We start from the raw sequence: 56,686 nt of genomic DNA, 5'->3' as shown, positions 1-56,686 counted from the left end.
AGCTCGGCGCGCAGCTTGCCGGCGAACCGCTCGCACTGGTTCGAGCCCGATGTGCGCAGCATCGCGAGATTGCTGCACACGCCGTCGAGCGAGGCGAGCAGCGAGCGCGGCATCTGCTGATTGAGGATCATCAGCTCGACGACGCGCGCGGGCGTCACGACGTCGCGATATACCCTGCGGTAGATCTCGAGCGCCGACACCGAACTCAGGATCGAGGTCCAGTAATAGAAGTCCTCGAGCTGGCGCGCCGCGTCGCGTGAATTCGGCTCGACGTTCGCGAAACGCACATCGAGAATCCGCGCGGTGTTGTCGGCGCGCTCCAGATACGTGCCTAGCTGCGTGAAGAAGAACGCGTCGTCCTGCAGCGCGGTGCCGATCGTCACGCCGCGCGACAGATGCGAGCGGAACTTGACCCACTCGAACAACGAGCCCGGATTGCTCGCGGCCTGTCCGCTCGCGAGCCGCTCGTTGAATTCGAGCCACGTGTCGTTGATGGTTTCCCACCACTCGGTCGTCAGCGTGCCGCGCACCGCGCGAGCGTTTTCACGCGCGGCCTGCAGGCACGAATGAATGCTCGACGGATTACTTGCGTCGGCGATCATGAAGTCGAGCATGTGCTCGCGCGTCGGTTCGTCGTAGCGCTGCTCGAAGGCGCTTTCGAGCTCGGAGATGCGCAGCACCGAGCGCTGCGCGCGAGCCTCCTGTTCGGCCGTCTGCGGCAGCAGTTGCGCCTTCAGGTTGATGTCGAGCATGCGGGCGGTGTTCTCCGCGCGCTCCATATAGCGGGCCATCCAGAAGAGGTGATCGGCGGTTCGGCTAAGCATGACGACGTTCCATGTCTGTGATCTGAACGCGCGAGGCCTCCGTCAGCGACGAAGGTCCGCGCTGGTTATCCGTTGAGCGCCAGCGCGCATCAGGTTGCGAGTGTCGCGTCCTGCTCTGCTCTGTTGCAAGCGAGGCGAGAAGCGAGGCGAAAAGCGCGGCGGCAACCGCGTCAGTCGACCATCCAGGTGTCCTTGGTCCCGCCTCCCTGCGATGAATTGACGACGAGCGAGCCCTCCTGCAAGGCGACCCGCGTGAGGCCGCCCGCCACCATCGTGGTGGTCTTGCCCGACAGCACGAACGGCCGCAGGTCGATATGGCGCGGCGCGATGCCCGATTCGACGAAAGTCGGACACGCGGACAGCGCCAGCGTGGGCTGTGCGATATAACCGGCCGGACGCTCGATCAGCCGCTCGCGGAAGGCCTCGATTTCGGCCTTCGTCGAGGCGGGGCCGACCAGCATCCCGTAGCCGCCCGCGCCGTGCACTTCCTTGACCACCAGCTCCGGCAGATGCGCGAGCGTATAGGCGAGATCCTCGGGCTTACGGCACTGATAGGTCGGTACGTTGTTCAGAATCGGCTTTTCGCCAAGATAAAACGCGATCATGTCGGGCACGTACGGGTAGATCGATTTGTCGTCGGCGATGCCGGTGCCCATCGCGTTCGCGAGCGCGACGCGGCCGGCGCGATAGGCGGTGAGCAGACCCGGTACGCCGAGCGCGGAGTCGGGGCGAAACGCAAGCGGATCGAGAAAATCGTCGTCGACGCGCCGGTAGATCACGTCGACGCGCTTCGGTCCTTGCGTGGTGCGCATGAACACGTAGTTGTCGTCGACGAACAGATCCTTGCCTTCGACGAGCTCGACGCCCATCTGCTGCGCGAGGAACGTATGCTCGAAATACGCGGAGTTGTACATGCCCGGCGTCAGCACGACGACGACCGGATCGTCGACGCCCGCGGGCGCGACCGAGCGCAGCGTATCGAGCAGCAGGTCGGGATAATGCGCGACCGGCGCGATGCGGTTCTGCACGAACAGTTCGGGGAAGAGCCGCATCATCATCTTGCGGTTTTCGAGCATGTACGACACGCCCGACGGCACACGCAGATTGTCTTCGAGTACGTAGAATTCGCCTTGATCGCCGGCGCGCACCACGTCGACGCCCGCGATATGCGCGTAAACACCGAGCGGCACGTCGACGCCCTGCATCTCGGGACGATACTGTGCGTTGGTATAGACCTGGTCGGCCGGCACGATGCCCGCGCGCACGATGTTGCGATCGTGATAGACGTCGTGGATAAACAGATTGAGAGCCTGCACGCGCTGTCGCAAACCCGCTTCGAGCGTCTGCCATTCGCCGCGCGGGATGATGCGCGGAATCAGATCGAAGGGAATCAGCCGCTCGGTGCCTGACAGGTCGCCGTTTACTGCGAACGTGATGCCGACGCGCCGGAACAGCAGGTCCGCTTCCGCGCGCTTGCGTGCGATCGCTTCATCGCCCTGACTGTCCAACCATCGCTCAAAGCGCGCGTAATGCGGCCGTACGCCATCGGCGTGATGGCGCATCTCGTCATAGCATCGCATGTCAGCCCCAGTCTTGTTGTCAAATAGAAGGCGAATGCGCTGCGCATTCGGTATTCGACCTTCGATCAAGCAAGCGTCATGCCATTGAATGTGTCGGGATAGAGCGCGTTGACGTGCCCCCTAACGGAGCATCCGCAGGGCGTCGGATTGCCTCGATCGTACTGTCGTGGATCATGATGCGCCAGTCAGGTGCGTGTACGCCATCAGGGAGCACACTATGAGAGGGCGCGCTTGCCGTTTCGCCAATGGACTCGACGCGCACTACGAAGCGAGCGCATAAAAAAGTCCCCGTGAATCTTCATCCACGGGGACTTCGATCACCTGCATGCAGGCGCTTTTTCACGCACTCAAACATCAGGCATGGTTAAACACAACAGCGCCATGCCGACGCCTGAGTCGTGCGAGCAACGCGTTCAGGCTGCCGCCGCGTCCTTCAGCTTCTTCAGCGCGCGTGTCTTGATGCGCACGCTGGCCGGCTTGGCCGGGAACCAGCGCTCTTCACCCGTGAACGGGTCCTTGCCGAAGCGCTTCTTCTTCGCCGGCACAGCCTGCACGACGATCTTCAGCAGACCCGACAGCGTGAATTCGCCAGCGCCCTTCTTGTGCACCGTGCCGAGGATCGTGTCTTCGAGCGCGGCCAACACGGCCTTGGCGGTCTTCGGTTCCACTGCAGCGCGTTCAGCGAGGTGAGCTGCCAACGAGGCCTTCGTGAAGGTGTCCTTGATCGGCGACGGTGCGCCAGACGCCTTCACGGCGACCTTCTTGGCTGCGACGGCTTTCTTCGCAGGAACTTTCTTTGCAGCAACCTTCTTGGTCGGTACCGGGGCAGCAGCCTTCTTGGCCACCTTTTTTGCGGAAGTCGGCATGTTTCTCCTACCTGTTGTGGTCAGTGAATTGCTCGAAGCGCACACCGTATGTGCACGCTTCAACGCCGGATTCTACAAGCGCTAAAGCGATTTGCGCGACTCTTTTATGTATTGCGATGAAGTTTTTTGCGCGGCGCCGACGGTGCAACACGTTTTAGTCCCTGTTTTAGCGCCTAAAACGTGCGTGGCGAGCTCTTTGACATGCAGGAGTAACGCTCGTTACAGTTCGTTTCGGCCGTGGATTCGAGGTGGTTGCGTCGGGGCGAGCCGGTGTTTTCGCCCCTTGAAACAGGGCATTTTCTTCGTTTGACGCGTCAAGCAACGCACCCCCCAACGTTTCGACGATGCCTGCGCCTCGCTTGCGGCGAGCTCCGTTTCAGCGTGCGATGCGCTGCAGGATGTCGGCGAGCGTCGTCAGCGCCGTGTCGATATGTTCGGCCGCGATGCTGCCATAGCCGAAGATCAACCCAGGCTGCGGTGTCACGCGATGGTGAAATGGCGCGAGTCCATAGAGGCCGATCGACGCTTCACGCGCGGCGGCAACGAGCACCTCTTCGCCGAGCGACGCCAACGGCCCCTTGAGCCGCGCCGCCAGATGGATGCCGGCGGTCGGCACGATCGGCTCGAACCAGCGCGCGAGAGCGCCTTGCAGATGCTCGAGCAGCATCGCGCGGCGGGCCGCGTAAGCCTTGTGCATGCGCCGCAGATGGCGCGCGAAGTCGCCATTGAGCATGAACGACGCGAGCGCCGTTTGCGTCAGCGTGCAGCCGTGACAATCGGCGATCTGCCGCGCCTTCAGCAGCGGGCCGTGCAACGACGCGGGCGGCACCAGGTAGCCGATGCGCAGCTCGGGGAAGATCGTCTTCGAAAACGTGCCGACGTAGGCGACGAGGCCGGCGCGATCGAGGCTCTTCAGCGGCTCCATCGGCCGGCCTTCGAAACGGTACTCGCAGTCGTAGTCGTCCTCGATGATGACCGCGCCGCGCTTTTGCGCCCATTCGAGCAGTTCGACGCGACGCTCGAGGCTCATCGGCATACCGAGCGGAAACTGATGCGAAGGCGTCACGTAGACGAGCCGTGCCTTGTCCGGCAGCTTGCCGACGATCAGGCCTTCGCGATCGACCGGTACCGGCACCACGCGCGCGCCGGTCACCTTGAAGCATGCATGCGCGGGCGGGTAGCCGGGGTCTTCGATGGCCGCGATTTCACCGGGCCGCAGCGTGATGCGCGCCATCAGATCGAGCGCGTGCTGCGCGCCCTGCGTGACGATCACGTCTTCCCAGTTGCTCGACACCGCACGGTTGAAAGCGAGGTAGCGCGAGATCGCGAGCCGCAGCTGCTGCTCCCCCGCGGCGTCGCGATAGGTGCCGGGGCTGCGCGCCTGGCCGCGTAGCGCGTGATTCACGCAGCGGCGCCAGACGTCGAAGGGAAACAGCGTCTTGTCGGTCGCGCCGCCGATGAAGTCGAGCGGCGACGGCACCGACGGCCGCGGCAACGGCAGACTGTCGGGCATCTGCTCCCACAGCGGCTGCGCGCGCGCGGCGGCCTTCGCTTGCGCGGCGGCCCGCGCGCGCGAACGAGCCGCCGCGCGCGCGTGGGCGGAACGCTCGGCCGGCAACCGTTCGAGTCCGTCGGCGACGAAGGTGCCCGAACCGGCGCGGGCGCTCAGATAACCTTCTGACAGCAGCCGCTCGAATACGTCGAGCGTGGTCTTGCGCGACACACCGAGCTGCGTCGCGAGATCGCGCGTGGACGGCAGACGCGTGCCGCCGGCAAGGCGCCCTTCGAGAATGCCCGCGCGCAACTGCCGATAAATCTGTCCGGACAGATCGTGAGGGCCTTCGACCGCGATGTGAATGTCCATTCGGGTGGTTACCTCAAATAACGGCGAAATGGTTATTTCGACCGACCAGTGACGAACGCAAGCTTACCGCCACGGACGCCCGACGCGCGAACGCGCGGCGCTCGAATCGACGGAGGCGCTGACGCTGGTCGCGCAAACGCGCGTGCCGGATACGGTATGGGACGCGGTGAAGCCGCATTTCAGCGAGCAGGAAATCAGCGACCTGACGCCGCTGATCATTGCGATCAACGGCTGGAACCGCATTGCGGTCCCGTTCAGGAAGATGCCGGAGTAGGCAGCGGCGCGTCTTCGCGGAGCTTCAGAAGATCACGGAGACCGCCACCGCGAGCCAGATCGCGGTCACGCCCGCGAGAAACAGATGCCGCGCGATACGCACGCGTGAGTCGCTGTTCTCCGGCTCGACGGGACTCGTCGCCATCCATGGCACGAGGCCCAGGCACGCGAAGCCGGTCAGCGCGAGCACAAAGACCACGACGTCGGCCTTGTGCCAGGCAGTCGGCTCATACATACCCCAGTAGCCGAGAAACACGATGCCGATCGAGAACACGGTCGCGGAAGCGGCGCTGAGCGCGGGCACCGATCCAGTTGGAGCCGGCATGCTTGACCTCCGATCGTCAGGTTGCGGCGGCGCTCGCGTGCGTCGCGCCATCCGCCCGATCCGCGTTCGCGTCGGCCGCGGCGAGCCGTCAGGAAGTGCGGGTCTGGCGAGCTTCGTACGTCTTCAGATGACTATAGGCGATGCGCAGCAGCGACACGCCGTGTTCGCCCTTTTGCGCGTCGCCGCCGCGCGAGATCAGGTCGCCGAGGATATGATCCGCCTCGGTGTGCGAGCGGTTTTCGACGTCGCGCAGCATCGACGCGGTCAGCGGCGACGGCGTCAGCAGCACCTGGGTGGCGCGCACCTCGAAGTCCGCGGCCATCGTGAAGCCGTTGTGCTCGGCCGCCGCGCGGCATTCGCCGAGCAGATTCTCAATCACGCGCTTGCCGTCCGGCGCAGCCAGGATATCGCCGACCGAACCGCGCATCAAGCACGTACTCGCGGCCAATGTGGCGAGGAACACCCATTTTTCCCACATGCGCAGCAGGATGTTGTCGCTGATTGCGACGTCGAAGTTCGCGCCGGACATTGCATCGGCAATCGCCTCGGTGCGCTCCGAGGTGCCGCCCACGAGTTCGCCGAACGTGATCGCGTGCATGTCGTTCAGATGCACGATGTGCTGCTCGGCATCGAGCGTCGCGGCGATCACGCACTGACCGCCGAGCACGCGCTCCTTGCCGAAGCTCGCGGTCAGCACGTCGATATGGCGCATGCCGTTGAGCATCGGTAGGATCAGCGTGTCTTCGCCGACGAACGGCGTGAACGAATCGATCGCGTCGTCGAGACTGTAGGCCTTGCAGCTCAGCAGCACGAGGTCGAACGGCTCGGCGGCGACACCGGCCAGTATCGTCTTCACGTCGGGCAACTGGAGATTGCCGCGCGGGCTGTCGATGACGAGGCCGTCGCTCCGTAGCTTTTCCGCGCGACCGGCGCGTACGAGGAAGGTCACGTCCTGCCCCGCCGCGGCCAGACGTCCGCCGAAATAACCGCCTACCGCGCCCGCTCCTACTACCAGAATTCGCATCTTGAGCCTCTTGAAAGATTTCGATTTGCCGATCATGCGCGTCGCTGGCGGACGCATCTTCATGGTGCCGCGTATTCGGTGCTTGTGCAGGAATGTAGCAAAGATTGGGGGATCGGTTCAGCGTCACGCGCCTCGCTGCCTTCACTGCGCCGCCACCGTTTCCCCCTGCTCCCACCCGCCCCCCAGCGACCGGTACAGCGCGATCGCCGAAAGCGCATGCTCGCGACGGGCCTGGTTGAGCGACTCCGAGTCGCGCAGATACGCTTCCTGCGCGTCGAGCACATCGAGGAAGCTCGACGCACCGCCCTTATACAGCTCGGTCGACAAACGCAGCGCGTGATTCGACGCATCGAGCGCACCGGCCAGGCGCTGCACCTGCACCGCGCCGCTGACGAGATCGCTGCGATTGTCCTCGACTTCCTTCAGCGCCTGCAACATCGTCTGCTGCAAGCCGAGCTGCGATTCGCGCATGCGGCTCTCGCTCGCGTCGATGTTCGCGGTGATGCGCCCGGCGTTGAAGATCGGGCTCGTCGCATTCAACGCGGCGCTGAACAGATTGTCGGTCAGCGTCGGCAAGCCAAGGTACGACGATGCGAGCAGCCCATTCGTCAGGTTGATCTTGAACTGCGGATAGCGCTGCGTCTTCGATACCCCCACTTCCGCCGCACGCTGTTCGACGAGCGCATAGGCGGTGCGCACGTCGGGTCGATGCAGCAACGCGTCGGACGGCAACACCTGCGGCGCGCTTTGCGCAGGCACCGGAATCTCGCGCGCGTTGGAAAGCAGCAGCGTATCGAGGCTTTCCGGCGTACGCCCCGAATACACGGCAATCAGACTCAGTTGATGCTGCACCGCCGATTGCATACGCGGAATCTGCGCCTGCAAGTCCTGCAACTGATTCTGCGCGCGGGCGACGTCGAGCTGCGTCGACAGGCCGTAGTGCAGACGCTCCTGCGTGAGCTTCAGCGCGCGGCTGCGAATCTGCTCGTTGTCGTCGAGGATCTGCAATTGCGCCTGCGCCCAGCGTAGATCGATATACGCAGCCGCCGTGTTCGCGGCGAGCGCGAGCCGCAACTGATTCAGCGCCGCAACGCTACCCGACACCTGCGCCTGCGAGGCGAGCACCGCGAGACGTTCGCCGCCGAACACGTCCGGCGTCCAGCTCGCGGCGAGGCCGAGGCCGGCCTGGCGCACATAGCCGAGCGGCGGCGGCGTGTTCTGCCGCTCGGTCGATGCGCCCGCGTTCGCATTCAGTTCCGGCAGCAGCGCCGCGCGATTCTGCGTCACCAGGTCCTGCGACTGCTTCACGCGTTCGGCCGCGGCCCGCACGTCGAGGTTGCCGGTCAACACCGATTCGATCAGCTGATGCATGACCGGGTCGCCGAATTGCGCCCACCAGGCATCGGTGTTCACGCTGTCTTGCGGCGCGTCGACACTCCACGCGGCCGGCGCGAGCGTCTGCACCGTATGCGGCAAATCCGCGTGCGTCGCGGGTTGCACGGCGCAGGCCGCGAGCGTCAGGAACGCCGCGCTCGCCAGTAACTTCATCACGATTCGTTTCATGTTGGTCTCCTAATGGGCATCGGGCGGGGGCGCGCTGTTGCCGAACGGGCGCGAAAACAGCACGCTCAGCAAGCCGACCACGAAGCACAGCGCAACCGCCAAAAAGGCGTCCGAGAATGCGAGCACCAGCGCTTCGCGCATCAATGCCGCGTGCAATTCGGCGAGCCCCGCACTCGCGGCGTTCAAGACATCACCACCAACGGCCGACAGATACTCGGCCTGCTTCTGCAAGATCGATTCGACGACCGGACGGCCCGCATTCAGATGTTCGTCGAGCCGTTCGTAGTGCAGGTTCAGACGGTCGTTCAACATCGTGCTGCTGACCGCGATGCCGATCGCACCGCCGAGATTGCGCATCAGATTGAACAGCCCGCTCGCGGAGCGCAGCCGCGACGGCGGCAACGCACCCAGCGCCATCGTCACGATCGGCGGAATACAGAACTGCTGGCCAATTCCGCGCAACGCTTGTGGAATCAGCAACTGCTGCCAGCCCCATTGGTTCGTCAACGGCACGTACAGATAGCAACCGATGCCAAACAGCGCGAGTCCGAACACCATCAGCATGCGCATATCGACGAAGCGCGCGAGCGTCGAGTAGGCGGCCAGCGCGAGCAACTGAAAACAGCCAACGGACAGCAACGAGAGACCAATCTGCAACGAATCGAAGCCGCGCACGCGCGCAAGAAACACCGGCGTCAGAAACACGGTGCAGAAGATTCCGATCCCGGTAATGAACGACAGCAGACTGCCGATACCGAAATTGCGCAACGCCAGTGCGCGCAGATCGACGATCGGTTCCTTCGCGGTGAACGCATGCACGAGGAACAGAAACCCGCAGATCGCCGCGACCCACGCGCACAGCACGATCACGTCGTCGCCGAACCAGTTTTTGCGCGGTCCCTCTTCGAGCACGTATTCGAGGCAACCGAGAAAACCCGACATCAGCAAGATGCCGAAGTAGTCGCCCTTTTTCAGCAAGGACAGATCGACCTTGTCGATATGCACGTACTTCGGCACCAACAGCGTGACGGCGACGCCCGGTACCAGGTTCAGATAGAACAGCCAGTGCCACGACCATTGCGACGTGATCCAGCCGCCGATCACCGGGCCGATCGTTGGCGCAAGCGAAGCAAGCGCGCCGATCGTCGTCGATGCTATCAAACGCTGCTTGCCGGGAAACAGCACGAACGCGGTCGTGAACACGGTCGGAATCATTGCGGCACCGAGCGCGCCTTGCAGACCGCGAAACAGGATCATCGAGTTGATGTCCCACGCGAGACCGCACAGCATGCTGGTGACCGTGAAGCCGAACGCGGAGAAGGTGAAGACCCAGCGCGTCGAGAACACGCGCGTGAGCCACCCCGACATCGGAATCACGATGATCTCCGCGATCAGATACGAGGTTTGCACCCAGGAGAGTTCATCCTGACTCGCGGACAGTCCGCCGCCAATATCTCGCAGCGACGATGCGACGATCTGGATATCGAGCGTCGCCATGAAAAAGCCGACGCACATCAGCGCGAATGCGAAGACCTTGGTGCGGGTCGGCTGGTCGGCGGGGTTGTCAAAAGCGTGAGTCATGATCGGTTCATCCCTGCGCGGCCAGATGGCCCGCATCGAGGTGCACTTTCACGGTCGCGGACAGGCCCGGACGCAGCACGCCCTGCATGTCCTTCGGCACGTCGAGGCGCACGCGCACCGGCACGCGCTGCACGATCTTCGTGAAGTTGCCGGTCGCGTTTTCCGCGGGCAAGACGCTGAAGGTCGCACCGGTCGCCGGTGCAAGACTGTCGACCACGCCGTGCAGCGTTGTGCTCGACGCATCGAGTTCGACGTCGACGCTGTCGCCCGAATGCATTTTGCGCAGCTGATCTTCCTTGAAGTTGGCGTCGATCCATAAACCGCTCGCCGGCACGACGGTCAGCAGCGACACGCCCGTGTTGGCGAGCAGCCCAACGCGAGCGGTGCGATTGCCGACATAGCCATCGATCGGCGAGCGGATCGTCGTGTACTCGACGTTCAACGCGGCGACGCGCTGCGCGGCCTGCGCGGTCGCGATGCGCGCTTTCGCGTCGCCGATCTGAGCGTCGAGCACCGCGATCTGGCGTTGCGCCGCGAGCAGCGCCGCGCTGCTGCGATCGACCGCGGCGCGCGCTTTGGCCAGATCGGCGTCGGCCTTCTCGACGACCTGGTTCGACACCGCGTCGTCTTTCACCAGCTCGCGATAGCGCGTCTGGTCGGCGGCGCTGCGTGTGAGCTCGGCGCCCGACGCGCGGACCTCGGCGGCCTGCTCGTTGATCGCCGCGAGTTGCAGTGATTTCTTCGCTTCGAGTTCGGTGACGGCGGCCTGCGCGCTCTCCACTTCAGCACTGGCCTGGGCGAGGCGCGCGTCGTAGTCGCGGGCATCGAGACGCACGAGCACCTGGTTGGCGTGCACGAACTCGTTGTCGCGCACGAGCACGTCGGTGACGAAGCCGTTGACCTTCGGCGCCATCACCGTGACGTCGCCGCCGACGTACGCATCGTCGGTGCTCTCGACGAAGCGGCCGACGAAGAACCAGTACGAAGTGGCAAGCGCCAACACGACGAGAACGGAGAGGATCGCGAGCAGCATCCACGGGATACGCCGCGCCTGTCTGACGGGTTGTACCGCGCTTGGCGGCGCGACGGTCGAAGGAGTTGTGGACATGGTGTCGATATGTGCGTATGCACTCTTCAGATTGAAAAAAACGGCGCAGTGCGCCGGCCTCCGCTATCTTCAGCGTTTATGTCAAAGCGTATCCCGGGTGATCGCAAACAGCTCGGTGCGCAGCGCAGCCGCGCGCTCCTCGCCGAAGCGGTGCTCGAACTCGGCCTGTGCGACATACCAATGAGCCCGGCCTGCGTCTTGCCTCTCTTCGCCCGCGGCGGTCAGCGAGATCAGCAGCGCGCGCGCATCCGCGCCCATCGCCTCGCTCGACACCAGCCCGTCGCGTCGCAGCGGTTGAATCGTACGGACCAGCGTGGTGCGCTGCATGCGCATGGCCTCGGCAATCTGCTTCATCGTCATCGGACCGGTGCGCTTCAGGCGCCCCAGCAGCGAAAACTGCGTGATGGTCAGCCCGACATTCGACAGGTGCCGGTCGTAGATCTGCGATACGTGACGCGCGGCCTGGCGGATCGCAAAGCAGTCGTCGTCGAAAAGCGCTTCCATTCGCTGCACTTCCTTTGCTCGTTAGTGCATATGCACATTAAGAGCCGTCATAAAACCCGCCGAAGCGGGTTCCTGCGCGCGATCTAACCGGTGATGCTGAACAGCTCTGTACGCAGCGTCTTTGCGCGGGCGCGGCCGAACTTCTTTTCGAATTCGTCCTGCGCGGCGCGCCATGCGACGGAGGCCTGATCGAACGTCGTCTCGCCTTTTTCCGTCAGGCTGAACAGCAACGTGCGGTTGTCGTGGTCCGCCGCCTCGGCCAGCACGAGGCCGTCGCGCTGCAGGGGCTTCATCGCGCGAACCAGCGTGGTGCGCTCCATCACCATCGCCTCCGCGAGCTCCGCCATAGGCAGGTTCGGTGTGCGCGCGAGCTTCGCGAGGATCGTGAACTGCGCAGCGGTCAGCCCGACGCTGCCGAGATGGCGCTCGTACATCTGCGTGACGTGCCGCGCCGCCTGGCGCAGCGCGAAGCAGTTGCATTCGTCGTAGGAGAGAGGACGGTTCATGGAGCGAAGTTTATGTGTGCATATGCACTGTGTCAAGTTTTTCGAATGGCAACGGGCAAATGCCTCACCCGTTGCGCTACGGCGGCCTTCATCTTGCGACTTGCCAGCTGTAATTGTTATGTTATAACATGACTAAAAATTGGCGCTCCAGTCCTGCCGTTTTTCACGCGGGCCACTGCGACGTCCAACAAAATTCGTCCGACCTATGAGCGGACAGTCCATGCTCAACGACCACTTATGACCCTCATCGCCATTACCGTTCCCATCGAAAAGTAGGCCTGATCGACGGGCCTGCTATCGCGCGTCGTCAACCTCCAGTTCGCCCGTCCTTCCCCTGCCGGCCAGGGGCGAGGTGGGCGAGCTTTTGCCGAACGCTTCTGTTCATCAACGCATCGTCCATAGCTCGAGCAACAACAATGAAAAAACGCACACTGACCGCACAGGCGGCGATCGTGTTCTGTACCGCCATCTCGAACGCATGGGGCGCGCCAGGCAACGCCATATTGACGGGCACGGTCTCCGATCCCGCGGGCCATCCCGTCGCTCACGCGAAAGTCGAGGTACAGGACGCGAGCGGCGCCTCCATCGGCGCGTCGAGCACGGACACGTCGGGCCACTTCTCGATCGACGGCGTGGCGCCCGGCACGTATGCGGTCGTCGTCACCGCGGCCGGTTTTGCAAGCGGCAGCAGCATCGCGACCGCCCAGTCCGCCGCCCCGGCGAGCGTCAGCGTACAACTGCAAAAGAGCGACACACTCGACGTGCAGGTCAACGCACAACGTCTGAACGCTGCCCGCAACGGCTTGCTGCCCGAAACGGGCAGCAGCGTCTATCGCTTCACGCAGGCGGACATCGACACGATGCCGGCGGGCGCGAACACGCCGCTCAATCAGGTGCTGCTGCAAGCGCCCGGCGTCGCCAACGACTCGTACGGCCAGTTGCACGTGCGCGGCGAGCACGCCAATCTGCAATACCGGATCAACGGCATCATCATTCCGGAGCCGATCAGCGGCTTCGGCCAGTCGCTCGACACGCGCATCATCGATCAATTGAACCTGCTCACGGGCGCCCTGCCCGCGCAGTACGGCTACCGCACGGCCGGTATCGTCGACATCCGCACCAAATCGGGCGACATGGGCAGCGGTGGCTCGATCGACGTATTCGGCGGCAGCCATCAGACCGTCAAAACGAGCGCCGACGTGTTCGGCAGCGAGGGACCGTTCAGCTACTACCTGAGCGGCTCGCTCGGCATGAACAATCTCGGCATCGAGAATCCGACGGCGAGCGCCAGTGCGATTCACGATCACACGCGCCAGGGCGATGCATTCGGCTATCTGTCGTATCTGATCAATCCGCTCACGCGTGTGAGTCTGTTGTTCGGCGCGACCAGCAACCAGTTCGAGATTCCAAACACGCCGGGGCTCACGCCGAACTTCGCGCTCAACGGCCACAGCACGTTCGATTCGTCGCAACTGAACGAAACGCAATCGGAGCTGAACAATTTCGCGGCGCTCGCGCTTCAAGGCACCAACGGCGGCGCGCTCGATTACCAGGTCGCCTTCTTTACGCGCTATACGCGCACGAAGTTCAACCCCGATCCGATCGGCGACCTCATGTTCAACGGCGTGGCATCGGAGGACTTCCATAGCAACACAGCCAACGGCGTGCAGGTCGATACGACCTGGCGCATCAACGACAGTCACACGGTTCGCACGGGCGTCTTCTTCCAGCAGGAACACGCGGTATTCGACAATAACGTGTCTGTGTTCCCCGCCGACGCGGACGGCAACCAGCTCTCCGACGTGCCCTTCAACATCCAGGACAGCAGCAGCAAGACCGGCTATCTGTACAGCCTGTACGCGCAGGACGAATGGAAGCTGACCGACCGGCTCACGCTGAACTATGGCTTGCGCTACGACCGCATGGACGAGTACACGAGCGCGAGCCAGTTGAGCCCGCGCGTCGGCCTCGTCTACACGCTCACGCCGTCGACGACGCTGCACGCCGGCTACGCGCGCTACTTCACGCCGCCGCCGTTCGAACTCGTGTCCGGCTCAACGATATCGAAGTTCGACGGCACGACGAATCAGAGTTCGGTAACGCAGAACGATCCCGTAAAGCCGGAACGCAGCCACTATTTCGATCTCGGCATCACGCAGAAACTCGGCCCTGCCGTCACGCTCGGACTCGACGCGTACTACAAGAAATCGACCGACCTGCTCGACGAAGGACAGTTCGGTTCCGCTTTGATCTACGCGCCGTTCAACTACCAGTACGGTAGAACGTATGGCGTCGAATTCACCGCCAACTACAAACAGGACAATCTCTCCGCGTATCTGAACCTCGCGTATAGCCGCGCGCAAGGCAAGAACATCAACTCCGCGCAGTTCAATTTCGGTGCGGACGAACTGGCGTACATCTCGAACAACTGGGTGTACCTCGATCACGACCAGCGCGTGACCGCATCGTTCGGCGCGGCATACGACTTCCACCAAACCACCTTCACGTTCGACGGAATCGTCGGCTCCGGCCTGCGCAGCGGCTTTGCGAACACCGACCGCCTGCCCGTCTATGCGCAGTTCAACCTCGGCGTAATCCAGCACTTCAACGAGCCGATGATCGGCAAGTTCGACGCGCGTCTGGTGGTGATCAACGCATTCAACCGCGTGTACCAGTTGCGTGACGGCTCGGGCATCGGCGTCGGCGCGCCGCAGTACGGTCCGCATTTCGCGGTTTATGCGGGCGTGACCAAGTACTTCTGATCGACGGCAGGGAGAACCATCATGCAGGAATGGACAGGCTTTATCGCGGCGATGCGCACCGGCGGATGGATCATGTATCCGCTCAGCGTGCTCGGCGTGCTCGCATTGACCATCATCATCGAGCGGGCGTATGTGTTTGCCCGCTTCGCAAGCGCACCGGCGCGTGTTTTGCAACCCACGTCGTCAGCCGATGACAACCGTCTCGACCGTCTCGCCCCGCACCACGCGTTTCGGCGCATGGCCGCACCGTGGCTGTCGGAATCAGACTCGCCGCTGTGGCTGCGCGAGGCGTCGGCGCAATCGATCGCATCGCAGATCGAGCGCGACATGGGCCGCGGTCTGTGGCTACTGGAGACGATCGTCACGGCGGCGCCGCTGCTCGGCTTGCTCGGCACGATCGTCGGGATGATGAAGTCATTCCAGCTGTTCGGCGGCAATGGGCTCGTCGATCCGGGCGGCGTCACGGGCGGGGTGGCGCAGTCGCTGGTGGCGACCGCGATCGGACTCATCGTCGCGGTCTTCGCACTGTTCGCGTTCAATTATTTTTCACGGCGGCTCGAGCGTCTGATGGATGAACTCGAACTGTTCGCCAACGCGCGACTCAGCGCGCTGCGCCTGCAACAAGAGGCGCGAGGCGAGCGCTGATGAAACTCAAACGCTCGCGCGCCTCGCGGCGCGGCCGCATCGAAATCATTCCGATGATCGACGTGATGTTCTTTCTGCTCGCGACCTTCATGCTCGCCTCGCTGGCGATGCAACGTCTCGACGCGGTGCGGATCAACCTGCCTTCGGGACGCGCGCAGCCGATCAGCACAAGCGAGCCGCTGACGATATCGGTGAACGGCAACGACGAGGTCTCGGTCAATCGCCACGTCGTTCGCGCGGATCAGATCGAGCCTGAAGTGAAGCGCCTGCTGCGCGCGGACGGCAACGTCGTCATCGCGGCCGACGATCACGCGGGTCACGGCGCGGTCGTGCAGGCCATGCTCGCGGCGCGACGCGCGGGCGCCGAACACTTTCTGATCGCCGTGCATCGTGATTAAAGCTTGCCGCGAGCTGTTCGGGGGACACGTTGTGGGACCGCTGCGTACCGCCGTCGCTTGTCTGATCTCGCTGGGTATCTGGCTTCTGGTGCTGGCAGCGCTGTCGTCCGGGTTGCTGAAGTCGAGTCAGCCAGCCCCACCGCCTGCTCCACTGGATATGCGCGTGGTCGTGCTCGACGAGCCTGCGCCGCCTGAATCCCGTCCGTCGCAAACTCCGGTTGCGGTTCCAGCGGAACAGGCGCCACGGCACGCGCAGACGCAATCGCGTACCTCAGCGCATCGCCCGGTGCCGCCTGTGCCAACCAGGCCGCAGACGCTGACGACGCCCGCTGCCGCAGCGCCGTCGGCACCGGTTGCTAGTCAGGCACAACGCCCGTCGCAAGATGATCCGCCGGAACAAACGGCCGCCGCGGGATCGCAGCAATCATCAGCACAGCGCGACGCCGCTCCAGCCACCTCGGCAAGCTCCAACACCGCCGCCCGCTCCATATCGCAACCGCTACCGACGCTGCCCGACGACTTGCGCGAGCAGGCCTATCAGACGATCGCGACAGCCCGCTTCACGATCCACGCCGACGGCTCGGTCGATGTCGAGCTCATTCACGCGACGCCGAACCCCCGTCTCAATCAGCTGCTGCTCGACACGTTGCGGCGCTGGCGCTTTTTTCCCGCGCTGCGCGATGGCCAGCCCGTCGAAAGCACGCAAAACATCCGCGTGCATTTCAACGTCAGTTGAACAGCGCCTACTGGCTTGCGCAGGTGAAATTCGCCGCGACGTTCACGTCGCCCGAGCCGTTATAGCGCGCAAAGGTCGGATATTGGCACAGCGGCCGTGTGCGTCCGGGCACGCCCGCCGTATCGGCGACGATCTGCGCGGGCGGCACCACGCCGTTTTCGACCCAGTTTTCGAGCGTCGTCAGCGAATCCCACGAGGCGTTGAACACGGTGCTGAGCGCATGGCCATAGCCGGGAATCTCGTAGAAGCGCACGAAGTTCGCCACGGTGGACACGCCCATCGTCGCTTGCAGACGCTGATAGTACTGCTCGGTCGAACGCGTGCTGACGAGCGCGTCGGCCATGCCGTGCGCCATCAGGATCTTGCCGCCCTTCGCATTGAAGGCCGACAGATCCGTCTTGTTGACGTCCTGCAGGCCCGTCAGCTGACTGATGCGCGCCTGCAGACTGCCCGGATTCTGCGGATCGACGGCGAGCGAGTTGTAGTTCGGGTCGCGCGTGACGAAGTAGCGGATCCACTGGTCCCAAAACACGCTCAGATACGGCGCGGTCGTGGGCATCGGCGATGCGGGCTGTGACCTGCCGAGCGCGAGCGTGGTCACTGTCGGCTGCAACGCCGAAGGATTCGCGATGCCGAGATCGGCGCCGTACACGTTGAAGCCCGGATACTGCGTCTCGCCGCTCGCGAGCGTGTAGCCGAACGTGATCGGCGTGTTGTACACGTTCAGCGCCGCGATCTGCGCGTCGGACAGACAGGTGTCGCCGGTATCGGCGCCGCCCGCGCAACGCAGCGGCGTGCCGTTCAGCGTCGCCGTCGCGGGATTGAAGGTCGCGTTGCACGCGGCGACGTTGCTGATCAGACCGTCGGCAACGCCGTCGAGCGCGTCGCAACTCGCGAGCACCGTGTCGAGCAGCACCTTGCGCTTCGCCTGGTCGAGATAGGCACCCGGCGCCGCCAGTGCGCGCGTGATGCGGCCGAACTGCAGATCGAGGCTCGCGGCCGCCCATGCCGGATACAGCACGATCGAGCCGTCCCAATCCTGCGGCCAGCGTTGCACCACCGCCAGCGCCTCGCGTCCGCCCGACGAGCCGCCCGCGAAATACGCCCGCTTCGGCGCCTTCACCGCGTAGCGCGCGTCGATCAGATAGACGGCCGCGTCGCGGGTTTTCTTCAGTGCGTCGCCGTTGAAGTTCTGCATCGCTTCGTCGTTCACGCCGAACGACGCGTCCTCGCTGCCGAGCGCATTGGCCTCGTGTCCCGAGTCACTCGCGAACACCGCGTAGCCGCGGCCAAGCGGAGTCAGTTGCGCGGTCGGGCCGGCCGGCACGTTGCCTGTCGGCGCGGGAATCGTGCCGTCGTAGCCGCCGCCGCCGAACATCATGATCTTGCTGTTCCAGTTGGTCGGCATCGCGATCTGGAATTTGATTTGCGGCGCCGCGGGATCGACGGGACTGATCGCGCCGCTGACGAGGCAATACTCGCCGGTCGCTTGCGCGCCCGAGCCGGACGCGGGCATCACGGTCGCCGCGGTCACGGTCGCGCCGGTGGTCGGCAAACCGATTGCTGACGCCGGCACGTTCTTGCCGGTCAACTGCGCGCAGCCAAGCGGCGCGGCGGCGGTCGACTGAATGTTGTCACTGCCCCCACAGCCGCTCAACGATAGAACCGCGAGCAATGACGCGACGGAAATGACCGGAACAAAAGAGCAGGATGACGGAACGGCGCGCTGCATGGGCATGACTGTCTCCATCTTGGTTTGGAGGCGCGGTCGCACGAGTCGGCTTGATCTCGCACGCCGTGTCTGCGCTGGGGGATGTGAGGCGCGAAGGTATACGGCAATGCGGTGCATAGCAAACGGCGTGCCGCGAGCCGCCGGCGGCCACGGCATGCATTGCAGCCAGGCGGCCAGCACATTCTATCGTCGGTTGCGATCCGGAAAGCGCGTAAGAGTCGACTTTGCAATCGGCTTCGCTGCCGCGCTCGCTATAGCCTTCAACGCAGATCCGCACGAAGATCGCGCACGCCTTTGCCGAGCCGTTGGCGCAATAGCGTGCGCAACGTGGCACCGTCGACATAGCCGACCTCGGCCGCAATCGCGTCGATGCCGAGGCCGCTGCCATGCAGCAGCGACTGTGCATACTCGACACGCAGGTCCTGAAAGTAAGCCAATGGCGATTTGCCGAGCACGTCCTGGCAACGACGCTGCAGCGTACGCGCGCTCGTCGCCAGTGCGGCCGCAGCATGCTGCAGCGAGAACCCTTCCTTCAGATGATCGCGCGCCCATCGCTCGAAACGCTGAATCAGCGGATCGGCCTGAGCCAGATGGTTCGGGATGATGTACGGCGCCTGCGATGAGCGCAGGTCGGCGAGCAGGTAGCGCGACACGAGCGTAGCCAGCTCGGGGCTCGCGCGGCGGATCAACCACAGCGCGAGATCGAGATGCCCCATCGCCGCGCCCGCAGTCACACCGACGTCCGATGGCACCAGCATGCGCGACTCGTCGAGCAACACGGCCGGATAGCGTTGCCGGAACAATGGACCCAGCCACCAGGTCGTGGTCGCTTCGCGATGATCGAGGAGTCCGGTTTCCGCGACGAGGAACGTGCCGATGCACGACGCGGCGATCAACGCGCCCTGTGCATGCCATGTCAGCATTTGCACCCTGGCGTCGCGCACGTCCGGCCGCTCGAGCGCGGGTACCAGTTGCTCCGGCGTACCGGTACTGAGCGCGGGAATGATCACCCAGTCCGGCTTCGGGTCCGCGGTGATCGCTTGCACGGGGATGGTCAGCCCCTGCCCTGAGCGAACCTTCTTGCGCACGCCGACGACCGACAGTTCGAAGTGCGGCCGCCCGCCCATCTTCGCGGCCGCGAACCGGTTGGCGAGCGAGAACGCGTCGAGCATGACGGTGAGACCGGTGTCGAACAGCCCCTGCAAGGCGAGCACGGCGATGCGCATGGCGTAAATGACCCTAAAGTTGTCATTTGCGACGATACAGCTTTTCCCGGCCGAGGGCTACAGTGAGCCCCGTTGTACATCGCAACCAACGTCGACTCAGGAGGTCACTGATGAAAGTTTTCGCCATCGCAACCGCACAACCGACCCTCACCCCGGACAAGCTCCAGCAGCACATGCCACACGAGGTGCCGGCCACGCTCCAGCTTTATCTCGACGGCAAGGTCGAGCAGTTCTGGTTCCGCGACAAGGCCGGACCGATTTTCCTGATGAACGTCGGGTCGGTCGACGAGGCCAAGGCAATACTCAACGCGTTGCCGCTCGTGGCTGACGGGCTGATGAAGTATGAATACCTGCCGGTGGGACCGCTTGCGCCGCTGGGGCGGCTGATTCAGAAGGGGTGAAGTCACGCTGGTGGGGAGCCGTGCCGCCAATGTGCCTGGCGGCACGTTTGAAGAAGCATTACTGCCCGACCTTCTCCGATTCGACGACCAGGTCCAGCACATAAGCGACCGACGGCCCATCGGCAGGCGGGTTCCTGACTGTGAAACGCTTCACGCGCACGACGTTACGGATGCCCGGCGTGTGCGTATAGCCTTCGATATCCTGATTCAACGGGTGCCACGGACCAGGCGTGCCGGTCGCCAGGCCCTGCTCGTCGAAGAAGCGATCGCGCACGAGCAGACATTGCGCGTTCGGCATCAACGGATGGTTGCACGGCACGGACTGCGCCGCCACTTCAAGGAACGCTATTTGACCGGGGCCGCCGTAGCGCATCTCGGCCGTGGGCACACCGGTAAAGCTCAGCGTGTCGCCGCTATCGGTGACCAGTTGCAGGCTCGGCGCGTTGTCCCGCGCGAGCAGGGTCACGTTGACGCTGCCGCGCACACGCTGCGAGATCGCATCGTCGAGTGCGGCAAGCTCGGCATCGTGGCAGGCCATCATCGTGCTGACCATCGGGCCGATCTGCAAATACCCCTTCCTGACGGTGTAACCCGCTCCCATGCTGTTGCAGCTATTGACGACGGTGATCCGGTACGGACTGAAGTCGAGCTGCACTGGCCTGTCTGGGCGCACGAACAGGGCATCGATGTGCGTGCCATTGCGATCGATCGCGGTGTTCAGTTGCCAGTGGTATCGGGTCAACAGATCGGTGCCGGTCGGCGACGCCGGGTTGGCGGCTGCCGTGGTTGCCGATGGCGCCGGCGCTGTCACTTCCGGTGCCTGTGCGCAGGCGGCGAGAACGAGCGGCAGCAATAGCATGCAGTATTTCACGTCGGCACCTCGCTGGGTTCAGTGGTCGTTCCGGGCGGTTGCTCGCGTCGTCGGGCCAAGGGACGCGAGAATCAGGTCGCATGCACGAAAACCGGAAGTGCCAGTGAAGGGTACCACCCGGCCGCATCAGGCCGGGTTTGCGCACCTGCTTCGTTCAGGCCGCGAGCATCGACTCGACGACCGACAGCATAACGCAGGTGGAAGGCGTAAAAACGTCGCTCGATGCTGATCGGATTCCTCGTTACGCGGCCGAACTGCGGCCAGTGCAGCAGGCTACGCCTGGGAAATGTCACGGCCGACGGAAGGACGGGCGTGACGCCGCTTCAGCCGAGGGCGCAACATCAGATAGAAGGCGGCAACATGCGTGATCGCCAGCGTCGGCACATAGATGATCGGAATCGCGTACAAGGCGCCCAGCTCGCCTGCATGCGCGGGCAGATCGGCCGCGGTTGCGTGGTAGTAGTCGATGATCAGGTCGGCCATACCAACAAGATTGAAAGCGACGACGAACGACCAGAAAAGCGGACGTATCCGGGCCGTCAGCAACGCCAGCATCGCCAGCACCCCCGTGGCGAAATCCCCATAGGCGGCGAACACGGCGAAGCTCGCGGACAGTTGCGGACTGACGACACCAGGCAACAGAAAGGCGAGCCCGAAGAAGCGGAAGCTGTGCAACGTGGCGATCGCGCGTTGCGCGTCGAACGGAGCCATCGACTTGAGCTTCGGCCACACGTAGGTGCCGAAGCACAGCAGCCAGGCGAGATAGCCCAAAACGAGGTGCAACTGGAACAGAAGCCGCGATGACATGGTGCCTCCTTGTCAAGTGTTGGACGCGCAGGTGTTAGGTGTACCATCGTCTCGCGCGGGTGACTATTCCTCACAATGTTGACAGGCTATGAAGCAGAACTTCACAGTCAGGCAGGGCGCGCTCGACGGCGTCGAAGTCTTCCTCAGCGTTGCCGAGCATCGCAGTTTTCGCGGGGCCGCCGCGCAACTGGGCGTGACGCCGTCGGCCGTCAGTCAGGCGGTGCGTGTGCTTGAAGCCCGCCTCGGTGCGACGCTCTTCATCCGCACCACGCGCAGCGTCGGCTTGACCGAAGCCGGCCAGCGCTTTCTCGCTCGGGCCAAGCCCGCCTTCGAGGAACTCGTCGCCGCCAGCGAGGTGGCGCGCGGACTCGGCGAGCGACCGTCCGGCCTGTTGCGTCTTTCCGTGCCGCGTGCAGTCGTGCCGATCCTGCTGGAGCCGCTGATCGCGTCATTCTGCAAGGCCAATCCCGAGGTCGAGGTGGAAATAGCGGCCAGCAAGGAGCTGATCGATCTCGCGACGGAAGGCTTCGACGCCGGCATCCGGCTCGGTCAGTTCGTCGCCGCCGACATGGTCGCGGTGCCGCTCACGGCACCGTTCCGTTTTGTCGTCGTGGGAAGTCCTGCCTATTTCGCGGCGCGCGGCCGCCCCGAGCAAATGGACGATCTGCGCGAGCATGCATGCATTCGCTGGCGGCGCTCCAGCGGCGCGCTCGCGTTGTGGTCGTTCAACGACAACGGCCAGCCGATCGAGATCGCCGTCTCCGGTCCTTTCATCGCCAGCGATTTTCCGAGCGTGCTGGGCGCGGCGATCGAAGGCGTTGGCCTTGCCCAGCTACCCGAGCCGATGGCCGCCGAGGGGTTGCGAACGGGAAAGCTGGTGGACGTTCTGAAGGCGTACGCGCCGATGGTCCCGGGCGTGTTTCTCTACTATCCGAGCCGCCGCCAGATCATGCCGAAGCTGCGTGCGTTCATCGATCATGTGAAGAGCCGCGCGACGCGCTCGATGCCTGGCGACAGTTGACGAAGGGCGGATTCAACCGGTCGATGCAATAGTTCGATGGAACCGTTCAGCCGGCGTTTCGTAATCCAACGTCTTCCTTCGACGCTCGTTCAGCCTTCGAGCCACGGCGTCGCGTTTGTCCTGAGCCCATCATCTGCAGCAGTTTCCCAGCTTCGATCTTTTGCAATTTCATGATTCTCCAGTGTTGCCCTGACGGCCTGTCAATGACCGGAGAGAGATCGGGTGAGCGCTCGATGAGCGCTGGCCGGAAAACGCCATCGGCGCTACGTGGTCGCAATCGCGCAAGCCGTGTGCGTGATTGGCCAGGTGCGGATTTTATGCCGATGGTGCTTCGCTCTCATGCCGCGATTTTTTCATCGTCGCCGGATCGCGCACGATGGTGACCGCGCACGGCGCGTAGGCGAGCACCTGGCGGGCGACCGAACCGATCAGCCAGCGATCGAACGGCGTATGTCCGCGATGCCCCACCACGAGATGGTCGATAGCATGCCGCTCCGCGTACAGCACGATCTCCTTTGCCGGCGGGCCGACCACGAGATCGAACTCCACGGCCCCGATCGAAGCGGCGAGCTTCGCCTTGATGTCGTCGAGAATCTCGGTGGCATGGCGCACTTCCATATCGATCAGATTTTTTCGCTCAACTTCTATCGCACCCCAGTCCGGCGTGCGCGCGACGACGAGCACATGCAAGCGCGCGTCGAAACGCTTCGCGAGATCGACGGCGAAAGCAACGGCATATTGCGCGGACGCCGACCCGTCATAACCTACCAGCACGTTCTGCATGATTTGCTCCTGTGCGGTTCAAACTGGGCCGTGACGTTGTTGGACGAAATGCATCGAGCCATTTGCGTGAACCGCGAGCGCTCCCCGACTTCACGGCGTCGGCGCGAAAGCATGCGCGAACCACTCGCGAACCCGCCGCGTGGATTGTCATGCGGACGACGTCGGCACCTGCGGTGTTGAATCAGTTGTCGTCGCTTCTGGGCGGGAGGTGCTCGTGAGGCTCGGGCTCTGCCGCGTCGGCGTTAGGAAGGTCGTCTGGGGCCGGATTTTTCAGGCCCTTCGGATCGGGCTGGCGAGTCTTGCCGGCGGAAGTTTGCGCGGGGTCGAGAGAGGTGCCGGTCGGCTCAGCGGATGGATTGGAGGTCATGATGTGCTCCTGCGCTGATGAATACAGTTTCTACCATGATAGTTCACCTGGCCGATTTGAGTCATACGCGCTGTCACGCCGGCACTACTGTCACGCCGCCCGCTGTTTCCAGCCACGCTAACCACAGGATCGCCCCGCGCGCCTTTTGTTGCCGCTGGCGGTGCACGCAAGCGGGCCTACCGAGGAAAATTCCGCGTTCCGAATCACACCGAAAAAGCACGGGAAGAAACGCCCGGCGGCCTTCGTGAGGACGCGGGCGGGAGTCGTAGGTTGATGGAATCATTGCACATAGCCTACTGCGGGCCGGCGCCCTGCTTGAAAGCACCGCACGGCAACTGCCAGTCAATGGGCAACATGGGGATCGACTCGGGGTAGTCCGATGACAGCGCCAAATGGGCCACCGTCTCGTCGTACTCGTAAGCCTTACCCTCGTTGGCCAACTGATGCACCGTCCGGCACACGCGCCCGATGATTGGCGCAGTTCGGCTCAGTTCCAGCCGTTCGACACGGACATTCAAAATCGTTTAAAACATAGTCAGACATGACTCTTTCTCGTCACTCACCCTGACGGGTGCCCTTGCGATAGTCAAAAGGACTACTGCCGGTCCAATGTTTAAATGCGCGGCAGAAACCGGTGGCGTAGGAAAAGCCAAGATCGAACGCCAGCACTGCCACGCTCGAGTTCGAGTTCGAGTTTGTCAGCCGATGGACAGCAATATCCCTTCGCAGTCCGTCTTTCACGAGCTGGAAGACTGGACATTCAGCGCATTTCATCACGGTTCCATCGTGGCTAAAACGCGCGACTATCTTGAACAGAATATTGCGCAGCCGGTAACCATACAGGATCTTGCACAGGCATTGCACACATCTGTACGCACGTTCAACCGTAGATTCGCAGAGGAAGGAACGCACCCGAGTGCCCCCGCGCACCAGACTAGCGATAGTTGACGAAGTTGATGATGTCGTTGAGGAACCACGGCAGAATAAGTTGCGTGTCGGAATAGCTGGTGCCGACAGTGAGTCTCGGTGGTCTTGACGTGGAGTCAGCGGACGGTGCGCCGTCTGGAACGTGCAGGATGTAGGCGTTCGTATCGACCGCCGGCTGATTGTTCGCCGGAGTCGATGTGCAGCCGGTAGCGAGAACGACGAGAACTGCTGCCAAGCAACGAGACTTCATGAGCGGGTGAACTCCGGCGACGTTTTCTACATTATGGCTGAACTGACTTGAATACCGGCAACCAACTGAACCTCATCGCAAAGTCAACACCGTTACGCCCAATGCCATCCGATGTGCGCCCGCCGCCGACGATCGTCCCAGGGCTGGTGGCCGAACAGATGTACCCGGACGAGCTACGCAATGGACCGAACCGCCTGAGTGCGCGACTAGGGCTCGCGCAGGTGGTCGGAAGAAAACAGAAGCACGCACTTGAACAGCGTTATGGTTTTCGCCGCCTTGATGTAATCACCCGGTGGGAGCAGCAATCGCAGGGCTTATCTGGACCGCAGAGCCACGGCGAAGGAACGTGATAGCCGGATTGCCGGCGCGAATTCGCTAGACTGACGCGGATGTCGCCGGCCGGCCAATTTGAGACGATCGCCCGGCAGCCCTGAATGTCCGCTTGCAAGTTTGCTACGGCCCGACGCGATACCACATCGAACGTCACGTCGCGCAAATTTCTCAAAGCTGGTCAGCCGGCATATCCGGAGTGCGATGTCACGGAGCCGGACCGCCGCCTGGTGCCACCCGCGAAATCGCGTCGAGAAGATCTTTGGCTACAAACGGCTTGATCAGCAATTCCTGGCCGCCAGCGCACGCGACGGCGCTGCGCGTTTCTGGATTGTCGTGCGAGGTGTTGAACACGGCTGGAGGACGACGATAACCGAGCTGCTCGTAGAAACGGGGCCCTGAAATACCGGGCAGTTGAACGTCCAGCACAAGGCAGTATGGTACGCGCATGCAGTTCGCGTGGGAGTATGCCTCAGCGCTGCCGAACAACAGGATGTCGAAGCCCGACACGCGCAACAGGCGCTGCAATGCCCGACCCATGCCGGCGTCGTCTTCGACGATCACGATCAACTGTCTGGTATGGTTCATTGCCCGCCAAGGTCTCGTGCCTCAAGTTTCGTGTGAGCCAAGGTCCGGCGCTATCAGGGCATGGGGCAATCCGGTTGCCCTTTGGGGCAAGCCGGGTTCAGGTCGAGGCGTGTGCGCGAACAATTGGCTCAGCCAGTATCACCAGATCGGCGAACGAATTGGCGTGCAGCTTGCGCATGAGGTCGGCCCGGCACGATTTGATGGTTCGTTCGCTCACAGCCAGTTCCGCGGCGATCTGCTTGTTAAGGCGACCAGCGACAATGCCGCGCAGTACCACAAGCTCGCGCGCGTTCAGATGGTGTGCGTCGGCCAGTTTGCCTGGCTCGGCCGGAGAAGGAACAACGACTGCGGCCGCGAGCGCATTGTCTATCGCGGCGAAGAGAGTCTGCGCCTCGATTGGCTTGACGAGAAAGTCGCATGCACCTGCCTTGATCGCCATCACCGTTCTGGGAATATCACGGTGCGCGCTGATGAAGACGATGGGCATCTGCCTGCCCAGCCGTTGCAGCGCGTGCTGCAAGTCGAGGCCGCCCGGGCCGGGCAGCTCCAGGTCCAGCAGCAGGCAGCCTCGCGACGGGTCAAGGTCTGCGACGAGAAATTCCCCGGCGCTCGGATAGCCCTTTACTGTGTATCCTGCCTGAGTCAGCAGTCGCGTCAAAGCGGTGCGCATGGCGGGATCATCGTCAACGACATGGATGACCGTTGCGGCGTGATCAATCACGGTTGTCCCCCTTGCGGCATCGGCCGAGCCTTCAAGGCGGCCTTTTCAGTCGATGTATCGAACTCTGCCCGAAGCGGCGAGAGCGTGTGTCCCGCGACGGACGGCAGCCACACGGTGAAAACACTACCGCCGCCATCTCGAGGCGCGCCCCAGACCCGTCCACCGTGCGTTGAGACGATGGTGCGCACAATCGAAAGTCCAAGTCCCATGCCCTGCGGTTTGGTCGTGAACAGCGAGTCAAAGAGCCGTTCTGTGGCATCTGCCGGAATGCCGTGCCCACGGTCGGCGACGATCAGCTCGTAGCCTTTTCCCGCCACCCGGGTCGAGATGGAGACAATGCGCTCCGCGACGGGCGTGGCCTCCATCGCGTCCATTGCATTAATGACGAGATTGACCAGTACCTGCTGAAGTTGCACGCGGTCGCCTAGCACGCAGGCGTCTTGCGCCGCTAGATTCGACTCGACGGCGATGCGTCTGCGTCGCGCGTCGAGACAGAGCAAGGCCAGCCCTTCGTCGAACGCCGAATTGAGGTCGAGTGGGACCAGGTCGAGTGTATGCTCTTGCAGGAGCGCCCGAAGTCGCTGCACCACCTGGTTTGCGCGAAGCGCATCCCGACGTATGTCCGCAAGGATAGAGTGAAGTTCGTCCTCCTCGGGCTCGTCTTCGAGCATCATGCCGGCCGCGTCCGCATTGCTGAGAATCGCGCCAAGCGGCTGGCCGATTTCATGTGCGACAGATGCGCTCAGTTCACCCGCTGAAGCGAGCCGTGCCGCGCGAGCCAGTTCGTCGGATCGCAGCGTTGCTTCATCCTCGGCGATGCGGCGGCGCTTGCGCTGCCAGAGCAAAGCCGCAATGGTCAGCGCCTGCAGCAAAACAACTGCAGCCGCGCCGAGCACGATTCCCCGATACCCCCGCCAGAGCGAAGGGCGCACGTTGATCAACTCACAACCATCGGGCAGTCCGGTCGCGTGTAGCCCGAATCTCTCGATCATCCCGAGGTCCGCAATGCAGTGAGACATGCTGGCCGATGAGACGGCACCTTGGCGGGGCGCCTTGCCGAGCAGAATCGATGCGGCGAGCGCACCGGTATTACGGCCATTGGCATCGAAGCTGACCACCGAACCCGCCATCATCCCGTGACCGATATAGGTGGGATACCAGCCATATATCGGGGCGCCAGAGACCTTTGCCATCGGCTCGACGACCTCGTAGGGAAAAAAGGTCCGACCGGCGCGATCGCGATACATCGCCGTATAGAGGACGGCCGCGTCACGGTCGAGCGCGGCAAGGCGCTGCTGCAGTTCGGGGACGGCCAGGCCGCTCCACACATCGACGGTCCACTGGCGTGACATGCGCGCACGCGCCGTATCCGCAGCGCGCTGCGCGAACCGGAGGTCCAGTTTCGCCGAGCCGGACACTATGACGGGACGCCGTGCGCCCGGTTGAAGAGTCTCCGCTAGCGCGAGAGTCCCATCGACATCGAAATCCGTCGGCACGTAGGCGAAGGCCGCAGGAATGTCTTTTTTCCGGCTTTCCGCGACACTGGAGATCACGACCGGTACGCCCGGCCAGATCTCGTCGTGGTAGCGCTTCGTAAAGTCGAGTGCAAAGTCTGCTAACCCGATCACTACGTCGACCTCTTTATGTTCGTATTTCCTCTTCAGAAGCGCCAGAAAGCTCGGCATCAATTCGGCGTTGTCGTATCGTAAAATCGTCAAGTGAGTCTGTGTAAAACTCCACACCGCCCGGAGCGGCAGCGGCAATCGAATGGCGTATCGCGCGAATCTGCTCCTGGGCCGCCGGCTGGGTTGGGTCCGCGCCTGGCAGAATGACCACCCGCCAGGTGTGTTCCGCATTAGCGCACGTGCAGAAACCGAGCATGACCAGAAACACGCAACGCATAATGCGAGCCTGCGCGAAGGCTCGCCGCGCGCGGGCTGCCGCAACGATCGTCGGGGCGCGTTCCTCTTTCATGGCTCTGACAGGACTTGTGCGTCATGCTAACTATGCCAGAGCCTTTTACCATCCGAACAGCTTTTATCAGTTGTTTGTCCGCTAAGGACTACTTTCCCTTGATATGCAAAGCAGATCATCTATTTGCAGACCGCATAAATCCACATACGCTGTTGGCAGCGCAGTGCAGCATTCGCGCGATAGGCTATATAGTCCGACGAAGTGGCCAACGGCATCACGGCTTGTGCAAGGATTGCGCGCTGCTAATCAGGTTTTGCGGGATCACACGGATGATGCCGTTGCGAGGGCTATCGATGTCCGCAATCAGCATGAACGAGAGCGACACGGTCAGCGGCATGATCAGCAAGAAGCGGTTTTTGCCGGTCGAATTCTTCACTCCGTAACCCACCAGCACATTGGCAAACACGCCAATCAGCAGCATCATGATCCAGGCGGCCAAGGGAATCCGGTTGAGCCATGCCGCCTGTGTGTAACCTTGCGTGTTGATCACGTCGTTCATGCCCGCCACCGCGAGGGCAACCACCGGGCTGGGCTGGGTAACAGCGCCGCTTCTGGCCGAAGACCACAACCGGCGTTGCAGATCCGCAGTGGCAGCATCGATCTGCGCGACGCGCTGCGCGTCGCGAGTCTGGTAGTACTCGATTCGCAAGTCGAGATACTGGGCGAGGTCCGCGCGGATTGCGGCGGCTGCACTCTGCGGCAAAAGATCCGCGCGGATAAATTCCGTCCCGATGGCGTTGGCTTCTTCCTCTTCGTAATTCTTTCGCTGGTCGTAGCGGCCTACCGCCATGGACAGACTGAAACCGACGACCAGCGCTAGCAGCGTCAGCGTGGCGGACTGCACAATCCTGAAGTCGTCGAGCGAGTCTTCGTCGAGCGTAATTCTCCTACGTAGGACCGAGTTTCCGAACTGGGCGGCCAGCGCCATCAGTGCGAAGGAAGCGACCAGCAGAATGAGGGGATGTCTGATGAGTTGCTGCATGCATTGCTCCCGGTGAATCCACTCGCCCGGCGCGTCGCAGCCACGATGCGAGATTACGGTATTTTATTATGCATCACTCACTAGCGACCAGCTATTCAGGGGGTGCAGGGAGGGGGCCAAAGAAAATGGTCTTGAGCCTGTGGTGGCCGATCACTCGCGCCACTTCGCCGATCGCGCAGTACATAAGAATCAGTGTCGCAAGCAGAATCTGGATTGCCCAGAAACGCGCCCAGCTTATATGGGCGATCAGCGCACGATTGGCGACGATCAGGTTCGGGGCTTCCTTCCAGTACTCATATAGTCGTTCCAGATAGTGGACGATGGGCGCGACGATCGCATACCTCAAGGTCTTCCACGACACATTCCAGATTAGCGGCTTATCGGGGAAACGGTTGATAAACGGTAGCATATCGGCGAAGAGAACCGATTTCCCTGGTATTAGCGAGGCGACCAGCACGGACGTCGTCGTGGGAATCGACAAGCCGGTGCCTCGGCAGTCTCAAGAGTCAAGTGCAACGTTTAGCTAATCCAGCTTTCTCTAACTCTTTAGCCATTGCTTCCTCGGGGGAGTCCCAGCCGAGCGTCTGGCGAGGCCGCCCGTTGAGCAATTTGGCGATGTCATTGAGTTGGGTCTGCGAGAGCGTCGAAAGGTCTGTGCCCTTTGGCAGAAACTGACGCAGCAAGCCGTTGGTGTTCTCATTGCTGCCGCGCTGCCAGGGCGCATGCGGATCAGCAAACCAGATATCGATATTGAGCCGCCTGGAGAGTTCGACATGGCAGGCCATTTCCGTTCCCCGATCGTAGGTCAGGCTCTCGCGAAGAAAGGCCGGCAACTTCTTCATTTGCCGCGAGAAGCCTTCCAGCGCATCCTTGGCCGTACAGCCATCCATGCGGCACAGAATCACGGCGCGTCTTGCGTTCGACCAGCGTGCCCACGGCGGAACGATTAAACGCACCCTTGATGAAGTCGCCCTCCCAGTGCCCTGGCAACAGCCGTTGCTCGATCTGCTCGGGGCGATATTGGATGCGCAAATCCTCGGGAACATAGCTGCCGCCAGCAAGCGTCGTGCGCCGATTCCCGCGCGCCGGTTTTTCCTGGCGCAAGGCTGCGATCATGGCCGGTTTCAGCGAGCCACGTGCATAGGTGTAAATGGCAGCGTAGACCGTCTCGTGGCTGACGTGCTGACTTGGGTCGTCTGGATACATGGCCCGCAGTTTGGCAGCGATTTGCTGCGGCGACCAGCGCCAGTAGACCAGGTGATCATGCACATGCCGATAAAGCGCGCTGCCTTCGATCAACTTGCGCGGCCGTACGCAGCGCCGACGACGCAGCCGATAGGCCGAGGCCGCCTGCGTCGCACAGTAGCGCGGCGCGTCCACGCTGCAATTACGCGCCAGCTCGCGCGACACCGTCGAAGCGCTGCGCCCCAGCAGCCCCGCAATAGTTCTTATGCTGCCGCCCTTTTGATGTTCGATCATGATCGCCGCGCGTTCTTCCGCACTCAAATGCTTGTAGTTCTTCTTCATCGCAACACCCTACCTCATTCAAGGTGTTGCACTTGGAACTAGAGACTAAGCTTTTACCGTAAGTGACCGACGCCGGTCAGTGCTTTGCCCATGAAGCATCCATAGCCGCCAGTTTCCCGTTCGCGCCCTGCCCAGGGTCAGCGAGAAGCGCTGCCGCGTCTCCCGGTGTCAGGCGGCGGTTAGGAAGCCGCTTGGCGTCAAGCGCAAGCACGGTGAACAGTTCCTGATCGGTGCGATTGGTCGCGTGGTAGTTCTCGCCGATCTGGATCATGAACTCCAGCAGGTTGCGGCGTTCGTGTCTTTCCTCGACAGTCACAGCAGGACTTCTAGCGGAGCCTGAATTGCGCGAGAAGGCCAATAATCGTAGCTGGTCGATCAGCGTTCCGGGCCACAGACAGTCAACGCGATTCGGCTTTATTCGCGTTCTGCTCGACAATGAGTTGCGGAGCGAATAGTTGGCCGACCTCGGTCCAATACCGGCACCGAACCGCGCCCGCAATCACAACTCCAGCACCGTCACCCCCACTTCCATCCGATGCGCGCCGCCGCCGAGAATCGTCCCGCGCAGTAACGACACGTCGCTGTAATCGCGCCCGATCGCGAGCGTCACATGATCCAGATCGGCGAGCACGTCATTGGTCGGATCGAGATCGATCCAGCCGCTGGCCGGACAATGCACCGATACCCAAGCGTGCGAAGCATCCGCGCCAATCAGGCGCGGGTGTCCCGGCGGCGGATCGTTGCGCAGATAGCCGCTGACGTAGCGGGCGGGCAAGCCAAGCGAGCGCAGACAGCCGATCATCACCTGCGCGAAATCCTGACACACGCCGCTCTTCAGCTCAAACGCGCGTTCGGCCGGCGTATCGAACAGCGTCGCCGACGGCTTGTACGCGAAGTCCTCGTGAATCCGATGCATCAGATCGATCGCGCCCGCGACGAGCGGCCGGCCGGGCGTGAAGCTCGGCAACGCATAGGCGCGCAGCGTCGGCCGCAGCGCAATATTCGGCGAAGCGAAGCAGTACTCCGCCTCGGCACGGAACGCGCCGCCCACGCGAAAGCGCAGCGCCTCGGCCACCGTCTCCCAGGGCGGGGTCGCCTCGGCGTCGAGGTTGGTCCAGCGCGGCGTCAGCGCGACCGTGGTTTCGCTGACGAGTTGCAGGCGCTCGTGCGGTGTATCGAGCGCGAAGTACAGCACGTCGTTGCCGAATGCGTCGATGCGGCTATGCTGATACGACGGCTGCGGCTCGATCCGCTCGCTGCGTGAGATCACACGCTGCCACGGACACGCGAGCGGCCGGATCGTCGCCAGATGCTGCGCGGTGTCGACATACGTCGAGTAATGGTAAACAGTGCGATGCGAAACAGACAGCACCGTCGACGCGTTCTTCATGCCCACACCTGCGAGGCGACCGTGGTCGCGTGACTGAAATAGCGCGCGCTGATCTCATGCGCGGCCGCATTGGCGAAGCTGCCGATCTGATCGCACAGCGCAATCAGCTTGCCATACGAGCCCTGTTCGTCGACCTCGCACAGCGATTCGAGCGTCGGCAGCGATTCGACGGGCGGCAGCAGCTCCGCGAACGGCCGATGCCGCACGCTGCCCGCCGCGATGGTGATCTCGTCGAGCTTGTTGCGCAGGCGCTCGTACACGCCATAAATGCCGCGCGGATTATGCGGTTCGATCACGAGCAGATCGAGCAGCGCCGGTACTTCGAAACGCCCCGGATACAGCGAGCGATACGTGAGCGTGCTGTCGAACATTTGCAGCAGCAGATCGAAGCCGGCCGGCGTAGCGAGCTGGCCGTTCACGGCGACGCCGCGCATGAACGCGGCCATCGTCGCGACGCGTTCGATATGACGCCCGACGAACAGTAGCCGCCACGCCTCATCGCGCGTCATGCGGTCGCCCTGCGCGCCGCTGATCGCCGATAGTTGCACCGACAGATGCTCGAGCGCATTTGCCAGCGTCACGCGGTCGTAGCGATCGAACGCATTGCCGCTGCTCGTGGCACCCGCGCCGCCGTTGCCCGCGCCCACGGCTGGCGACAACACCTGCAACGCGTCCTGAAAGTCGTTGCGCGCCGCGAGGATCATGCGCCAATGATCATTCGACAAACGCCCGCGCACCTCGCCATTCGCGCGCGCCTGGCAATTGAGGTTCTGGCTGATGCTGACACTGCCCGCGCTCTCGCCGAGATTCGCAACGAGCGCGCGCTCGAACGTCTGCGGCGACGGCAGCCCGTGCGGCGACGCGAGGTCGCCAGGCTGCACGAGGCCGCACCATGTCGCGAGTTCGACCAGCGTCGCGAACATCGAATCGGCGTCGTTGCCTTCGAGCGAGCCGAGAATCAGCCGCAGCAGACGCACGTTGTTTTCCGCCCGCTCGCCGTAACGGCCCGCCCAGAACAGGTTCTCCGCGGCACGGCTCGATACCGTACGATGCTTGCGCGTGAGATCGGCGGGCTGCATCGGCGAAGGCAGCAGCGTGAACGTCGAGCTTGGCTGGCTCGACAGCACCCAGGTATCGACGCTGCTGCCGCCGTGCTGCATCGATACCGTGGTCTGACGCTCCGCGGCCATGCGCGTGAAACCGCCCGGCATCACGTGCCAGCCGCCGTTGACGTCGGCAATCGCATAGACGCGCAGCACCGACGGCCTTCCGCCGATCGTGCCCTCCTCGAAGCGCGGCGTGCAGGAAAAGCGCTGCTCCTGCTGGATCGTGAACGCGTCGGGCACCGCGTCGATGCGCTCGCGCCATGCCGCGAGCGGCTGCCTGCCCCCTTCGATGCCGGGCGGGGCGTCGCGTCCCGTGAGCGGCCAGGTCGGCACGATGAACGCGTCGTCGAGATGCGCGAACGCATGCTCGCGCGCGGCCCGTTCGCCGCACCACCAGGTCGGCACGCCGGGCAGCAGCAGCTCTTCGCCGAGCAACGCTTCGGCGATACCCGGCATGAAACCGTGCAACGCCGGCGACTCGGCGAACCCCGAGCCCGGCACGTTCGACACGATCACATTGCCCGCGCGCATCACCTGCAACAGCCCCGGCACGCCGATCGTCGAATCGGCGCGCAGTTCGATCGGGTCGCAGAATGCGTCGTCGAGACGGCGCAGCACGACGTGCACGCGTTCGAGGCCGGCCAGGGTCTTCAGATAGAGCCGGTCGCCGCGCACGGTCAGATCCTTGCCTTCGACCAGCGTGACGCCGAGATAGCGCGCCAGAAACACATGCTCGAAATAGGTTTCGCTGTACGGCCCAGGCGTGAGCAGCGCGATATGCGGTGACGCGTCAGCGCTTTCCTCGTTGCGCATCGTCGCTTGCGCGGCCTGCACGAGCGTCGCGATCAGTTGCGAATAGAGCGGCGCGAGCCGGCTCACGCGCAGCGAGCGGAACGGCTCCGCGAGGAGCGTCGAGACGATCAGGCGGTTTTCGAGCGCGTAGCCGAGACCGGACGGCGCCTCGGTGCGATGCGCGATCACGCTCCACTCGCCGCCCGGCGTGCGCGCGAGATCGAGCGCGACGACCTGCAGATACTGACCGCCGGGCGGCGCGAAGCCCTTCACCGAACGCAGATAGCCCGGATGGCCGAACACCAGCGCGGGCGGCAGTCGGCCATCTTCGAGCAGCGTCCGCGGTCCGTAGATGTCGGCAACGATCGCGTTGAGCAGATGCGCGCGCTGCGCGACGCCGCGCTCGAGGTGTGCCCACTCGGCCTCGCTGATCAGGAACGGCAGGAGGTCGAGCGCCCATGGCCGTGACTTGCCGTTGTCCGCGTAGACGTTGTAGCTGATGTCGTTGTCGCGGATCTGCTGCGCGATCGACGCGTGATGGTCCGCGAGCCGCGCCACGCCGTCTTCGTCGAGCAGTGCGAAGAACTGCCGCCACGGCTCGCGCAGCGCGCCCGACTCGTCACGCAGTTCGTCCCAATGTCCGTCATGACCCGGCAGCAATCGCAACAGGGACGAAGCGTCCGCCGGCAGCGCGGACGCCTCGAAGGGCAAAGTCGATTGAAAGGCCAAGGTCGTGTGATGTCAGTGATGCGTGTTTTTCAACTGTGGCGCAGATCGAGTGTGAACGGAAACTCGAGGCTGCGCTGCGGCGTGCCCACGGCGAGCGGCCCCGGCGTATGACCCGACGCGAAGAAACGCGAGCGTCGCCGGCTTTCCGCCTCGTAGGCGTTGACCGGGAAGGTCTGATAGGTGCGCCCGCCCGGATGAGCGACATGATACTGGCATCCGCCGAGCGAGCGGCCGCTCCATGTGTCGACGAGGTCGAACGTGAGCGGCGCGTGTACGCCGATCGTCGGATGCAGCGCCGACGACTGCGACCACGCGCGAAAACGCACGCCGGCCACGTACTCGCTGACGCGGCCGGTCGGCTGCAAAGGCACCGGCACGCCGTTGACGCTCAGCACGTAACGATTGCCGTTCAACCCGAGCGCGCGCACCTCGAGCCGCTCGACCGACGAATCGACATAGCGCACCGTGCCGCCGCTGGCGCCCTCCTCGCCCATCACGTGCCATGGTTCGAGCGCATTGCGGATCGTCAGGTCGATGCCGCTCAGCGTCATCTCGCCGACGAGCGGGAAGCGGAATTCGAAGTGCGGCGCGAACCACGCGCTATCGAAGGCGAAGCCGGCTTCGCCGAGCTCGGCGAGCACGTCGTCGAAATCCATCTTCACGAAGGTGCCGAGCAGGAAGCGATCGTGCAACTCGGTGCCCCAGCGGGTGAGCCGCTGCGTGTACGGCATGCGCCAGAATCGCGCGACCAGTGCGCGCAGCAGCAGTTGCTGCACGAGACTCATGCGCGCGTGCGGCGGCATCTCGAAGCCGCGCAGCTCCAGCAGGCCGAGGCGGCCGGTCGGGCCGTCGGGCGAATACAGCTTGTCGATGCAGAACTCGGCGCGGTGCGTGTTGCCGGTCACGTCGATCAGGATGTTGCGCAGCGCGCGGTCGATCATCCACGGCGGCGGGTTGCCGCTGTCGCGGCCGCCGAGCAGATCGACCTGGCGTTGCAGTTCGGAGAACGCGATCTCGAGTTCGTAGACCTGATCGTTGCGCGCTTCGTCGACGCGCGGTGCCTGGCTCGTCGGTCCGATGAACAGCCCCGAGAACAGATACGACAGCGACGGATGGTTGTGCCAGTACGCGATCAGGCTCGCGAGCAGATCGGGCCGGCGCAGGAACGGGCTGTCGGCGGGCGTCGCGCCGCCGAGCACGAAGTGATTGCCGCCGCCGGTGCCAGTGTGGCGCCCGTCGAGCATGAACTTCTCGCTGCTCAGATAGCTGTGCGCGGCCGACTGATAAAGGTACTCGGTGTGATCGACGAGCTCGTCCCAGTTCGCGGCCGGATGAATGTTGACTTCGATCACGCCGGGGTCCGGTGTCACCTGCAGCACTTTCAGACGCGGATCGCGCGGCGGCGGATAGCCTTCGAGCACGATCTGCATCTTCAGCTCCGCGGCCGTGGCTTCGACTGCGGCGAGCAGGTCGAGATAGTCGTCGAGATCGGTCAGCGGCGGCATGAATACGTGCAGCAGCGTACGGCCGCTGCCGAACGAATCGGCTTCGGCTTCCGGGCCGGCCGCGCGTTTCGGGTCGCGCACCTCGACGCACAGCGCGGTACGCAGCGTGTCCTTCGACGATTCGCCAAGCGCGGGCGGCGATTCGTCATGGCGCTGCGGCGCATACGCGAGCACGCCGCCGTGCGGCATGCCGCTCAGCAGATCGGCCGCCGGCAGCGACAGCGCGGCCGCCTGCCGCGCGCCGGTCTGTTCCTCGATGATCTGCCGGCCCTCGCGCCCGCCTTCGTACTGCACGCGCAACTGCACGGCCGTGCGCAGCGGCTGCGGCGGTGCGAACGGATCGTGCGCGTGCTGATACGGATAGTCGGTCTTCGACACCCACGGCAGCGATTCGAGCGGCAGCCGGTAGCCCATCGGCGAATCGCCGGGAATCAGATACATGCGGTCGTCGCGGAAGAACCAGCGGCCCGTGATCCACGTCGGCGCGATGCCCGGCGCGCCGCGCTCGCGGCCGATCGGCAGCACGTAGCCCGCCGGGCTCGCGAGCCCCGCGTCGAACACGCGCCGCAGTCGCACGCGTTCGAGCTCGTCGTCGAGCCGCGCGTCGAACGGATCGACGTTCACCGGCAGGCGACGCTCACGCCACAGGTAGTACCAGGTGTCCTCGTAGCCGGGCTGGATGCAGTCCGTGTCGAGCGACAGCTTCGCGGCCAGATGCGCGATGAAGCGTTGCGCGTCGGCGGCCGTGTAGCGGCCCGGCTCGCGTTCGTCGGCGAACAGGGCCGGGTTGTGCCAGCACGGCTCGCCGTCGGCGCGCCAGTACAGCGACATCGCCCAGCGCGGCAGTTGCTCGCCCGGATACCACTTGCCCTGGCCGGTATGCAGAAAGCCATTCGCGCCGTAGCGCTCGCGCAGCCGGTCCACTAGCGCGACCGCGTAGCCGCGCTTGGTGGGTCCAAGCGCGTCGGTGTTCCATTCGGCGGCGTCGCGATCGCGCACCGATACGAAGGTCGGCTCGCCGCCCATCGTCAGTCGCACGTCCATGTCGGCGAGTTCGTAGTCGACCCGCGCGCCCATCTTCAGCACGTCGTGCCACGCGGCTTCGCTATACGGCTTCGTGACGCGCGGCGACTCGAGCACGCGTTCGATCGACATCGTGTGTCCGAACTCGACCTCGCTTTCGTCGACCGCACCCGAGATCGGCGCCGCGCTGCCCGGCTCCGGCGTGCACGCGACCGGTATGTGCCCTTCCCCCGCGAGCAGCCCCGAGGTCGGATCGAGCCCGATCCAGCCCGCCCCTGGCAGGTAGACCTCGCACCAGGCGTGCAGGTCGGTGAAGTCGACCTCGGTGCCGCTCGGGCCGTCGATCGATCTGACGTCGGGCGCGAGCTGCAGCAGATAGCCCGACACGAAGCGCGCCGCGAAGCCGAGCTGCCGCAGCGTCTCGACGAGCAGCCAGCCCGAATCGCGGCACGAGCCCGCCGCATTGGTCAAGGTTTCCTCCGGCGTCTGCACGCCCGGCTCCATCCGGATCAGGTAGCGGATCTCGCGTTGCAGCCGCTGGTTCAGCGCCACCAGGAAGTTCGCGGTGCCGGCCGGCGTGCGGTCGATGCTCGCGACGAACTCGGCGAAGCGCGGCGTCATCGGCCGCTTCACGCGGTAGGGCGCGAGTTCGACCGCCAGCTCCGGCGCGTAGTCGAATGGAAATTGCTCGGCCGATGGTTCGAGAAAGAAGTCGAACGGGTTGTAGACGGCCATTTCGGCGACCAGATCGACGCTCACCTTGAACTCACGGGTCTGCTCGGGAAACACGAGCCGCGCCTGATAGTTGGCGAACGCGTCCTGCTGCCAGTTGATGAAGTGCCTCGCGGGTTCGACGCGCATCGAGTACGACAGGATCGGCGTACGACAATGCGGCGCGGGCCGCAGCCGCACGACCTGGGGTGACAGCGTGACCAGCCTGTCGTAGCGGTAATGAGTAACGTGATGCAACGCGACGCGTATGGACACTCCGGACTCCTCGACGAAGGGGGGCAGCCCGCCAAAAAAGCAAGCTCTATGCCGTTGCTGGACAAACCCGTATGAATCGTTTGGTGTTGTCTGAACTGCCTTTGCGTTGCGTACCTCGCGCCCTGCCGCGGGCTCGCCTCGGACCGTGCACCAAAGCGGCGCAGCGCCGATGCACGATCATGACCGTAATGTGCGTTAAAGCGGTGACGTCTGGCAATCGCGGCATGAAGATTGCGACCGCCTTTCGTCCGCTATCGCGTTGATGATGCCGCTTACCATGGCTCATCATCGCAAACGACATAGCACCGATCACGAGGCCCGCCCGATGAAAACCTTCCACTGCAATCGCTGCGCGCACCTCGTGTTCTACGAGAACGTCCGCTGCGAGCGCTGCGAGTCGCTGCTCGGCTATCTGCCTGAACTGCGGGAAATCAGCGCGTTCGGGGACGCCGGCGACGGCCGCTGGCGCAGCCTGCATCCCGAGGCGAATGGCGCGCTGTTCCGACAATGCCACAACTACGCGGTCGAGAACGTCTGCAACTGGATGATCCCAGCCGATTCGCCCGACACGCTGTGCCACGCCTGCCAGTTGACCAGCACGATTCCGAACCTGAGCGAACCGGAAAACCGGCTCTACTGGTACCGCCTCGAAGTCGCGAAGCGGCGTCTGCTGTACACGCTGGGCGAGCTTGGCCTCGACGTGCGATCGCGCGACGCGGACCCCGAGCGCGGTCTCGCCTTCGAGTTTCTCGCCGACGGCGGCGCCGGCAAGCCCGTGATGACCGGTCACGACAACGGGCTGATCACGCTGAACATCGCCGAGGCCGACGACGCGCATCGCGAGAAAGTGCGCACCGCGATGGGCGAGCCGTACCGCACGCTGCTCGGCCATTTCCGCCACGAGACGGGCCACTACTTTTTCCGCCACCTGATCGAAACCGAGCCGCGCTGGCTCGAACCGTTTCGCAAGCTGTTCGGCGACGAGCAGGCCGACTACGGCGAAGCGCTGGACGCCTACTATCGCGACGGCGCGCCGGCCGACTGGCAGGCGTCGTACATCAGCGCTTACGCGACGATGCATCCGTGGGAAGACTGGGCGGAGACATGGGCGCACTATCTGCTGATCGTCGACGTGCTCGACACGTCGACGTCTTACGGCCTCGCGCTGCTGCCCGACGATCCGAGCGAGCCGACGCTGACCGACCGCACGCCGGTCGAGGACGCGAGCTTCGGCAATCTGATGAAGCGCTGGTTTCCGCTCACCTATGCGCTGAACAGTCTGAATCGCAGTCTCGGCATGCCCGACGGCTATCCGTTCACGCTCGCCGCGCCGGTGGTCGACAAGCTGCGCTTTGTGCATCGCGTGATCGCGGCAGCGGGTGACAAGCGCGACAAGCGGGGCGACCGCGAGCCAACCAGCGCATAAAAAAGCCCGCCGCCGGACCAGCCGGCAGCGGGCGCATACGACGCGCATCATCGAGCCGCGAGCTACACGCGCTCGGTTCGCCACTTCAATACGCGACTTCAGTACGCGACTTCAGTACGCCACATAAGGCCCCGTCCCACCCGGCGTCGACTGCTGCTCGATCGCCGCATAGACATTGCGACCGTAGAAGAACGGCAGCCCCCAGTCGAACACCGTCGACGTGACGAATGCCGGGCCGGCGAGCAGCGGCAATGCCGAGTCGCCGCTATAAGTCTGCGCGATCGACATCGCATTGCCGACGTTGAACGTCACCGCGCTCGTCGTGCCATTCACGCCTTCGATCATCGCGCTCAACTGCTGCGTCGAGCTCGGGCAGTAATAAGCGCCGTTCGGGCTCGCGCAGGCCGGCATCAAGGTGGTCTGGAAGAAGAGTCCCGTCGAGCCGCTGTCTATAATGCTGCGCGTATACGTGGTGCCGTTCTGCACCGTCGTGAACGTGCCGTTCGACGGGTTCACACCGACCACCTGCGCCCCGCCGAGCGCATTGTTGCTCTGCGTGCCGATGCCGAACACGAGTTGCCCCGACACCGATGGCGCGCCGCCCGACACGGTCGGCAGACTGAGCATCGAGCCGTTGTTGTCGGTCGCGAAGTACGGCACCGGATTGGCGACCTGGTACGTCTGCGCGAGCGGTATCGACGTGCAACTGGTGCCGCTGCAACCATAGTAGGTCGCGGGGATCGCCTGCTGCACGCAGTTCGCGCCGCAGTCGTGCTTGAACACGCCGATGCCGAGAATGCCGTTCGCCTGCAAGGCGGCCGGCGTGTTGCGCGCCGCGCCGACGGCCGCGCAATCACCCGGCAGCGACGCGTAGCCCGGATCGATCAGCTGGATCGGCAGCGCAGCGGCTTTTTCGCCGGCGATCTGCACATCGGCGAGCTTCACCGCGCCCCACGTGTAGCCGTCGAAGAACTGCATGCATTCGGCAACCAGGTTGCCCGAGCCGTCCTTCTGCTGCGGCAGGCTCATCGACGCGGGCAATTGCGACGCGAACACGCGCACGCCCCACGAGCCGGTATCGACGAGCACGTGATCGATCGTCTGGCAGTTGCTGGTGCCGGGCGCGCAGATCGTGATGCTGACGAACGGCATGTTCGGCACGTTGCTGACGCCCGAGTCGACCGTCACGCGCACCGCGTTGGCGGCCAGCACCTGCGGCGACGGCGACGTGTTGGTCACGGTCGAACCCGACGAGCTGGTCGAACTGCCCGAACCGTTCGAGTTGCTGGAGGTGCTCGAATTGGCCGTGGTGCTCGCGCTGCCGCCCCCGCCGCCGCCGCACGCGCTCACCACCAGCGCCAGAACCACGAGGGGCGCCGCGCCCAGCAGAGTCATCCACGAAGACCTGGATCGCATGATTCGCTCCGTTATTGAATAACGCTGACGTCGACGCCCGCGGGCACCGCCTGCGGCAGATAGGCGTAGCCGGTGAACGCGCGTAGATGGCCGCTCGAGAACACCACGAGATCACTGTTCGAGACCGCGAGCGGCGCGCCGCGCCGCGCCACGCTGGCGGCGACGTAGGCATCGAAGGACGCGCCGAGCATCGCCTTCAGATCGGGCAGCGTCGGGCCATCCCACGCGACGCCGAACACGATGCCGTTGGCCGCCACGTATTCGCGCACCTGGGTGCCGGACGGCAGCGTCAGCGCATACACCGAATACGCGCCCTGTGCGCTGGCCGCGCGAGCAACCGCATGCAGGCGCGTCCGATCGCCGTCGACGGTGCTGGCGTTCTGGCCGAGCGTCGCGTGCGCGCCGAACGGCAACGCGCAGCTTGCCCCGAGCATTGCGCAGGCAATGCGGGTGAGAAGCATCGGTTTCAAGAGATTTCCTTCGAGGTGAAACGCCGCGACCTGCATGTAGCCGATCACAAACGCGAGACTAGGGGCGCACACCTGACCGGCAAAGCCGGTTGCCTTCACGCCGGTTTGGCTGCGTGAATGCGTCTACGGAAAGGCGAGGCGAAACTTTAGTCAGGGGAATGGCGCGCGGCAAGCGTTTGCGGCGCGATTGACACTGTTCGGAGTTGTTGAATCGATCGACCGGGTTTGATCAGCGTGGGCAAAAGCCTTTTGGCGACAATGCTTTGACGCTTATTCGGTTTCCGTCTGACATTCAGAACTGACCGACTGCGGAAATTGCGGCCGTCACGCTCAAAAGTTGCGAACCTGAGCAGCGCTTGTTCATCGATGTAAGCGTCTGCCGAATAACGAGCGGGCGGAGTCCGCATTCCTCTGACTACATGAGGCTTGCAACGCAAATCCCGACGGGCAAAAAAAGCGGAGGGCCTGGCGGCCCTCCGCGTCATAGATCGTCCGGAACTCGCGGCGTGCGCTACTTCTTCTGTTGCTGAAGAAGCGACTTCAACTCCTGCACGTTCTCCTCGACGCGTTTCGCGATCACCCCATACGACTCCGCCTGGGTCTGATACGCGGCTTGTGCGAGCTGTTGCATGTCGGCGAGCGATTTGTGCAGGCTCTGCTGGATCAGCTCCGCGGTTTTGCTCGACGGCGCGGCGCCGGCCGCCGTGAGCTGTGCAGTCAACGCCTGTAGCTCGCCCAGCGTGGTGCGCAGCATGTCGGCCTGTTTCTGCGCGAGCGACTGCATCCCCTGGAATGCTGTCTGATTCGCCTGAACCAGCGCTTCCATGTCCTTTCGGCGCGCTTCCATGATGGCGGGCACGTCGAATCCGGGGAGCTTGAACTGCTCCAGCATTTTGGTTAGATCGCCAAACGGATTGGCTGCATCGGGTCGGTCCATGCGAAATCCTCCTTGCGGTTGAAGACTCATCGCCTCTGCGTCGCCCACACCAGGCGCGACGCCGATGCCGGCGGCTGCGTGTGCCGCGCGTGCCGCCACAGCAAGGTGCTTTTGGGGTCGCACGGCACATCGGAGCAATCATGCGCTATCCGGCTGGGTTGCGCCAGCGGACTCACCCTGGCGAAAACCGGTGCACGGCAACGTGCGTCGCTTCGGGGTCTGCGCCGCAGAACCGCGCGCCGCTATGCCGCGCGCCGCGAAAGGCTCGGAAAGTTACTGAATGGCTTTCGTAACCCGACGAATCAGCGGGTCGACTATCGTTGCGAGGAGCCGGTCCATCGTGGCGCCGGCGCTGTTTTCGATGGGAGCGACATCATGAGAAACGCATTCTTCGGCGCGGCCGTGGCCGCGGTTCTTGGCATCATCGCGACGGCCGCGCTCGCCGACGACGGCATGCCGCCGCCCCCGCCCGCCGCCATGCACGACGGCGGCCCGCGCGGCGACGGGCCGCCGGGGCATGGTCCGATGATGGGTCACCCGAGCCCAGCTTTCGCGGTGATCAATGATCTCGAACAACTGCGCCGTCTGTACGCGCTAAACGGTCATGAAGGCGAGATCGTCGCCGTCTACCACGACGTGCTGAACAAGACCCAGGACCCGATGCTGCGTCACTACGTGTACGACTCGCTCGCGCGCGAGCAGCTGAAGCCCGCCAATCCCGAGCAGGCGATCGCGACGCTACGCACGAGTCTCGCCGAAGATCTCGTGGCGGCGAACAAGGCGCCGCATGGTACGCCGCCGGGTCAGCCAGCGGCACAACCGCAATAAATTTTCATCGCGAATTGCGAATAAAGCGCCGCGCCACGCGGCGCTTTTTATTTGCGCCGGAGCATGCGAGCGCGTTCGAGCGACCGCTCCCTCGCCGCATCTCGTCCGTGCGCTCCCGCAGCCCCGCCCCGCGCGGCTTTCCGGGACTACGTTGCCTGTCCCACATTGGCGCTTCACTGATGCTTTTCATCTTCCGTCAGGTGATTACGATAGGAGCTCCGCAACGTCAGGGCAGGGTGAAGGAATGCGCTATCCGATGGACATGGCCATTGCCGCCGCCCTGCTAGTGTTCGTCCTGTGCTGCATCGTCAAGCTCGCTTTGAGCTGATCGGCGGCTCGACGTCCGCACGCTCTTCTTCGTCTCGCCGTGACATCGCTCGAAATAATTGTTGAATGGAGTTCGGCGAGCCGCTCACCCATACTTCGTTCGCTGCCGGTGCGTGACGAATCACAGACGCATGAGATCGAAAGGCTTCACGTGCGAATCCCTTCGCCGATGATCGACGATCCCACGGTTGCCCGATCATCGGCGATGGACTCGAACAGACTGGCACCGCGTGCCGACCACAGGATCATCATGTTGACTTCAGTGAACTTCATCAAAAAGAACGCCGCCCGTTTCACCTGCATGGCACTCGTGTGCGGCGGAGCGCTGCTGAGCGGCTGCGCCGGCGCCAGCGTCACGAATCTGAGCGCGACGAGCACGTCCGCGACGGCCGACGCAGGCACGCAATCGACGATGCATCCGGACACGATCTACGTCTACACGTTCGATGCCGATCCGCAGCAGGTCAAGCTCGACAACGGCGGCATGCTGCAAAAACTGAAGATGCAGATGTCGGGCTCGTCGGACGCGCAGAAGCAGGTTGCCGATGCCGCCCAGGTGCGCGAGCAGGTCGCCGACGAGATCGTCCATCAGCTGCAGGCGATGGGTCTGCACGCGGTGCGCACCGACGCGCCGGTGCCCGCCGGCCAGAACGTGCTGCTCGTGCAAGGCAGCTTCGAGACGATCGACGCCGGCAATCGCCGCCGCCGCACGCTGATCGGCTTGGGCGCGGGCAAGAGCGAGGTGAGCAGCGCGGTGCGGATCGTCTACCAGCCCGCGGGCGGCACGCCGCGTGTCGTGCGGAGCTTCACGGCCAACGCGGACAGCGGCAAGATGCCCGGCATGGTCGAAACCGCCGGGGTCGGCGCGGCGGCCGGCACCGTCGCGACCGCGGCAGCGGCCGGCGCGGGCCTGCACGGCGTGACCGAAACGAAGCGCGCGGGCGTGTCGGACGATGCAAAGCGCCTCGCCGATGCAGTCGCGAAACAGATCGCGCAGTTCGGCGTGCAAGCCGGCTGGATGCAGACCGCGCGAAAGAGCTGAGCAGTTGAGCGCGGCGGGTTGCGGGTCCGACTAAAGAGCGCGGTTGAAAAGCGCGGCGGTGTGGAGCGATGTCCACGCCGCCGCGTTTTTTTTTCGACGCGCCCCCCCTCGCTAGCTGCGCCACAACCCTCGCAGCAGTGCGAGCAGCGTGGCCGGCGCCGTGCCCTTCTGGCAATAACCGTCGAAGTTGTGGCGCTCGCGGCCAGTTTGCCTCACGTGGTCCTCGTCCAGCGACGTAAACGCGACGATGCCCAGACTGTGCGTCGGCAGGTAGCGGCGCAGCGCGCTCGCCGTTTCGTAGCCGTCGCGCTCCGGCATCATGATGTCGAGCACGACGACGTCGGGCACCCAGTTGCGCACGCAGTGCAGCGCCGCGGTGCAGCCAGTCGCGGCGCGCGCCTCGACGCCCTCGTAGGAAAGCCAGGTGGCAAGCGCTTCGGCGGCGCTCTCGTTGTCGTCGATGACGAGCACGCGCGGCACGTCGTGCAATAGCTGGACCTCTCGGGCGCTCCACCTCTGGCAGGTAGTCGGATTTCGTGGCATGTATGGCGGCCTGCGAGTAAACCTTTGGGTGGGTAGCAAGCGCTGTACCGCGGCTGCGGCGGCGTCAAACCCGCGCGTCGCGGCCGCTCGACGTCATCGAAAACATCCACTTTTGCCATCAGTTCTGTAAATCGTTGCGTTTCCACAATAGGAATGATTCCTATTTGCACTATAATTCCGCCGAACCTTTCGTTCCGCGCTCGGACCGCTTACATAAACGGCATCATCCGCGCGTGCAACCAGGAAAAATGCCGCCCGGATTCCAACTAGCGCCCCGTGACGGAAGATCGACGACCACGCCTACTTTCCAATTCATGTCCGTTTCACGCTGGAATCGCCCGCAGGCCACGCCTGCTCAAGCCACTCTGCATCGCGCCACCATCCTTGCCGCCATTGCCGTCGCTTTCAGTGTCCCGGCCAGCGCGTTCGCTCAATCCACCGACTCCGCCCCCGCCGCCGACGGCACGCTGCCCGCCATCAAGGTTCAGGCGGCCGCCGTCGAAGAGTTGCCCGGCGACCTGTCGCCGACATACGCGGGCGGCCAGGTCGCGCGCGGCGCCGACTACGGTGTGCTCGGCAAGCAGCGCAACATCGACATGCCGTTCAGCATGACGACCTACACGGCCAAGCTGATCAAGGATCAGCAGGCGCGCACGCTCGCCGACGTGGTCGAAAACGACCCGTCGGTGCGAACCGCGTACGGCTACGGCAACTTCTCGGAAGTGTTCGTGATTCGCGGCTTCCAGCTCAATGCCGACGACATCTCGATCAACGGTCTGTACGGCGTTACGCCGCGCCAGTTGGTCTCGACCGCGGCGCTCGAGCAGGTCGACGTGTTCAAGGGCGCCAACGCGTTCCTGAACGGTGCTTCGCCGACGGGCTCGGCGATCGGCGGCGGCGTGAACGTGCAACTGAAGAGAGCGGAGGACACGCCGACCACCAACGTGACACTCGCAACCAGCGGCTCCGGCGAGTTCGGCGCGCAGGTGGACGTCGGCCGACGCTTCGGCAGCGAAGGCCAGTTCGGGATCCGCGTGAACCAGGCGAATCGTGACGGCGAGACTAGCATCGACGGCGAACACCGCCGCGACAACACCACGGCCGTCGCGCTCGACTGGCGCGGCGACAAGCTGCGTCTGTCCGGCGACTTCCTGTATCAGCGCGAGCACGTCAGCGACGGCCGCCCGGTCGTCTACTTCAGCGACGCGATTCCCGCCGTGCCGCCGGCAACGTACAACTACGCGCAGAACTGGTCGTACACGAACCTCGAAGACACCGTCGGCATCCTGAAGGCCGAATACGACTTCCTGCCGGGCTGGACCGCTTATGCGACCGGTGGTGTGCGCCGCACGGTCGAGCAAGGTGAGTACTACTCGCCGACCTATTCGTTGACCGGCGTCACCGGTGCCCGTCTCGGCGTGCCGTACGACCAGAATTCGAGCTCCGCCGAAGTCGGCGTGCGCGGCCGCTTCGACACTGGCCCGGTGTCGCATAGGGTTGCGGCGGGCGGCGCCATCACGAGCGAGAACACCAACTCCGCGTGGACCTACGCCTTCATGGGCCCGGTCTCGCTCTACAACACGGTGCAGACGCCTTACCCGGCCACGACGATGTCAGGCGGCAACCTGGCCGATCCGGGCATGACGGCCACCACGGTGATCCGCAGCGTGTCCGCGTCCGACACGCTCGGCTTCCTGCATGACCGGGTGCTGTTCACGGTCGGCGCGCGTCGCCAACAGATCGCGACGGCCAACTACGACAACACGGGCATCGGCAGCGGCAACTACAGCGACGGCATCACGACGCCGCTGTTCAGCGTCGTTCTGCGCCCGACGCAGAACGTGTCGATCTTCGCGAACCGCAGCGAAGCGCTGGCAGCGGGCAGCATCGCGCCGGCGGGCACGCTGAACTACGGTCAACAACTGGCGCCGGTCCGCACGAAGCAGTGGGAAGTGGGTGTCAAGTACGACACCGAAAGGCTCGGTGCGTCGTTTGCCGCTTTCCAGATCGAACAGCCGTCGGCGTTCACCGACCCGGCCACGCATATCTATGGCCTGAACGGCAACGAGCGCCATCGCGGTCTCGAAGCCGAAGTGCACGGCGAGCCGCTCAAGGGCCTGCGCCTGCTGGCCGGCGCTTCGCTGATGGACGCGACGCTCGAGAACACACAAGGCGGAACCTACGACGGCAACCGTCCGGTGGGCGTGCCGACTTTCCTGTTCAACCTGGGCGCCGATTACGACATTCCGATGGTGCCGGGGCTCGCGGTCAACGCGCGCTGGATCCATACCGGCGCGCAGGAAGCGAACGTGGCCAACACGCTGTCGATCCCGTCGTGGAACCGCTTCGACCTGGGGGCGCGTTACGAGACGTCCATCTACGGCAAGAGGACGACGTTGCGCGCCACCGTGCAGAACGTGACGAACAAGGCATACTGGTCAGCCGTGTCGGCCTACGGCGCGACGACGTACCTGACCCAGGGCGCACCGCGTACGTTCCTGTTGTCGGTCAGCACCGACTTCTGATTGTCTGACGTGATGTCGGTCGCCTGTGCCAGCGGCTTGCATGCATGACTAAAACGCTGCCAGGCTTTCGGGCTGGCAGCGTTTTAGTGTTCACGCGCGAACTGAACGGCGTAGCGCCGCCCCTCGTCACTCGACCGGCGGCTCGCCTTCGGGTTTTTTCTTCGGCCGCTGCGCATCGGCGGCGCGCTGCGGCAGCTTGCTCTTTTGTTATCGCTGTGCCTGACGGGCTGAGGATGATTGAACTGTTCGTCGACGTCTTTCATGGTGTGCCTCCGTGCCAACGCAACACAACTCAACACACAACACAACGCTCATGAATGTTCGGCGGACCGCGCGGTCTCGCCCGTGCCTGCGGCTGCGGCCGGCGCATCGGTTGCCGCGCCCATCGTCACCAGCACGCTGCACGTCACGCGATCGAGCAGCAGCCCGTCGTGCCGACCACCCCACCATCGCGCGAGTCCGTGACTGCGACGATGACCGACGACGACCAGATCGGCCTTCAGATCGTTAGCGAAAAACGGAATCTCATCGAGTGGTTCGCCGATCGCGAGATGACCGGTCGCGCGAATTCCGCGTGCGGCGAGCTTCTGTAAGCCCTCGTCGAGCAGCGTTTTGGCGGATTCGTTAATGAAATCGACCGGCACCGCGGACGTGATGTCCGCGCCCTGCATCCACGCCGTGTTGTTGAGCACGGAAAGCAGGTGCACTTCAGCGTTCAGGTCTTGCGCGAGAGCGGCACCGTCCTTCAACGCGTGTTGTCCTTCGCGAGTTCCGTCGTAGCAGAGAAGAATGCGCTTGAAGCTCGACATGAGAACCTCCTTGCGCCGTGCGTGATCAATTAATTATATGTCAGTTCGTGACATATACCGCGCGACACCGATGCATGCAAATACCTACAGAAACGCCGTCAAACAGGCACTACTCGCGAGTTTCGGCGGCCACCGAATCCCCGCCCTGAAATAGCGGTTGCCCGGCGCCGGCGATCAGGAACACCGCGCTACGACTTAGGCCACAGAAAGAAAACATGAGCAGCGTTTGCCGCGGGATCGACGGGTAAACCATAGCCATGCGACCGAGCGGTCCATGCCTCGTGCGGCGAACCGTTCGGCCATTTCACGAGCACCACCGCTCCGCTGGACAACTGGTCGACAACGGTGCCGCCATACACGCCGATCACACTGCTTCGCACCCCCGTGCCGCACGATGCGGTGCAGGAGCCGCACACCGGCTGCGGGTACCGGCCGGTCTGCTGCGCGGGTGAGAACGCATAGGCAGGCGGAACGGCGCAAACCGAAATAAGGACGATTGCGAAACGTCGACGCGACGCAAGTTGTTTCATCGCGATTCCCTCGACGAACTACAGCCCCCAGATGATGTCCGCGTCCGAGTCGCGCGCCGCACGCATCATGTCCAGAAACGGCCACGCGCGCTGCGACAGCCGGTTGCGCGACTCGCGTTGATTACTGGTTGAGCAGTGCAATGCTTCGAGGGTCGTTTCCGCAGCCGCGTCTTCGGTGATGGCGGTTTCGAGCCGATCGATCGCGCGGGGCAGCTCGTCGTGGCTGATAACGCCCCGCGCGGCGAGCCGCTTGCCGATCAGACCAAGCAGATATTGTGCGAGATCCCTGAGCATGACGACATCCGGCGACGCCGTCGATTGAAACGTGATCATCATGATGGCTCCTTTATCGGTCTATCAGGCAACGGGCCAACGAGTCCTCCCAATCCGCCTTCTCTCATTTTATATCACGACGTGACAAACAAGGAACGCACCGAGGGGTGATTTAGGGCCATGCTGAAGCACGTCGGCTGTGTTCTCGACTGTCTGCGAGATGCGACAGATTCCGCGCGCCGCGTGGGGGGCGGAGAACTTTTATATCATATTGACATATAATCATGACCAGACTGTATTCGCGTTGCCAGGGTTTCCCCGGTAATGTCGGGCCCGGCATCATCGACTACTTTCCGCTCCTATCTTGTCCCGCTCTCCTGCTCTCGGCTGGCTTGCCAGCTTTCTCCCTGCACCGGTCACCGTGAAATGGCACGAGCGTGCGCGTTCGTGCCTCGGCGCGCTGCTCGGCATCGCGTTCACCGGCGGTCTGATGTATCTGCTGCTCGGCCCCGTCGCGAATATTCCGCTGCTCGTCGCGCCGATGGGCGCTTCCGCCGTGTTGCTGTTCGCGGTGCCCGCGAGCCCGCTCGCGCAGCCGTGGTCGATCATCGGCGGCAACCTCGTGTCCGCGACGGTCGGCGTAACCTGCGCGATGCTGATCGGCGATCCGACGCTGGCGGCCGCCCTCGCGGTGGCGCTGTCGATCTCCGGCATGTTCGCGCTGCGCTGCGTGCACCCGCCGTCGGGCGCGGTCGCGTTGACCGCGGTGCTGGGCGGCCCGGTCATTCATGCGCTCGGCTACCGCTTCGTGCTCGAACCGATCGCGATCCAGTCGGCCGCGCTGCTGTTCGCGGCGCTCGTCTATCACGCGGCAACCGGCCACCGTTATCCGCATGCGGGACGCCAGGACCGCGCGACGCCGAGCCAGGCCGCCGACGAAGCCGCGCGCGTCGGCTTCACGCGCGAAGACGTCAAAGCCGTGCTCGGACGCCGTGACGAACTGCTCGACATCGACACCGACGATCTCTATTCGCTGCTGCGCGAAACGCAGCTTCAGGCGTTCTCGCGCAGCTTCAACGAACTGCGCTGCGAAGACGTGATGTCGCGCCAGGTCGTGTCGGTATCGCCGGGCACGCGCGCCGCCGCCGCATGGCAGTTGTTCAAGCGCCACAACGTGAAGGCGCTGCCGGTCGTCGACGCCGCGCAGAAACTGCTGGGCATCGTCACGCGCGCCGATTTCGTCGACAGAAGAAGCTTCGGTGCGCTCGGTCCGATCCTGAACTACTTCGACGGCTGGCTGCGCGGCGATGCGCTTCGCACGTCGAACGTCGGCAGCGTGATGACCACCGAGGTCTGCAGCGTCGCCGCCACCGATCCGATCACGGAACTGGTGCCGATGTTCGCGAACTTCGGCCATCACCACATCCCGGTGCTCGATCGCGCGGGCCGCGTGGTCGGCATCATCACGCAGGTGGACCTGATCTCCGGCCTGTATCGGCAAACCGCCACCCGAGCCCGCGAGGCGGCCTGATTTTCAACTAAAAGACCGAGGAGACCTGCCGCGCGATGCCGTTTCGACGGCCGCAATTCGCCCAAGTACATCATGACGTGATATATTTTCGGTTTTCTTCGCATTGGCGGATTTGGCATGAAAGTACGGACTCGCAAGCTCGTTAAGAGCGATTTCGAGCAGTTGTCGCAGTTTCGCTATCAGATGCGGCGCTTCGAGCGCTTCTCGGAGCAGGCCGCGCAAAGCGAGGGCATCACGCCGTTGCAATACCTGTTGTTGCTGCACATCAAGGGCTATCCGGAGCGCGACTGGGCGACCGTCGGCGAACTCGCGGAGCGTCTGCAGGCGCAACATCACGGCGTCGTCGCGCTGGTATCGCGCTGCGAGGCACTGAATCTCGTGCGCCGCCAGGTCAGCGAGACCGATCGCCGCCAGGTTGAAGTACACATCGAAAGAGCGGGAGAACGGGTACTCGAACGGCTTGCGGAACTGCATCGCGCCGAATTGAGATCGCTCGAAGGCTCCTTCCAGGTTCCACGGATCGACCTCGACTAACCATGAGCATGGATTCCCACAAACGCGACTTCTCGGCGAATGCACGGCTGCCCGGCATCTTCGCGCTCGCCGCAGGCATCGGCTTCGTCAGCACGATTGCCGCCTTTATTCTGCTGAACGTGATTCGCCTGTTCACCAATCTGTTTTTCTTCGGCACGCTGTCGTTCGTCGACCGCTCGCCCGCCACCAATACGCTTGGCATTTGGGTGATCGGCGTGCCGGTGATCGGTGGTTTGATCGTCGGGCTGATGGCTCGCTTCGGCTCCGAAAAGATTCGCGGCCACGGCATTCCCGAGGCGATCGAGGCGATCCTGTTCGGCAAGAGCAAGATGTCGCCGAAAGTGGCGGTGCTCAAGCCGTTGTCGTCAGGCATCGTGATCGGCAGCGGCGGGCCGTTCGGCGCGGAAGGCCCGATCATCATGACCGGCGGCGCGCTCGGCTCGCTGATCGCGCAGTGCGTGAAGGTCACGGCGGCGGAACGCAAGACGCTGCTCGTAGCGGGCGCGGCGGCCGGCATGACCGCGGTGTTCGGCACGCCGCTCGCGGCCGTGCTGCTCGCGGTCGAACTGCTGCTGTTCGAATGGCGGCCGCGCAGCTTCCTGCCAGTCGCGGTGGCGTGCGCGGTCGCTGGCTTCGCCCGCGTGATTTTCTTCGGTACAGGTCCGCTGTTTCCGCTACAGACTGCCGCGCCCGATGGCTGGTCGCTGCTGTCGTGCGCGGTCGCGGGCGGGTTGTCGGGCGCGCTGGCGTCCGGCCTGTCCGCCGCGCTCTACAAGGTGGAAGACCTGTTCGGCAAGCTGCCGATCCACTGGATGTGGTGGCCAGCGCTCGGCGGCATCGTCGTCGGTATCGGCGGCTGGCTCGAACCGCGCGCGCTCGGCGTCGGTTACGACGTGATCGGCGATCTGCTGCATCAGCACATTGCGGTGCAGGTCGCCCTTTTGCTGCTCGCCGTGAAGGCGGTGATGTGGGTCATCGCGCTCGGCTCGGGCACGTCGGGCGGTGTGCTCGCACCGCTCCTGATGCTCGGTGCCGGACTCGGCACGGTGCTCGCGCATTGGCTCCCGGGCAGCGAACCGGCGCTGTGGCCGCTCGTCTGCATGGCCGCGACGCTTGGTGCCACGCTCGGCGCGCCGCTGACGGCCATCGTGTTCGCGTTCGGCCTCACGCACGACGCCAACGCGCTGTTGCCGCTACTGACGGCAACCCTGATCGCGCACGGCTTCTCCACGGTCGTGATGCGGCGCTCGATCATGACCGAGAAAATCGCGCGACGCGGCTATCACATCTATCGCGAGTACGGCGTCGATCCGCTCGAGCGCCACTATGTCGACGAAGTGATGACCGCCTCGGTCGAATCGGTCGATGCCGCCACGACGGTCGGCGCAACGCTGCAGACGCTGTTCGGCGCGAACCAGCTGCGCCGCGCGTATCCGGTGGTGCGCGACGGCGCGGTGATCGGCGTGGCCGACCGCATGTTGCTCGACCGCTTCTGCGCCGAGGACACGGAACGCAAGCGCGCGATGACGCTCGCCGACGTGTTCGCGCAACACAACACCGAGTTTGCCTTGTCATCCGAAACCTGCCGGCTGGTGGCGACGCGGCTCGCCGTGCTCGGGCTCGAACGCCTGCCGGTGGTCGCCGATCGCAACAGCATGCGTCTGGTAGGCATCGTGTCGCGCAGCGATCTGGTCAAGCCGTCGCTCGCGCACTTCGAAGAAGAGCACAAACGGGAACGTTTCCGTCGTATCGGGCCGTCGTTCAGCAAGCGGCGCTTCGCGCCGGTTCGTAAAGCCCGCTAAAAAGACCGCAGCAAAAAATCAAAGGCCGAGCCCCCGTTAGGGCCTCGGCCTTTTTGTTCGCGCATGGAGCTATTTGCCCGCGCCACGCGACTCGACGCAACCCAGCACGAGCGTGTCGCCCGATTTCGCGCCGGGACCCAGCGCCGCAGTGTGGAAGTCCGCATGGTCGCAATGCCATTCGGCGTGGAAGTCGCGTGGGCATGCCATCGTCGTGCCACCTTTGTGCAGGCCGGGCAGCGCGTAATCGCAAGTTTCCCGTCCGTTGCAATGACGCTCGAGCTCACGAGTCAGGTTGCCGCGCGGCGCGCCGCAATTCTCGCCATAGGTGCCCGATACGATCGTAATCGCGCGCATTTGTGCGTCGGCGTTTGCGGACACCATGAATACGCCGCTTGCCAACGCCAGCGCGGCACGAAGAATTCCACTGGGGAAAATCCGTCCGCGCCGCGAAGATTCCATCGGCCTCTTCACTTTGCCCCTCCGTTCCCGCTATAGGCGACGTTCAACCGAAACGCGCCGCCTATAGCCAGGTATAGAGGAAAGAGCAAAAGACTGCCACTAGAAACCATTCCTACGCGCAATAGCGGCCAAAGCCGTTATTCGAGCGCCTTGTCGTTCGGCGTCGCGTAAAGCTGCTTCAGCGAATCGCTCATCGGAAAGTCGAAGCTGATGTTCTTCGGCGGCACCGGCTTGATGAACCATCGGTCGTACATCGTGTGGATTTCCGGTCCTTTCATCACCTGTTCGAGCGTGTCGTCGACGAGCTTTCTGAACTCCGGATCGTCGCGTCGCAACATGAAGCCATACGCTTCCGACGATTGCGGCGTGCCGGTGATGATCCAGTCCGACGGCTTCGCGGTCAGCGTGCGCGTGCCGGCAAGCAACACGTCATCCATCATGTACGCGACGGCGCGGCCGCTTTCTAGCGTGAGACGCCCTTCGCCGTAATCTTTCGCGCTGATGATCTGCATGTTCATCTTCTTGTCCTCGTTCATCTTGCGCAGGATGCGCTCGGACGTCGTGCCCTGATTCGTCACGACCGTCTTGCCCGCGAGATCCGGAAAGTCCTTGATGCCCGAGTCCTTGCGCGTGAGAAGACGCGTCGTCGCGACGAAGAACGTGTCGGCGAACGCCACCTGGCTTTGGCGCGCGACGAGATTGGTCGTCACGCCGCATTCGAGATCGACCGTGCCGTTCTGCACGAGCGGAATGCGATTCTGCGAGGTGACCGGGATGAAGCGCACCTTGAGGTCCGGACGCTTCGTTTTCGCCTTGACCGCATCGATGACCTTGTTGCACAGGTCCTGCGAAAAGCCGACCACCTCGTTGTTCGCGTCGACGTACGAGAACGGCACCGACGTCTCGCGATGGCCAATCGCGATCACGCCGCTTCGCTGGATCTTCGCGAGCGTGGACGTCGCGTCCTGCGCGAACGCGCCCGGACTCGCCAACGTTGCCGCCACGAGCATGGCAACAGTGGACCAATTCATCACTTTCATGGGTATCTCCAATCGTGCGGCAGGTTCCTGATGGATAGCGGGCTGCTGCGCCAGCCGTCTACATATGTTGCCATTAAAAAAATAAATGCAACATATGTTAACTACCGAGTGTTGAAACGCCGCGTGGCGACGCTTTCCGGCCAATCAAGTCATCATCGATCCGTACCGGACATCATTTTCAAAACCGTACAGGTACTGTACCGGCCTCTGTCGCTAGAATGAACCTCACCGTTTTCTGTTGGCGACACCGGAGCCCCCATGTCTTTCGTCACTCTCAGCGCGCTGCCCGCCGGCATCCTGTTCGCGCTCGTCACCTCGATCACGCCCGGTCCGAACAACACGATGCTGCTCGCGTCGGGCGTCAATTTCGGTTTTCGCCGCACGCTGCCCCATCTGTCCGGCATCAGCGTCGGCGTGGTGCTGTTGATGCTGTCGGTCGGCATCGGCCTCGGCGAGGCGTTCGTGCATTTCCCCGTGCTGTACACGGTACTCGAAGTCGTCAGCGTCGCTTATCTGCTGTATCTGGCGTGGAAAATCGGCACGTCGGGCGAACTGAAGCTCAGGAACGGCGAGCGTCGCCCGATGCGCTTTCACGAGGCGATCGCGTTTCAGTGGGTCAATCCGAAGGCGTGGATGATGGTGCTGACCGCCGCGACGACGATTCACCTGAGCAACAGCTTCGGCATGAACGCCGCCGCGATGGCCGCGGTGTTCTATGTGATCGGCTTTCCGTGCATCTGCGTGTGGGCCGGTTTCGGCACCGCGATGCGCGAGGTGCTGTCGAACCCGAAGCGGCTGCGCGTCTTCAACATCGCGATGGCGCTGCTGCTCGTCGCGTCGCTGTATCCGATCGCGCTGAAGCTGATCGGGCACGGCGGCTGAGCTTTCGACGCGCGCCGCCGCGTCTACCACGCCCCCTGCCCGACCCGTTCGATGAAGCGCCACAACGCGTCGTCGCTCGAATACGGCGCGTTGAAGCGGAACCACGCGCTCGGCGCGTCGTCGGGACGGAAGTAGGAGCCGGGTGCGAGCCAGATGCCGTGCGCGAGCGCGGCGGTCGCGACCTCGGCGGCGCGCTCCGCTTCGATCGGCAGACGCGCCAGCATGAAGAGGCCCGCGCGCGGCCGGTGAAACACCTCGAGCCCGAGCGCGTCCAGCCGTTCTTCGAGTGCCATGTGCGCGAGCTTGAGCCGTTCGTTGACCATCTCGACGTGGCGCGCGTAACGCCCTTCCACCAGCACCTTGTCGACGATCCGCTCGATCGTTTCCGACGACGTCAGCCCCACCGCCATCTTCGTGCGCGCGAGTTCGCGCAGCACCGCCTGCTCGGCCACCACATAGCCGCAGCGCAGCGACGGCGTCACCGTCTTCGAAAAGCCGCCGACGTGCAACACGCGCTGCAAGCCTTCCATCGCCGCCAGTAGCGGCGCGCCGGCCGGCGCGAGTTCGCGGCTCACGTCGTCCTCGATCACCCAGATGCGCTCGCGCTCGGCGATCTGCAGCAAGCGGAACGCGGCCGCCATGCCGAAGGTCGCGCCGGTCGGATTCTGGAGCGTGGTGTTGACGAAGATCGCCTTCGGCTTGTGCCGCGCGACC

General features: G+C 63.8%; 54 protein-coding genes and 2 pseudogenes (2 of these 56 cut by a window edge). 16 read left to right on the top strand and 40 right to left on the bottom strand.

Annotated features, from left to right (window positions below; genetic code table 11):
- The 4 genes from HDG37_RS10220 to HDG37_RS10205 form a co-directional block, all read right to left on the bottom strand.
- Positions 1-824, bottom strand: the 5' portion of a protein-coding gene (locus HDG37_RS10220; protein WP_184046621.1) for an alpha-E domain-containing protein. The gene continues 127 nt to the left of window position 1, outside the view; only the first 824 of its 951 coding nucleotides appear in the window; the start codon lies at positions 822-824; its stop codon lies beyond the left edge, outside the window.
- Positions 825-994: 170 nt separating this feature from the next.
- The gene (locus tag HDG37_RS10215) at positions 995-2,404 is read right to left on the bottom strand and encodes a circularly permuted type 2 ATP-grasp protein (protein ID WP_184046619.1); all 1,410 of its coding nucleotides are present in this window, start codon (positions 2,402-2,404) and stop codon (positions 995-997) included.
- 413 nt (positions 2,405-2,817) lie between these two features.
- The gene (locus tag HDG37_RS10210) at positions 2,818-3,270 is read right to left on the bottom strand and encodes an HU family DNA-binding protein (RefSeq protein ID WP_184046617.1); all 453 of its coding nucleotides are present in this window, start codon (positions 3,268-3,270) and stop codon (positions 2,818-2,820) included.
- Between the two features lie 376 nt (positions 3,271-3,646).
- Positions 3,647-5,134, bottom strand: a complete 1,488-nt coding sequence (locus HDG37_RS10205) for a PLP-dependent aminotransferase family protein (RefSeq protein ID WP_184046615.1) — start codon at positions 5,132-5,134, stop codon at positions 3,647-3,649.
- An 85-nt stretch (positions 5,135-5,219) separates the two neighbouring features.
- On the opposite strand from HDG37_RS10205, the pseudogene HDG37_RS39165 reads away from it, so the two are divergent.
- A pseudogene (locus tag HDG37_RS39165) lies at positions 5,220-5,408 on the top strand (carboxymuconolactone decarboxylase family protein); the annotation flags it as partial.
- A gap of 24 nt (positions 5,409-5,432) precedes the next feature.
- Here HDG37_RS39165 and HDG37_RS10200 read toward each other — a convergent pair.
- The 7 genes from HDG37_RS10200 to HDG37_RS10170 all read right to left on the bottom strand — a co-directional run bounded on the left by HDG37_RS10200 (position 5,433) and on the right by HDG37_RS10170 (position 12,018).
- Positions 5,433-5,732 (bottom strand): hypothetical protein, encoded by a 300-nt coding sequence (locus HDG37_RS10200; protein WP_184046613.1) that lies wholly within the window; start codon positions 5,730-5,732, stop codon positions 5,433-5,435.
- 88 nt (positions 5,733-5,820) lie between these two features.
- Positions 5,821-6,756, bottom strand: a complete 936-nt coding sequence (gene panE, locus HDG37_RS10195) for a 2-dehydropantoate 2-reductase (protein WP_184046611.1) — start codon at positions 6,754-6,756, stop codon at positions 5,821-5,823.
- A gap of 141 nt (positions 6,757-6,897) precedes the next feature.
- Positions 6,898-8,319 (bottom strand): efflux transporter outer membrane subunit, encoded by a 1,422-nt coding sequence (locus HDG37_RS10190; RefSeq protein ID WP_184046609.1) that lies wholly within the window; start codon positions 8,317-8,319, stop codon positions 6,898-6,900.
- A 9-nt stretch (positions 8,320-8,328) separates the two neighbouring features.
- Positions 8,329-9,900 (bottom strand): DHA2 family efflux MFS transporter permease subunit, encoded by a 1,572-nt coding sequence (locus HDG37_RS10185; RefSeq protein ID WP_184046607.1) that lies wholly within the window; start codon positions 9,898-9,900, stop codon positions 8,329-8,331.
- Positions 9,901-9,907: 7 nt separating this feature from the next.
- Entirely contained in the window at positions 9,908-11,008 is a 1,101-nt protein-coding gene (locus HDG37_RS10180) for an HlyD family secretion protein (RefSeq protein ID WP_184046605.1), read from the bottom strand.
- A gap of 81 nt (positions 11,009-11,089) precedes the next feature.
- Complete coding sequence (locus HDG37_RS10175) at positions 11,090-11,512, bottom strand: MarR family winged helix-turn-helix transcriptional regulator (protein ID WP_184046603.1); 423 nt, start codon at positions 11,510-11,512, stop codon at positions 11,090-11,092.
- 83 nt (positions 11,513-11,595) lie between these two features.
- Positions 11,596-12,018, bottom strand: coding sequence for a MarR family winged helix-turn-helix transcriptional regulator (locus HDG37_RS10170; RefSeq protein WP_184046601.1), 423 nt, complete (start codon positions 12,016-12,018; stop codon positions 11,596-11,598).
- Positions 12,019-12,434: 416 nt separating this feature from the next.
- Here HDG37_RS10170 and HDG37_RS10165 point away from each other — a divergent pair, with 416 nt between their 5' ends.
- The 4 genes from HDG37_RS10165 (at position 12,435) to HDG37_RS10150 (ending at position 16,559) form a co-directional block, all read left to right on the top strand.
- Positions 12,435-14,780: a TonB-dependent receptor gene (locus HDG37_RS10165; protein WP_184046599.1), complete on the top strand. Its 2,346-nt coding sequence runs from the start codon at positions 12,435-12,437 to the stop codon at positions 14,778-14,780.
- Between the two features lie 21 nt (positions 14,781-14,801).
- Positions 14,802-15,425, top strand: coding sequence for a MotA/TolQ/ExbB proton channel family protein (locus tag HDG37_RS10160; RefSeq protein ID WP_090807159.1), 624 nt, complete (start codon positions 14,802-14,804; stop codon positions 15,423-15,425).
- Entirely contained in the window at positions 15,425-15,823 is a 399-nt protein-coding gene (locus HDG37_RS10155) for a biopolymer transporter ExbD (RefSeq protein WP_184007118.1), read from the top strand. The genes HDG37_RS10160 and HDG37_RS10155 overlap by 1 nt, the downstream gene beginning before the upstream one ends.
- A 157-nt stretch (positions 15,824-15,980) precedes the next feature.
- Complete coding sequence (locus HDG37_RS10150; protein WP_260334538.1) at positions 15,981-16,559, top strand: energy transducer TonB; 579 nt, start codon at positions 15,981-15,983, stop codon at positions 16,557-16,559.
- 7 nt (positions 16,560-16,566) lie between these two features.
- On the opposite strand, the gene HDG37_RS10145 is transcribed toward HDG37_RS10150, so the two are convergent.
- Together HDG37_RS10145 and HDG37_RS10140 are read right to left on the bottom strand one after the other, a co-directional pair.
- Positions 16,567-18,291 carry a tannase/feruloyl esterase family alpha/beta hydrolase gene (locus HDG37_RS10145; protein WP_184046742.1) on the bottom strand — a complete coding sequence of 575 codons (1,725 nt, stop codon included), beginning with the start codon at positions 18,289-18,291 and terminating at the stop codon, positions 16,567-16,569.
- A 260-nt stretch (positions 18,292-18,551) separates the two neighbouring features.
- Complete coding sequence (locus tag HDG37_RS10140) at positions 18,552-19,517, bottom strand: GlxA family transcriptional regulator (RefSeq protein ID WP_184046595.1); 966 nt, start codon at positions 19,515-19,517, stop codon at positions 18,552-18,554.
- A 110-nt stretch (positions 19,518-19,627) separates the two neighbouring features.
- On the opposite strand from HDG37_RS10140, the gene HDG37_RS10135 reads away from it, so the two are divergent.
- On the top strand, positions 19,628-19,918 hold the full coding sequence (locus HDG37_RS10135; protein WP_184025141.1) for a hypothetical protein: 291 nt from the start codon (positions 19,628-19,630) through the stop codon (positions 19,916-19,918).
- 58 nt (positions 19,919-19,976) lie between these two features.
- On the opposite strand, the gene HDG37_RS10130 is transcribed toward HDG37_RS10135, so the two are convergent.
- Both HDG37_RS10130 and HDG37_RS10125 read right to left on the bottom strand, forming a co-directional pair.
- Positions 19,977-20,789: a DUF4377 domain-containing protein gene (locus tag HDG37_RS10130; protein ID WP_311541207.1), complete on the bottom strand. Its 813-nt coding sequence runs from the start codon at positions 20,787-20,789 to the stop codon at positions 19,977-19,979.
- A gap of 273 nt (positions 20,790-21,062) precedes the next feature.
- On the bottom strand, positions 21,063-21,596 hold the full coding sequence (locus tag HDG37_RS10125; RefSeq protein WP_090807165.1) for a hypothetical protein: 534 nt from the start codon (positions 21,594-21,596) through the stop codon (positions 21,063-21,065).
- An 88-nt stretch (positions 21,597-21,684) separates the two neighbouring features.
- Between HDG37_RS10125 and HDG37_RS10120 the strand changes: the two genes are divergently transcribed.
- Complete coding sequence (locus HDG37_RS10120) at positions 21,685-22,617, top strand: LysR family transcriptional regulator (protein ID WP_184046594.1); 933 nt, start codon at positions 21,685-21,687, stop codon at positions 22,615-22,617.
- Positions 22,618-22,932: 315 nt separating this feature from the next.
- Here the strand turns inward: HDG37_RS10120 and HDG37_RS10115 are convergent, their stop codons facing one another.
- The 4 genes from HDG37_RS10115 to HDG37_RS10100 all read right to left on the bottom strand — a co-directional run bounded on the left by HDG37_RS10115 (position 22,933) and on the right by HDG37_RS10100 (position 24,929).
- Positions 22,933-23,400, bottom strand: coding sequence for a universal stress protein (locus HDG37_RS10115; protein WP_184046592.1), 468 nt, complete (start codon positions 23,398-23,400; stop codon positions 22,933-22,935).
- Between the two features lie 181 nt (positions 23,401-23,581).
- Positions 23,582-23,767, bottom strand: a complete 186-nt coding sequence (locus tag HDG37_RS10110; protein WP_184025126.1) for a hypothetical protein — start codon at positions 23,765-23,767, stop codon at positions 23,582-23,584.
- 555 nt (positions 23,768-24,322) lie between these two features.
- Positions 24,323-24,541, bottom strand: a complete 219-nt coding sequence (locus HDG37_RS10105) for an AraC family transcriptional regulator (RefSeq protein WP_260333729.1) — start codon at positions 24,539-24,541, stop codon at positions 24,323-24,325.
- Positions 24,542-24,701: 160 nt separating this feature from the next.
- Positions 24,702-24,929 (bottom strand): hypothetical protein, encoded by a 228-nt coding sequence (locus HDG37_RS10100; protein ID WP_260333721.1) that lies wholly within the window; start codon positions 24,927-24,929, stop codon positions 24,702-24,704.
- 62 nt (positions 24,930-24,991) lie between these two features.
- On the opposite strand from HDG37_RS10100, the gene HDG37_RS10095 reads away from it, so the two are divergent.
- Complete coding sequence (locus tag HDG37_RS10095; RefSeq protein WP_184046588.1) at positions 24,992-25,294, top strand: hypothetical protein; 303 nt, start codon at positions 24,992-24,994, stop codon at positions 25,292-25,294.
- Positions 25,295-25,481: 187 nt separating this feature from the next.
- Here HDG37_RS10095 and HDG37_RS10090 read toward each other — a convergent pair whose 3' ends face one another.
- The 10 genes and pseudogenes from HDG37_RS10090 to HDG37_RS10045 all read right to left on the bottom strand — a co-directional run bounded on the left by HDG37_RS10090 (position 25,482) and on the right by HDG37_RS10045 (position 38,598).
- Positions 25,482-25,838: a response regulator gene (locus tag HDG37_RS10090; protein ID WP_311541209.1), complete on the bottom strand. Its 357-nt coding sequence runs from the start codon at positions 25,836-25,838 to the stop codon at positions 25,482-25,484.
- 121 nt (positions 25,839-25,959) lie between these two features.
- Positions 25,960-26,583, bottom strand: a complete 624-nt coding sequence (locus HDG37_RS40015) for a response regulator transcription factor (RefSeq protein ID WP_184046584.1) — start codon at positions 26,581-26,583, stop codon at positions 25,960-25,962.
- Complete coding sequence (locus tag HDG37_RS10080) at positions 26,580-28,301, bottom strand: ATP-binding protein (RefSeq protein ID WP_184046582.1); 1,722 nt, start codon at positions 28,299-28,301, stop codon at positions 26,580-26,582. Before HDG37_RS10080 ends, HDG37_RS40015 begins: the two co-directional genes overlap by 4 nt.
- 470 nt (positions 28,302-28,771) lie before the next feature.
- The gene (locus HDG37_RS10075; protein WP_184046580.1) at positions 28,772-29,539 is read right to left on the bottom strand and encodes a hypothetical protein; all 768 of its coding nucleotides are present in this window, start codon (positions 29,537-29,539) and stop codon (positions 28,772-28,774) included.
- 91 nt (positions 29,540-29,630) lie between these two features.
- Positions 29,631-30,020: a hypothetical protein gene (locus HDG37_RS10070; protein ID WP_184046578.1), complete on the bottom strand. Its 390-nt coding sequence runs from the start codon at positions 30,018-30,020 to the stop codon at positions 29,631-29,633.
- A gap of 25 nt (positions 30,021-30,045) precedes the next feature.
- Positions 30,046-31,066: pseudogene (locus tag HDG37_RS10065) on the bottom strand (IS30 family transposase).
- 76 nt (positions 31,067-31,142) lie between these two features.
- Positions 31,143-31,382: a hypothetical protein gene (locus HDG37_RS10060; protein ID WP_184046576.1), complete on the bottom strand. Its 240-nt coding sequence runs from the start codon at positions 31,380-31,382 to the stop codon at positions 31,143-31,145.
- A gap of 183 nt (positions 31,383-31,565) precedes the next feature.
- Positions 31,566-32,456, bottom strand: a complete 891-nt coding sequence (locus tag HDG37_RS10055; RefSeq protein WP_184046574.1) for a transglutaminase family protein — start codon at positions 32,454-32,456, stop codon at positions 31,566-31,568.
- Positions 32,453-35,083, bottom strand: a complete 2,631-nt coding sequence (locus tag HDG37_RS10050) for a circularly permuted type 2 ATP-grasp protein (protein WP_184046572.1) — start codon at positions 35,081-35,083, stop codon at positions 32,453-32,455. The genes HDG37_RS10055 and HDG37_RS10050 overlap by 4 nt, the downstream gene beginning before the upstream one ends.
- A 29-nt stretch (positions 35,084-35,112) precedes the next feature.
- Positions 35,113-38,598: a DUF2126 domain-containing protein gene (locus tag HDG37_RS10045; protein ID WP_184046570.1), complete on the bottom strand. Its 3,486-nt coding sequence runs from the start codon at positions 38,596-38,598 to the stop codon at positions 35,113-35,115.
- A 325-nt stretch (positions 38,599-38,923) separates the two neighbouring features.
- Here HDG37_RS10045 and HDG37_RS10040 point away from each other — a divergent pair, with 325 nt between their 5' ends.
- Positions 38,924-40,024 (top strand): putative zinc-binding metallopeptidase, encoded by a 1,101-nt coding sequence (locus HDG37_RS10040; protein WP_184046568.1) that lies wholly within the window; start codon positions 38,924-38,926, stop codon positions 40,022-40,024.
- Between the two features lie 111 nt (positions 40,025-40,135).
- Here the strand turns inward: HDG37_RS10040 and HDG37_RS10035 are convergent, their stop codons facing one another.
- The 3 genes from HDG37_RS10035 to phaP form a co-directional block, all read right to left on the bottom strand.
- The gene (locus tag HDG37_RS10035) at positions 40,136-41,419 is read right to left on the bottom strand and encodes a DUF3443 domain-containing protein (RefSeq protein ID WP_409260050.1); all 1,284 of its coding nucleotides are present in this window, start codon (positions 41,417-41,419) and stop codon (positions 40,136-40,138) included.
- Positions 41,420-41,451: 32 nt separating this feature from the next.
- Positions 41,452-41,901, bottom strand: a complete 450-nt coding sequence (locus HDG37_RS10030) for a DUF2844 domain-containing protein (protein WP_184046737.1) — start codon at positions 41,899-41,901, stop codon at positions 41,452-41,454.
- A 520-nt stretch (positions 41,902-42,421) separates the two neighbouring features.
- Positions 42,422-42,847 carry a phasin family protein gene (gene phaP, locus HDG37_RS10025; protein WP_184046565.1) on the bottom strand — a complete coding sequence of 142 codons (426 nt, stop codon included), beginning with the start codon at positions 42,845-42,847 and terminating at the stop codon, positions 42,422-42,424.
- Between the two features lie 375 nt (positions 42,848-43,222).
- Here phaP and HDG37_RS10020 point away from each other — a divergent pair, with 375 nt between their 5' ends.
- Both HDG37_RS10020 and HDG37_RS10015 read left to right on the top strand, forming a co-directional pair.
- A complete protein-coding gene (locus tag HDG37_RS10020; RefSeq protein ID WP_184046564.1) occupies positions 43,223-43,675 on the top strand; it encodes a hypothetical protein in 453 nt (150 codons plus the stop codon).
- A 577-nt stretch (positions 43,676-44,252) separates the two neighbouring features.
- Positions 44,253-45,044: a DUF4410 domain-containing protein gene (locus tag HDG37_RS10015; RefSeq protein WP_184046562.1), complete on the top strand. Its 792-nt coding sequence runs from the start codon at positions 44,253-44,255 to the stop codon at positions 45,042-45,044.
- A 111-nt stretch (positions 45,045-45,155) separates the two neighbouring features.
- Here HDG37_RS10015 and HDG37_RS10010 read toward each other — a convergent pair whose 3' ends face one another.
- Positions 45,156-45,587, bottom strand: coding sequence for a response regulator (locus tag HDG37_RS10010; protein ID WP_184046560.1), 432 nt, complete (start codon positions 45,585-45,587; stop codon positions 45,156-45,158).
- Between the two features lie 314 nt (positions 45,588-45,901).
- On the opposite strand from HDG37_RS10010, the gene HDG37_RS10005 reads away from it, so the two are divergent.
- A complete protein-coding gene (locus HDG37_RS10005) occupies positions 45,902-48,112 on the top strand; it encodes a TonB-dependent siderophore receptor (protein ID WP_184046558.1) in 2,211 nt (736 codons plus the stop codon).
- A gap of 83 nt (positions 48,113-48,195) precedes the next feature.
- Here HDG37_RS10005 and HDG37_RS10000 read toward each other — a convergent pair whose 3' ends face one another.
- The 4 genes from HDG37_RS10000 to HDG37_RS09985 form a co-directional block, all read right to left on the bottom strand.
- The gene (locus HDG37_RS10000) at positions 48,196-48,375 is read right to left on the bottom strand and encodes a hypothetical protein (protein WP_184046748.1); all 180 of its coding nucleotides are present in this window, start codon (positions 48,373-48,375) and stop codon (positions 48,196-48,198) included.
- Positions 48,376-48,423: 48 nt separating this feature from the next.
- Positions 48,424-48,921, bottom strand: coding sequence for a universal stress protein (locus HDG37_RS09995; protein ID WP_184046556.1), 498 nt, complete (start codon positions 48,919-48,921; stop codon positions 48,424-48,426).
- A 188-nt stretch (positions 48,922-49,109) separates the two neighbouring features.
- Positions 49,110-49,451 (bottom strand): hypothetical protein, encoded by a 342-nt coding sequence (locus HDG37_RS09990; protein WP_184046554.1) that lies wholly within the window; start codon positions 49,449-49,451, stop codon positions 49,110-49,112.
- An 18-nt stretch (positions 49,452-49,469) separates the two neighbouring features.
- Positions 49,470-49,787: a DUF1840 domain-containing protein gene (locus tag HDG37_RS09985; RefSeq protein WP_184046552.1), complete on the bottom strand. Its 318-nt coding sequence runs from the start codon at positions 49,785-49,787 to the stop codon at positions 49,470-49,472.
- A 301-nt stretch (positions 49,788-50,088) separates the two neighbouring features.
- Here HDG37_RS09985 and HDG37_RS09980 point away from each other — a divergent pair, with 301 nt between their 5' ends.
- From HDG37_RS09980 to HDG37_RS09970, 3 genes are all read left to right on the top strand, one after another.
- Positions 50,089-51,255 (top strand): HPP family protein, encoded by a 1,167-nt coding sequence (locus HDG37_RS09980; protein ID WP_184046550.1) that lies wholly within the window; start codon positions 50,089-50,091, stop codon positions 51,253-51,255.
- A gap of 117 nt (positions 51,256-51,372) precedes the next feature.
- Positions 51,373-51,789: a MarR family winged helix-turn-helix transcriptional regulator gene (locus HDG37_RS09975; RefSeq protein WP_184007094.1), complete on the top strand. Its 417-nt coding sequence runs from the start codon at positions 51,373-51,375 to the stop codon at positions 51,787-51,789.
- 2 nt (positions 51,790-51,791) lie between these two features.
- A complete protein-coding gene (locus HDG37_RS09970; RefSeq protein ID WP_184046548.1) occupies positions 51,792-53,591 on the top strand; it encodes a chloride channel protein in 1,800 nt (599 codons plus the stop codon).
- A gap of 69 nt (positions 53,592-53,660) precedes the next feature.
- Here HDG37_RS09970 and HDG37_RS09965 read toward each other — a convergent pair whose 3' ends face one another.
- Positions 53,661-53,972: a hypothetical protein gene (locus tag HDG37_RS09965; protein ID WP_260330386.1), complete on the bottom strand. Its 312-nt coding sequence runs from the start codon at positions 53,970-53,972 to the stop codon at positions 53,661-53,663.
- 215 nt (positions 53,973-54,187) lie between these two features.
- Positions 54,188-55,090 (bottom strand): glutamate/aspartate ABC transporter substrate-binding protein, encoded by a 903-nt coding sequence (locus HDG37_RS09960; RefSeq protein WP_184025029.1) that lies wholly within the window; start codon positions 55,088-55,090, stop codon positions 54,188-54,190.
- Positions 55,091-55,348: 258 nt separating this feature from the next.
- Here HDG37_RS09960 and HDG37_RS09955 point away from each other — a divergent pair, with 258 nt between their 5' ends.
- Positions 55,349-55,972 (top strand): LysE family translocator, encoded by a 624-nt coding sequence (locus HDG37_RS09955; protein ID WP_184046544.1) that lies wholly within the window; start codon positions 55,349-55,351, stop codon positions 55,970-55,972.
- Positions 55,973-55,995: 23 nt separating this feature from the next.
- On the opposite strand, the gene HDG37_RS09950 is transcribed toward HDG37_RS09955, so the two are convergent.
- Positions 55,996-56,686, bottom strand: partial view of a PLP-dependent aminotransferase family protein gene (locus HDG37_RS09950; protein WP_184046542.1) — the 3' portion only. It continues 725 nt past the right edge of the window; only the last 691 of its 1,416 coding nucleotides appear in the window; the start codon falls outside the window, past its right edge — the gene reads right to left on this strand; the stop codon is at positions 55,996-55,998.

Source organism: Paraburkholderia sp. MM5384-R2 (genome assembly GCF_014201025.1).
Lineage (GTDB): Bacteria > Pseudomonadota > Gammaproteobacteria > Burkholderiales > Burkholderiaceae > Paraburkholderia > Paraburkholderia tuberum.
The sequence above is the reverse complement of the archived record's forward strand: the minus strand, read 5'-3'. Positions and strand labels throughout refer to the sequence as shown.

Coding starts and splice junctions, on each gene's coding strand:
- HDG37_RS10215 (WP_184046619.1), bottom strand. CDS start 2,404: ATGCGATGCTATGACGAGATGCGCCATCACGCCGATGGCGTACGGCCG.
- HDG37_RS10210 (WP_184046617.1), bottom strand. CDS start 3,270: ATGCCGACTTCCGCAAAAAAGGTGGCCAAGAAGGCTGCTGCCCCGGTA.
- HDG37_RS10205 (WP_184046615.1), bottom strand. CDS start 5,134: ATGGACATTCACATCGCGGTCGAAGGCCCTCACGATCTGTCCGGACAG.
- HDG37_RS10200 (WP_184046613.1), bottom strand. CDS start 5,732: ATGCCGGCTCCAACTGGATCGGTGCCCGCGCTCAGCGCCGCTTCCGCG.
- panE (WP_184046611.1), bottom strand. CDS start 6,756: ATGCGAATTCTGGTAGTAGGAGCGGGCGCGGTAGGCGGTTATTTCGGC.
- HDG37_RS10190 (WP_184046609.1), bottom strand. CDS start 8,319: ATGAAACGAATCGTGATGAAGTTACTGGCGAGCGCGGCGTTCCTGACG.
- HDG37_RS10185 (WP_184046607.1), bottom strand. CDS start 9,900: ATGACTCACGCTTTTGACAACCCCGCCGACCAGCCGACCCGCACCAAG.
- HDG37_RS10180 (WP_184046605.1), bottom strand. CDS start 11,008: ATGTCCACAACTCCTTCGACCGTCGCGCCGCCAAGCGCGGTACAACCC.
- HDG37_RS10175 (WP_184046603.1), bottom strand. CDS start 11,512: ATGGAAGCGCTTTTCGACGACGACTGCTTTGCGATCCGCCAGGCCGCG.
- HDG37_RS10170 (WP_184046601.1), bottom strand. CDS start 12,018: ATGAACCGTCCTCTCTCCTACGACGAATGCAACTGCTTCGCGCTGCGC.
- HDG37_RS10165 (WP_184046599.1), top strand. CDS start 12,435: ATGAAAAAACGCACACTGACCGCACAGGCGGCGATCGTGTTCTGTACC.
- HDG37_RS10160 (WP_090807159.1), top strand. CDS start 14,802: ATGCAGGAATGGACAGGCTTTATCGCGGCGATGCGCACCGGCGGATGG.
- HDG37_RS10155 (WP_184007118.1), top strand. CDS start 15,425: ATGAAACTCAAACGCTCGCGCGCCTCGCGGCGCGGCCGCATCGAAATC.
- HDG37_RS10150 (WP_260334538.1), top strand. CDS start 15,981: ATGCGCGTGGTCGTGCTCGACGAGCCTGCGCCGCCTGAATCCCGTCCG.
- HDG37_RS10145 (WP_184046742.1), bottom strand. CDS start 18,291: ATGCAGCGCGCCGTTCCGTCATCCTGCTCTTTTGTTCCGGTCATTTCC.
- HDG37_RS10140 (WP_184046595.1), bottom strand. CDS start 19,517: ATGCGCATCGCCGTGCTCGCCTTGCAGGGGCTGTTCGACACCGGTCTC.
- HDG37_RS10135 (WP_184025141.1), top strand. CDS start 19,628: ATGAAAGTTTTCGCCATCGCAACCGCACAACCGACCCTCACCCCGGAC.
- HDG37_RS10125 (WP_090807165.1), bottom strand. CDS start 21,596: ATGTCATCGCGGCTTCTGTTCCAGTTGCACCTCGTTTTGGGCTATCTC.
- HDG37_RS10120 (WP_184046594.1), top strand. CDS start 21,685: ATGAAGCAGAACTTCACAGTCAGGCAGGGCGCGCTCGACGGCGTCGAA.
- HDG37_RS10115 (WP_184046592.1), bottom strand. CDS start 23,400: ATGCAGAACGTGCTGGTAGGTTATGACGGGTCGGCGTCCGCGCAATAT.
- HDG37_RS10110 (WP_184025126.1), bottom strand. CDS start 23,767: ATGACCTCCAATCCATCCGCTGAGCCGACCGGCACCTCTCTCGACCCC.
- HDG37_RS10105 (WP_260333729.1), bottom strand. CDS start 24,541: ATGAAATGCGCTGAATGTCCAGTCTTCCAGCTCGTGAAAGACGGACTG.
- HDG37_RS10075 (WP_184046580.1), bottom strand. CDS start 29,539: ATGCAGCAACTCATCAGACATCCCCTCATTCTGCTGGTCGCTTCCTTC.
- HDG37_RS10055 (WP_184046574.1), bottom strand. CDS start 32,456: ATGAAGAACGCGTCGACGGTGCTGTCTGTTTCGCATCGCACTGTTTAC.
- HDG37_RS10040 (WP_184046568.1), top strand. CDS start 38,924: ATGAAAACCTTCCACTGCAATCGCTGCGCGCACCTCGTGTTCTACGAG.
- HDG37_RS10035 (WP_409260050.1), bottom strand. CDS start 41,419: ATGACTCTGCTGGGCGCGGCGCCCCTCGTGGTTCTGGCGCTGGTGGTG.
- HDG37_RS10030 (WP_184046737.1), bottom strand. CDS start 41,901: ATGCTTCTCACCCGCATTGCCTGCGCAATGCTCGGGGCAAGCTGCGCG.
- phaP (WP_184046565.1), bottom strand. CDS start 42,847: ATGGACCGACCCGATGCAGCCAATCCGTTTGGCGATCTAACCAAAATG.
- HDG37_RS10020 (WP_184046564.1), top strand. CDS start 43,223: ATGAGAAACGCATTCTTCGGCGCGGCCGTGGCCGCGGTTCTTGGCATC.
- HDG37_RS10015 (WP_184046562.1), top strand. CDS start 44,253: ATGTTGACTTCAGTGAACTTCATCAAAAAGAACGCCGCCCGTTTCACC.
- HDG37_RS10010 (WP_184046560.1), bottom strand. CDS start 45,587: ATGCCACGAAATCCGACTACCTGCCAGAGGTGGAGCGCCCGAGAGGTC.
- HDG37_RS10005 (WP_184046558.1), top strand. CDS start 45,902: ATGTCCGTTTCACGCTGGAATCGCCCGCAGGCCACGCCTGCTCAAGCC.
- HDG37_RS10000 (WP_184046748.1), bottom strand. CDS start 48,375: ATGAAAGACGTCGACGAACAGTTCAATCATCCTCAGCCCGTCAGGCAC.
- HDG37_RS09995 (WP_184046556.1), bottom strand. CDS start 48,921: ATGTCGAGCTTCAAGCGCATTCTTCTCTGCTACGACGGAACTCGCGAA.
- HDG37_RS09990 (WP_184046554.1), bottom strand. CDS start 49,451: ATGAAACAACTTGCGTCGCGTCGACGTTTCGCAATCGTCCTTATTTCG.
- HDG37_RS09985 (WP_184046552.1), bottom strand. CDS start 49,787: ATGATGATCACGTTTCAATCGACGGCGTCGCCGGATGTCGTCATGCTC.
- HDG37_RS09975 (WP_184007094.1), top strand. CDS start 51,373: ATGAAAGTACGGACTCGCAAGCTCGTTAAGAGCGATTTCGAGCAGTTG.
- HDG37_RS09970 (WP_184046548.1), top strand. CDS start 51,792: ATGAGCATGGATTCCCACAAACGCGACTTCTCGGCGAATGCACGGCTG.
- HDG37_RS09965 (WP_260330386.1), bottom strand. CDS start 53,972: ATGGTGTCCGCAAACGCCGACGCACAAATGCGCGCGATTACGATCGTA.
- HDG37_RS09960 (WP_184025029.1), bottom strand. CDS start 55,090: ATGAAAGTGATGAATTGGTCCACTGTTGCCATGCTCGTGGCGGCAACG.
- HDG37_RS09955 (WP_184046544.1), top strand. CDS start 55,349: ATGTCTTTCGTCACTCTCAGCGCGCTGCCCGCCGGCATCCTGTTCGCG.